Source organism: Cedecea sp. AS113, assembly GCF_037152415.1.
GTDB lineage: Bacteria > Pseudomonadota > Gammaproteobacteria > Enterobacterales > Enterobacteriaceae > Cedecea.
In genome coordinates this window covers 1-53,925 of sequence record NZ_JBBCMI010000020.1, presented here as the reverse complement: position 1 = coordinate 53,925, position 53,925 = coordinate 1, and the positions used below count along the sequence as shown (strand labels likewise).

Here is a 53,925-nt window from a genome sequence, read left to right as displayed (position 1 = left end):
ATTTGCTCGCAATGCGGTGATGGCGGCCCCAACTATGGCGATTTTTCCGATGGCCTTTTGTGGGTAGGAGATATTCAAAATGATGAAGGAATAAGCATTTACGGCCTGCATATTTCATCAGCTGATTACCTCGAAGAAGGTGGCATAACGGTTTGTGAATTCCCGCAGCAACTGCGCAAGGAGCAAGGCAAATGAGCAATAACACCGAATCCCGCATGACCAACCGTGAGCTTGTCGATGCTGCCATTGAACTGGCCGGGGAGTTTTACGCCCTGCATGGCTATATCCATCGCCCAGGCTTCAAGTATTGGGAGTCGCCACATCCACAGGAACAGCGCTGCTTTGAAATGGCGGCGCGTGCTTTTGAGCGCATTCGTGGCTCAGACGTGTGGGACGCTATCGCAGATTTGGAGGATGACCAGCAATGACTAAACAACTCGAAGCGCTGATTGCCGAGATGAAAGCGGCAGCGGAGGCGCAGGATAAGTACATGAGGGGTGGAGCATTCTCAATCGCCTGGGATGAATCCATAACGCCAAAAAATGTCATGACGCTGATAGCGGCGCTGGAGCAGTCGGATTGTGAACGCAATAAAGCATATCGACAGGCAAGCGCAGCGCGTAATGCATTCGATGAGCAGTATCAACTACGTGATGCAGCAGAGAAGCGCATAGCAGAGCTGGAGGCCAGCCCGTTAGCGGTGAAGCTGCCTGATCGCAAGGATATTCGTTTTTGGCCGGGGGATGCATTCGAATTTGACACACTCGGATACGTCATGGCGGTGGAAAAAGCAATCCGCGCCGCTGGCGGCAAAGTTGAGGGGGAGTAGATGCGCTTAAAAGTCGATACAGATTTATACGCATGTTATTTCCCGCAAGAACGGCCGCTGGACGGTACGCCAGTTAGGGTTTGGAACGAAGACGGAAAACTTCTTGGTGATGGGGTGGGGATTCACCTGCGCCAGTCTGGCGGGGCAATTCTGGTGGCTGGAAAAACTTACGACTCAAACAAAATTGTTCACTGGCTTCCGTTAGCCAGCCTACAGCAGGAGGCTTTATGAATAACCTGAGCAGAGCAGATTTGAACGCCATTTTAGCCGCCGCTGACGCCGTTATCTCAGCAATGGCAGGTGAGAATGAAGATGTTCACCCAGACAACACGTCAAAGATGATAGCGCTATGGGATGACCTTAATGACCGGCACGCTCCGCCAGCGGTTGTGAAAGCCCTGGTTAGCGAGCTACTCGCATTGCGGGAAGCGGGGAAAGAGCCGGTGGCGTTGGTGGACATTCAGAGTGGGCGGCCAGACGGCAACAAGTTCGCCTTGGTGTTCAATACAGCGATGCACAAATTACCCGATGAAGTTTACCACCTCTACGCAGCGCCGCAGCTGCCTGCTGTGCCAGTGGCTACTGTCGATATAAAACGCGGAAATCCTAGCGGTATTTTTTCCATAAACTGGCACCATGCCGCGCTAAGTCATTCAGATGGCACATACCATCTTTTTGCAATCCCGGCAGGTGATTGATGGATCCATTACTGCTGTATGCCGCAAAGCGAATCATTGAGCTTGAAAGCCTGCTGCTGGTGGATGTTCCTGAAACCGTCTGGCCTGCGGAAGTGGGCATGGTCTTTGGACAGATCGAAAGCGCCGGGGATCTGCCGGCGCATCACCAGCGGCGCCTGAAGCATCACATCAACAGAATGTGGCTTGAAAAAATGCCGGTACCGGCAATTATCACCGCGGCCCGTTCGCTGGCCGCCGCGATGGAGAATTACGCGTGAGAGAAATTATTGTTGATAACTTTGCGGGTGGCGGCGGGGCGAGCACTGGCATTGAAATGGCTACCGGCCGGAGCGTGGACATTGCGATTAATCACGACGAGAACGCCGTGGCGATGCACACGACGAATCACCCGGACACGCTGCACTATTGCGAAAGCGTTTTTGATATTGAGCCCAAAACAGCAACCGCCGGCCGCCCGGTGGGGCTGGCATGGTTTTCCCCGGATTGCCGTCACTTCTCGAAAGCGAAGGGGGCAAAGCCAGTCGAAAAAGCTATTCGTGGTTTAGCCTGGATTGTCGTTCGCTGGGCCCTAGCAGTGAAACCCCGCGTAATGATGCTGGAAAACGTTGAAGAGTTTAAAACCTGGGGGCCGCTGCTGGATGCAGAGCTGCGCCCAGACCCTGAGCGCGCCGGAGAAACATTTAAAGCTTTCGTGGGCATGCTGGGCACCGGCATCCCGGCAGATCATCCCGCGCTGGCAGAGTGTTGCGAATTTCTGAATATTTCTCTCGATAGTCCTGAGGCTGCGCGCCTGGTATCGGGGCTCGGGTATGTTGTCGATTATCGGGAATTACGAGCCTGTGACTACGGCGCGCCGACGATCAGAAAGCGATTTTTCATGGTAATGCGCTGCGATGGCCAGCCGATTGCGTGGCCCGAAAAAACTCATGCTGACCCAAAATCACACGAAGTCATTTCGGGCGCGCTGGCGCCGTGGCGCACAGCTGCTGAGTGTATCGACTGGTCGCTCGAGTGCCCGTCTATTTTCGACCGCAAAAAGCCGCTGGCCGAAAACACGCTCAAACGTATTGCCCGTGGCATTCAGCGGTTTGTTATCGACAGCGCAACGCCGTTTATCGTCAAGTGCAACCATACAACGACGAAAGGCAAGTATGACTGCTTCCGGGGCCAGGCGCTGACCGAGCCAGTGCAGACAATTACGAAAACTCACGGTTTCGCAGTCGCGGTACCGCATCTGACAAAATTCCGCACTGGAGCAACGGGACAGGAGCTTAACGAACCTGTGCCAACAATCACGGCTGGCACGTCCACGCGGCCTGGCGGCAACGGCCACGCGCTAGGCATGGTTGAAACTGCCCTGGTGCCATTCCATGCCGGGAACGGCGGCAGTGAGTACCAGGCGAAGCCACGGCCATTGGATAAACCAGCGCACACAATTCTGAAGGAGTCCCGCGCATGCGTCGTTGCGCCGGTTATCGCCCGGCAGTTTGGCGCCAGCGTCGGCCACCGGGCGGACGAGCCGAGCGCTACCATCACGGCAGGTGGCGGTGGTAAATCGCAGCTGGTGACGCCTACGCTGATTCAGATGGGGTACGGCGAACGCCCAGGACAGGAGCCGCGAGTGCTGCAGCTAGGGAAACCGCTGGGAACGGTGACGGCTGGAGGGGGTAAATTCGGATTGGTTGCCGCGAACCTGGTTAAACACTTTGGCGGGAATTACACCGGTGCTGGTGTGGCGCTGGATGAACCAACACACACGGTTACCACCACGGATCATCATGCTCTGGTCACAGCAAACCTGATGGTGAATAACACCGGACATCCGGGCGGCGCTGCTGATTCACCAGTGCATACCGTGACAACTGGAAATCATCACGGTGTCGTGGCGTCTCATCTCGTTAAGCTGAGAGGAACCTGTCGGGATGGGCAGCATACAGACCAGCCAATGCCAACAATTACTGCCGGCGGCATGCACGTTGGCGAAGTTGAAACGTTGCTAGCTGCTGGAGCATACGACGAAGAACGGGCTCAACAGGCGCTTGCGTTCCTGCAGCAATACTGCGGGCCGGAGCATAACGGCCTGGTAACCATCGACGGCGTTATTTATCGCATTGTCGATATCGGCATGCGCATGCTGCAGCCGCATGAGCTGTATCGCGCCCAGGGCTTCCCGGAGTGGTACATCATCGACCGCGACTACCGCGGCGTGAAGTATGCGAAGGATAAGCAGGTCGCGCGCTGTGGTAACGCCGTACCACCGCCGTTTGCTGAGGCGCTGGTTCGCGCTAATCTTCCGGAACTATGCCAGCACCAGGAGGCCGCATAATGGCTAAAACCGCAGCTGAACGCAAAGCCGCTCAACGCGCACGACAGGCAGCTGGTGGCGTGCGAAAGCTTGAATTGATGCTGGATGAGCAAGAAGATGAGATGTTGGAGCGGAACTGCGCTGCCCGCCGTCCTGGCCGTCCCCCTTACGATAAAGCTGAGTATGTTGCGATGTTGATCCGCCAGGATGATGCGCGCGTTCGTGGCCACATTAAATCCATCAGCGCCAACCTGTGCGGGAAGTGCGGTGCCGGCTTGCCGGTGGAGTGCTGCCCTTGTGCTGGTGATTCTGCCTGCTGGGTTACGCAAGGCTGGCATGAGACAAAATTAGTGATGTGACACGTCACTTAAGTTAAATTTTTAGAAGATTTCCGCTCCCACCTGAGAGGCCGCCGCATGCGGGCTCTCCTTCTGAATGCTGAAAATTTGGAAGATAACAATGGGCTAGTGTTGGCAAAAAGTGCGCTTAAAAGATTGATAAATTCAGCGGATGGTTATACTGTTTATTTATCCAGTATACCTGTAAGGAGGGATTATGAAAATCGAAGTCACCATCGACCGTACCAAAAAACTGCCCGACGGCGCAGTGCCAGCTCTTGAGCAGGAGCTTCTGAAGCGCATCAGCCAGAGTTATGCCGATTGCAGGCTGACGGTCCGGCGTGCAGGGTCCGATGGTCTGAGCATTGTCGGCGGGGAAAAGAGTGATAAAAAGCGTATTGAAGAAATCCTGCAGGAGACGTGGGAGAGTGCTGACGAGTGGTTTTATTGATTGTTTTACGTGGTAGCAGCAAGTTGTTCAATGCGGTTTCTTTCCGTGCAGCTACCGATGATTTCTTTTTGCGTCTGGATGTCGCTCAGGGAGAAACGTTGTGGGTGCAATTGACTCAGATCCTGCCGGAGGATACAAGGCGACCATCACAGATGCCAGTGGCCGCGAAGTTTTATCTTTTGATTTGGCTGCTACAGACCGATTTATCCTGTCGTCTGTTGACGGGAAGGTTACGAAGAGACAGCTCCATAAAGACGATCACTATTGGTCACGCGCAACCCTGATGGAAGTTATCAGCGAAATGACCTCAAAAAATTGACCGTTTCACCGGGTATCTAGCATAATCAGCACACTGGTCTGAACAACCAGAACCTGACGACTTTGCGCCACGGAGTAAAAACCATGGCGCACGAGTTACAACTCATCAAGCATCACACAGGAATACTGATCCCGGCCACGCCAGAGACCAGCGAAATCCTGCAATCAAAAATCCGACTCGGCGACGTTCTGGTAGCTGAGTTCAAAAAGGTGCGCAATCCGGCATTTCACCGCCGATTCTTCGCACTCCTCAACCTTGGCTTCGAATACTGGGAACCAACCGGCGGGGCTATCTCAAGCAACGAACGCAGGCTGGTAACCGGCTATGCCAGATATCTTGCCGCATACGGCGGGAATGAAGGCGCGCTGCTGGATGCTGCTGAGCACTATCTGGAGCAGGTCGCCAATCGCCGTGTCACCAATGGTATCAGTCTGTGCAAATCGTTCGATGCGTACCGTGCATGGGTCATCGTTGAGGCCGGTCATTTCGACGCCATAGAGCTGCCGGATGGCACTCTCCGCAAACACCCACGCAGCATCTCCTTCGCCAACATGGATGAGGTCGAATTCCAGCGACTGTACAAGTCTGCCCTCGATGTTCTGTGGCGATGGGTTCTCTCTAAATCCTTCAGCAATCAGAGTGAGGCAGAAAACGCCGCCGCTCAGCTAATGAGCTTTGCGGGGTGATGGGATGAAATTTACCTGGTTCTATCACACCGACTGCACCACCGAACAGGCCAATGCCCTGGTGACCCAGTACCGGGCGCGCGGCGTTAAAACTGAACGCAGCCTCAACCCGGATTACACCTCCTGGACAGTTAGCGCTTTCCTTCCTACCTCAAACAAACCAGCCAGGCCGGATAACCGCTGGCGTAACCGGGTGTGGGGGTGAACATGCGCAGTATCTACCGTAGTAAAAAGTGGCTGGCCGCTGTCGGCCAGATTGAACAGTGCGTGTTATGCGGTTCGTGGGGAACGCAGGTAGCGCATCGCAACGAAGGCAAAGGCATGGGGCTGAAGACCGATGATTGCGCCACGGCAGCGATCTGTGTTTGCTGCCACGACAGCATAGACAACGGCAGCAAGTTATCGCGCGATGAACGTCATCAGCTGATGGACCGCGCTATCGTTCTGACCGTTATCCAGATCGCCCGCCTTGGGCTGGTGGTACCTGCATGAGAATTTACGACATTACGCCGATCGGCAAGCCTCGAATGACCAGAGCCGACAAATGGAAAACACGACCAGCGGTCATGCGTTACCGCGCGTTCTGCGATGAAGCTCGCCTGCGCAAAATCCACCTTCCCGAGTCTGGCGCGCACGTCACTTTCGTTATGCCAATGCCTCCGAGTTGGAGCAAGAAAAAGCGGGAACTGTTCAACGGTAAGCCACACCAGTCAAAACCAGACTGCGACAACATGCTCAAAGCGCTGATGGATGCGCTATTTGATGATGATTCCAGCGTCTGGGATTGTCGCATTACGAAGCTATGGGGCGAGAAAGGCCAGATCATCATCCGGGAGAACGCACAATGACACGCAACGACGTTAATAATTACCAGAAGGCATCTGTTGAGCGTACCAACCCGCAAAACCCCTGGGTGACGCTGGCTGCTGCTCCGCGTCGTTCCTACCTCGGTAAATACCGCCGACTGACTCCATCGCAAAGCCGTTGGGTTCGCTCACTGCTGAACCATTGGGGCGGTATGTACGGAGGAAGCGGAACAGAACACCTTTCTGGCGGTGGTGGTATGTGGTCAATGATATTGACTGGCTGGACTGGTGAGCAGCAGGAGCGTATCACCACCATAATGGCTGGTCTGCGAAAAATAGGTTATAGCGGCGACGCGCTGCTGATGCAGGCAAAAGCTATTATCTGGCCTAAGAAATCCCTTTCTGACTTGATCGGCAACGCCGGAGATCAGGAGGAGGCGGCATTCATGGAAGCCATCATCCTGAAGTCATTCAGGCCGGGCAGCCCGGTGTATGAAATCGGGAAAGATTATTACACCTGGCGGAAAACCATCAACGATATGGCTCGATGGATGCAGTATTACCATGCGCCGTTCCTGACAGAAAAGCAATGTATTGACCGCGTGCGCTGGTGTATTGAATTGTTTAATTCTGCCGTCTTCTTCACGTTAAAAGATGAATTAGGTTTCGAAAAAGCAAAAAATTGCGAATAAGACTTGAAAACGAGTTTTGAAACTGCATAATTCAGATATGCTCGGACGTAAAAGGCGAAAGAGCTTACCCACCAGCGGAGATGCTTTGCGCGGAGCGGTGGGAACCACATTTAAGCCCTTGCAGAAATGCAGGGGCTTTTTTGTTTCTGTCGTATCTAAAGCTTGCTGGGAAAGCGAACCAGAGTTATCTGTATGTCACGCCATTTATTTAAGGTAAAAAGACATGCTAAATCAGCAGGATATGACGGAAACGGCAAGGGCCGTATTTAATGAGCTAAGCGAGAACCCGGCAACTGCCGGTGAAATTGCACAAAACACGCACCTGACGCGCGAGCGTTGCCAGTTAATACTGACGCAGCTTGTGATGGCGGGTTTATCAGATTACCAATTCGGATGTTATAAGCGCCTCCAGTAACAGAGGCAACTGCAGTGAAAATGGGCGGCTGGTGGGTGTTGACGCACCCGGCCAGCCATTCGCTCATGCTAGAAGGTCACAAGCGAACCAGGGCCCACCGCTTTAGCGCTAAAGCAAAGTGAGCCTATCAGAGACTAGCTTACTGATCCATGAAAAATACTGTAAAAATATACAGTGTTGAATTGTTCAACGCTGATTGTCTGCACGTCCTTTCCCAAACGCCTGATAATTCCATTGACCTGATATGCACTGATCCTCCTTATTTCCGGGTAAAGCCTGAGGGTTGGGACAACCAGTGGCGGGGCGATACCGATTATCTAGCCTGGCTGGATAAATGCCTGGCCGAGTTCTGGAGGGTATTGAAGCCCAACGGCAGTATTTACCTTTTCAGCGGCCACCGCCTGGCGGCTGATATTGAGCTGCTGATGCGTAACCGCTTTAACATCCTGAACCACATCATCTGGGCGAAGCCGTCCGGGCGCTGGAATGGATGCAACAAAGAAAGCCTGCGGGCTTACTTCCCGGCAACCGAGCGCATTCTCTTCGCAGAGCATTACCCTGGGCCGTATAAGCCTGATGGATACGCGAAAGAATGTGACAGCGCCAAACAGCACATCATGTCGCCGCTGATTGATTATTTCCGGAATGCGCGTTCGTCGCTGGGCGTTACGTCAAAGCAGATAGCTGACGCTACGGGAAAGAAAAACATGGTGTCGCACTGGTTCGGCTTGAGTCAGTGGCAGCTGCCGAACGAGGCCGATTACCTCAAATTGCAGGAACTGTTTACGCAGGTAGCCATTGAGAAGCATCAGCGCCTCGAGCTGGACAAGCCTCACCACCAGTTGGTGGCCACCTGGCAATCGCTGAACCGCAAATATTCAGAGCTTCTGGAAGAATTCAAGATGCTGCGCCGCCCATTTGCCGTTACATCTGCCGTGCCCTACACGGACGTTTGGACATATAAGCCCGTCCAGTTTTATCCGGGTAAGCATCCATGTGAAAAGCCAGCCGACATGCTGAAGCAAATTATCAGCGCCAGCAGCAGGCCCGGCGATGTGGTAGCCGATTTCTTTATGGGTTCCGGATCCACAATCAAAGCTGCCATGGAATTAGGGCGTCGGGGAATCGGTGTTGAGCTTGAAGAAGAACGCTTCAACCAGACGGTTGAGGAGGTAAAACGTTGGTCGCCATAGTGCGGCCTTTTTATTTCACACACAGCACCCCGAACCCGGAGGTGTGGAATGCATAGAACTATGCCAGACAAACTCGCATCGATAGCGGGGTACTGTACATCCGGCGGCCTCATTTGTTGGGGAGGCATAGCTCAATGGATGCATGACCTCGACTGGAACCTTGTTGCAGTTGTTGGCGGCTTCGTTATTGGCTTGCTGACATTCTTCGTTAACTTTTACTTTAAGCGCCGCCAAACGAAAGCCTATGAGGCCGCTCTGGCTCGGGGCTATGTAACACCACCGCCGCAGGATGATTAATCATGGCATCGACGAAAAGTAAACTCAGCGTGGCCATGCTTGGGCTGTTAGCTGCTGGTGCCACTGCGCCGGTACTCATGGGGCAGTTCCAGGATGAAAAAGAAGGAACCAGCCTGGTTGCTTACCCTGATGCTGGTGGCGTGTGGACGATTTGCGGCGGTGTGACTCGCGTTGACGGTAAGCAGGTTGTTAAGGGCATGCAGCTGACGCGCCAGCAGTGCGACAAAATAGATAAAGCAGAGCAGGCAAAGGCTTTGGCTTGGGTTGAGAAAAATGTTCGAGTGCCGCTGACTGAGCCTCAAAAAGTCGGCATCGCTTCTTTCTGCCCCTGGAACATCGGCCCCGGTAAATGTCTGCCATCGACATTCTGGCGAAAACTCAACGCTGGTGACCGGCACGGCGCATGCGCAGAGATAAAACGCTGGACGTATGACGGCGGCCGCGATTGTCGAATCCGCTCCAATAATTGCTACGGTCAAGTTTTACGTCGTGACCAGGAATCTGAGCTGGCATGCTGGGGACTGGATAAATGACGCTTAAAAGCTGGTTGCTTGTGGGCGTTGAGCTGCTGCTGTCCGGAGTCATTATTTTCGTGTTGCTGGGGCAGATCAGCGAGCAGCGCACCAGGGCAGAAAAAGCAGAGCAAGAAGTCGATGGCCAGAGGCAGGTTATTGCTACCCAGGCTTTCAACATGAACCGCTTTAATCAGATCGCCGACTTCACCGACCGACACAATTCACTGATTGATGCCGGTACCGAGAAAACGGTTATTGAGTACCGGGAGATTTTACGCCGTGACAAAACCTGTGATCTGCCTGTTCCTGCTGATATCGCTGGTGGGCTGCTCGACTACGCGAACAGTTTACGTGCCAGCGCAATGCACACCGATTCCGGCAAGCCTGATGCAGCCAGTTTTACCGCCCCTGCCGCCAGCGGCATAACGTATTGCCAGGCTGTGCTTTGGATTAAGCCACTGTTAGCGACTATCGATAAGGCTAATAACCAGTTGGCCGCTATAAGGGGTATTGAAAAATCACGAAGTGAGGTTAAAAAGTGAAAGAGAAAATACACAACCACGCCTGTACTAACTGCTTCACTGATAAAGGCCCATGCCAGGGGGAATGCAATGTTCATGATGGAAGCAAGCAGCTTGCCGCTGGCGCTCAATTAAACCCACCACGCGGTGAAATGGTCGTATACCTGAAGCAAGCTATTGGCGAAGGTTATCAGCCTGAACACGAAGCCGAGGTAAGTGACCTGTCTGTAATTGACGGCCTGCCAGACAATGATCTGAACCGTGAATTCGGTAAGTGCTGGCAGTGGTACCAGATGGGCGGTGGTTTCCACGAAACATTCGACAAGAAAGTTAGCTTTGAAGCAGTAGCCCGTCCACTCATCAAATGGCTTGCTGAAAACGTTCACCCTCACCACTCCGTGATTGTCACCAGCACCCACGCAGAACTGCTGATGGGTGAGATGGTGTTATCTACCGACGAGTACCTTAAAGACTGATGGGCATTACAGAAGCTCTTCACATCGAGGGGCTTCGATAATGTTTTCCTTAAAGGTGACTGACAATGGCAAAACCGGACTGGGGAGCATTGCAACACCAGTTCCTCGCCGAGCATGCCAAAACAGGTATTTCCCCCAAAGACTGGTGCCAGGCTCAGGGACTGAATTACGCATCTGCGAAGCGCTACATCAAAGTAACGTCGTATGGTGCGAAATCGCAGAAAGAAGATGCGAAAAAAAATGCGAATTCGCAAAAAGGGAAGGGCAACGCCAGTGATGCCGGGAAGGTGAAAAAATCCACCCGCGAAACAGGCGGCACCAAAAATTCCCGAGACGCGAAACCGATACGCGGATCCCGGCACGCTCCGCCGGTTAACGCATTCGCACCCGGTAACCAGCATGCACTCAAGCACGGCGGCTATGGTCGCAGGATGCTTCTCTCTGACGCTATTACCGAAGACGCCCGATCACTCACTCTCGACGATGAGTTGTTCTGGCTGCGCGCTGCCAACCTGACGGCGGCGGAGAACATCGGGCGCTGGCAGGCTGAGCTGGAGCTGGCCGATGATGATAAAGCGAAGGATCTGCACTCGTTGATTTCCTCTGCTGAAAAGGCCATGCACCGCAACACGCAGCGCATCGAGTCTCTCGAATACACCAAAGGCTCCATTGCGAAACTTCGCGTTGATGCCGCCTACCGAGAACGTGCCACTGAAAAAGTGGAAATGGAAATCGACATCATGAAGGACGGCGACAGCGACAACGCGACCGTCGTACACAACACCCTGCCGATACCAGGAAGATAAATCATGGCTGACATTTACCTCCCGACGCTGCACGACGGGCAGTTAAAGGTCTGGTCTGATTCATGGGAAGGTCAGCTGCATGCGGTCCGTTGTGGTCGCCGCTGGGGTAAAACCTTCATGCTGTCCAGTGCCGCCGTGACCTATGCTACTGCTCCGTTTAAGCGTCCGGGCATGGACATTGAACTCGGCGGCCGCGTCGGTATCTTCACGGCTGAGTACCGCCAGTATCAGGAAATCTACGACAAGCTCGAAGAAATCCTGCTACCGCTAAAGAAAAGCTTTAGCCGACAGGAGAAGCGTCTGCTGCTGAAGAACGGCGGGAAGATTGACTTCTGGGTCACCAACGACAACAAACTGGCTGGTCGTGGACGTGAATACGAAATTATCCTGATAGACGAGGCGGCCTTTACCAAGTCGCCAGAAATGCTGAAGGAGATCTGGCCGAAGTCGATTAAGCCAACGTTGCTGACGACGAAAGGCCGGGCCTATGTATTTTCTACTCCTGATGGGGTGGACGAGGAAAACTTCTTTTACGCCATCTGCAACAACAAAAGCCTGGGCTTTATCGAGCACCATGCGCCGACGTCTTCCAATCCGTTCGTTCCGCCGGAAGAACTGGAGAAGGAGAGAGAGAACAACGACCCGCGCGTGTTCCGTCAGGAGTTTCTGGCCGAGTTTGTCGACTGGTCAGCCGCTTCGCTGTTCGACGTCCGAAAATGGTTCGAGGGCGAGAATCAGGATCAGCCTGTTGATTACCCTGAAATGTGTGAGGCCGTATTTGCTGTTCTGGACACCGCAGTTAAAGGCGGAACAGAACACGACGGCACCGCGGTTGTTTATTACGCCGTTGATACCCGACCTGGCCGGCAGCGCCTAACCATTCTCGATTGGGATGTTGTGCAGATTGATGGTGCGCTGCTGGAAACGTGGATGCCGTCGGTATTCGAGCGACTCAACGAGCTCTCCAGTCAGTGTGTCGCCATCAACGGCAGCCTTGGCGTGTTTATCGAAGACGCCAGCATGGGCAGCATCCTCCTGCAGAAAGGCGATAGCCTTGGGTGGCCGGTCAACAAAATTGAATCCGCCCTGACCAGTAAAGGAAAGGACGAACGCGCCATCATGGCATCCGGTTATCACTACCGCGGTCTGGCGAAAATATCCCGATACGCCTACGAGAAGACCGCTGTCTTCAAAGGCGAAACAGCCAACCATCTGCACAAGCAGGTTTCCCGATTCCACCTTGCCGACAAGAAAGCGCACAAGCGCGCCGATGATTTGCTTGATGATTACACCTACGGGCTGATCATCGCATTCGGTAGCGGCGACGCAATCTGACGAGAGAACCAATGAACGAAGATGATTTTGAAATCGGCAGCGGCTCTCAATCAGAGTTGATGGAATTGCTGGACAGCGATGACATTCAGCCAGGATCCACAGCCGGCTACCAGACGTGCAAAACGATTTACCTTTTCCATCCGCTGGGCGGAAAGATGGTTGACCGTCCGATCAAGATGGCGATGAACGAGCCGCGCACCGTACATGTTGCTCAGTCTTATGGACTTGAGCAGCGCCTGCGCGATGCGTTCGAGCGCGAATGGAAAGCTCTGGGAGCTAACCAGCACATTGCTAACGCCGCCCGCATTGCCCGAATTTACGGTGTATCTGCGGTGGCGATGCTGGTGGATAACCAAGTGCCCAGTGAGTCACTGGACTACCGCACGCTGTACAAACACAACATTAGTTTTAACATTCTTGACCCACTGAACACGGCGGGCAGCATTGTGATGAATCAGGATCCGAACGCTCATGACTTCCAGAAAGTCGACGGCATCCGGGTTGCTGGCAAGCCGTATCACAAATCGCGCTGTGTCGTTGTGCAAAACGAGGATCCGATTTATCTCGCGTACAACCCTGCGGCGTTCGGTTTTTCCGGGCGCAGCGTTTACCAGCGCGCCCTGTATCCGCTGAAGTCCTTCATTCAGACCATGCGCACCGACGACATGGTAGCTGTGAAGGGTGGTCTGCTGGTGACGAAAATAGCGGGTGCTGGCGCGGTCGTTAACAAAGTCATGCAGGCGCTTGGCGGAATGAAGCGCATGATGTTGAAGCGAGGGAAAACAGGCGAAGTTCTGCAGATTGGCCAGCAAGATGGAATCGAGTCAATCGACCTTAGCAACCTTGAAAAGCCACTCGACTCTGCACGTAAGCACATTCTGGAAAACGTGGCCGCCGCTGCCGACATGCCGGCGATCATCCTCAACTCTGAGACGTTCGCCCAGGGATTTGGTGAAGGCACTGAAGACGCCCGTGCCGTCGCGGTGTACATCGACAACATCCGGGAATGGCTTGATCAGCTGTATGCCTTCTTCATCCGCGTGTGCCAGTACCGGGCGTGGAGCATTGAATTTTTCCAGTCGCTACGCGCCGACTTTCCAGAGCTGAAAAACACATACAGCGTGTATTTTGCGAGCTGGATAAACAACTTCGAGTACCACTGGCCGCCATCTCTGAAAGAGAAGGAAAGCGAGAAGGTGAAGGTAGACGAAACGCGCTTTAAGGCAATCGTCAGCATGCTGGAAGTGTTGCTTCCGCAGCTAATGCGAGACCATGAAAACCGTGCGACGCTGATCGAGTGGGCGTGCGAAAACGCCAATGCCAACGAGAACCTCTTCCCTCAGCGTCTTAATCTCGATTACGACTCACTGAAAGATAACCCACCGCCAGAGCTGCCAAAAGCTGAAGGGCCGGGCGGCGGGATGATGCTATGAACACTTTCACCAGAACAGTGAGAGATGCGGTGAAGTTCTTTCTCCGCAATGGCTACTCGTCCCGTGAAGAGCTGGAGCGCTGGCAGGCGATTATCCGCCATGCCGCAGAAAGCGAAACCGCCGATGACTACATGGCGATGGTCACCCGTAACCTGACGAAAGCATACGACCTGAATGTGGGGCGCGCTGGCGCGCTGAAGCGCCATCAGGGCATATCCCGGTTTACGCTCAACTACCTTGAGCCGAAGCTGAGGACAGAGCTCGACAGGCGGATCCTCGCCAGTGCCGACCTAATCAAGCTCAACCGCAAAAAGGCCATCGATACCACTCTTTCGAGGTTTAGCGGCTGGGCCAGCAGCATTCCCTCAGCCGACAGCATTGCGCTTACCGGCATTCAGGGAACGATGCGGGAGACGGCAGACCACATTCAGAAGGCCGCAGAGAAGGTGGGCTATGAAGCTCGCCGGGTGATGATCGACCAGAACCATAAGTTGATAGCCAACATCGACAACGTGATCGCAACGAGCAACAACGCGATTGCAGCGATATGGCACAGCCACTGGCGGCGGCCGGGCTATGACTTCCGCGAGGACCACAAGGAACGCGATCAGCTTTATTATCTGATTCGCGGGAACTGGGCGCAAAAAAACGGGTACGTGAAGGCCGGCCCTGCCGGTTATCTCGATGAGATCACGCAGCCTGGCGAAGAGGTTTTTTGTCAGTGCTACGTGACCTACATCTACAACCTCCGAAGCATTCCAGAATACATGCTGACCCAGAAGGGGCAGAAGTTCATGGAATCGATGAAGAAAGCAGCATAGGAGCATTAAAACGTGGCTATTTTTGGCAGCGGGATAATGTTCCGTCAGGGTAAGTTCGTCTTCCTGATACAGCGCTCTGATGATGGTACGTGGTGTCAGCCCGGCGGCAAGGTTGAGCCGGGAGAACTGGCTATTGATGCCGCGCGCCGTGAGGTACTGGAGGAGGTGGGTTATCAGTACGATGGCCCGCTGACCCCACACAGTGTATACGGTGATTATCTGACATTTCGCGCTGAAGTGCCGGAGAGGTTCGAGGCGAAGCTTAACGACGAGTCGCTGGCCGCCGGATGGTTCCACATTGACGATCTGCCCAAGCCGCTTCATCAGCCCTTCGCTGAGATGCTGGCGCAGCAGGCGCTCAATGAAACCGAAGTGGCCGCGCTCATCGCTGACGGGACACTAAGCAGCCCGCAATTCTTTATCAACATGTGGATGTTCGCCATCCGGGTGACCGGAACGGGGGTTACCTGGCGCTCCGCAGATCAACAGATGGCCTTCCGTAACCCGGATGACTATCTCACCCCAGAGTTTCTCCAGCGAGTTGCCGGGCTACCGCTCATATGGCTGCACCCGGAGAAAAATACGCTTGATAGCAATGAGTTTGCAAAGCGCGTTATCGGAACCCTGACAAATAGTTGGGTGGCTGACAATGACGAAGTGTGGGCGGTTGCACGCGTATATGACGCCGAGGCTGCCGAAATCATGGCAACCAGGCAGTTAAGCACCTCACCAACCGTCAAGTTTGTTGAGGTTCCCGATTCAATCATTGAGATCGACGGTCAGCCTCTACTGGTGGAGCCATCCCCTGAGCTGCTCGACCACGTTGCAATTTGTGAACAGGGCGTATGGGACAAGCTCCTTGCCCCTACTGGTGTTAAATCTGATTCCATTCCAAACGAGGCTGAAAAGATGGACGAGGAAAAAATCGTAGCGCTAATCAATAAGGCGATTGACGCACGCATGGCTAAGGCTGACGCCGAAGCAGCAGACCTGAAAGCCAAGGCCGATGCCGAAGAAGAAGCCAAGAAAGAAAAGGCTGACGCGGAAGCAAAAGAGGCTGAGGAGGCGAAAGCCAAAGCCGATGCGGAAGAAAAAGCCGCGAAGGAAAAGGCCGATGCCGAAGCAGCAGAAGAAAAGGCAGCAAAAGAAAAAGCGGACTCTGAGCTCCGTCAGCAGATTGCCGACCTTAAAACACGCATCCCAACCGAGCTGAGCGATGAAGAACGTAACGAAGTCGCTGACGCACAGGTGAAAGCTGACAGCGTGTTCTCCAGTTTTGGCAAGCGTGCTCCGGTGCCACTTTCCGGCGAAAAGCCGCTGGCATATCGCCGCCGCCTGATGATCCAGCTTCAGGAGCATTCACCGGACTTCAAAACCGTTGACCTTTCCGCTATCGCTGATTCCGCATTGCTCGGCTTTGCCGAAAAGCAGATTTATGCCGACGCGCAGAAATCAGCAAGTCTCTCGGTTGGCCCAGGCATGCTGCGTGAAATAAAACGCGCTGATGCGACAGGCCGCCAGATCAGCACCTTTGAAGGCGATCCCGCTGCAACCTGGGCACCGTTCCAGTCCGGCAAGCGTCAGGTCACCAGTTTTAACAACCAGGCTTAACGGGAGTTCTGAAGCATGGCTTATTTATCTCTAAATCCGATGGCAACAACGAATGCGTTGGGCTCCTTCGGTGTGAAATCCGATGGTTATATTCAGGGTGTCGCTCTGGATGACCCGGCCAACCGTTTCAATCTGGCTGCTGGCACCGTGGCACCAACGGAAACAAAACCACTCTGGGGCGGGCTGCCGGTGGCTGAGCTTCTGCCAGGCACACAGTCCAGTCCACGCGGTTCATACATCCGCCGCGCCTTGTCAGTGGCCGATCTGGAAGGATTCACCGTTTTTAACCAGGCTCACAACGGCCTGACCACGCCACAATCGCCGGTTCCGCTTTATGCCTCCGGCATGAGCGTGTCGTTCTATCGCCTCGGCTCAAACATGCGCGTACCGCTGAAAGCCTCCGCACAGGTTGTTGCACTGGGTACCGCTGGCGCTTCAGTGAAAACGCCATTGGCCTGGGATTTCGTGAACAATCAGGTCACAACTGCGGCGGCTGCCGGTTTTGCTGGTGCTGACATTGATACAACCGCCATTGCCTTTGCTTCAGGGACGGCAACGGCCACTACGGCATCGGCTCACAGTCTGGCTGCTGGTCAGTATGTGAAAATCAGTGGTGCAGTCCCGGCCGCATACAACGGCACAGTCGTTGTGCTGTCCGTTCCGAGCGCGACCACTTTCACCTATGCGCTGGCATCGGCTCCTGCCGGAGCTGCAACCACGCAGGGAACCATTGGCGCAGTAACGCTTTCCGACATCACCCTGCCGGTAAAAGTGCTCGCCGTCGAAGCAGGGAACTCCAAAACTGTCAGTTATGACAGCACCACGGGGTTCCTGACCTGGAACGATACCGACAGCTGCGCGCTGGTCTTACTTTAATCGGGAGCTGAATTAAATGGCTGCAATTACCCCCAGCTACACTATCGTCAATCCGTCGTACATCGCGCCGGAAATGATCATCGGTTATCAGCAGGCGTCAGGTGCGTTCGAAACCATCGCCAGCGGTAACCCTCAAGTTCGTCTCGGCGTGGGCGATCAGTTCGTCTACATGCGTCGCCTGGATATTCGTACCCAGGTTACCTCCAGCCAGTCAGGCAACGGTAACCAACTGCCGAGCGTGGCGCTTGATGCCAGGATGATTTCCACCCCGACTTACCTTTTCCGTTGCCGTGGTATTTACGACCACCACGACCAGGCCGCTGCCGGTAACTGGAACTTTGCGTTGCCTGAGGCTCAGCGCCTTGGTATGCGCCAGGGTATTTTCCAGCAACTGCGTTCTGCTCTGCTGTACGGCATGAACCCTGCTGGTGGCGAAGGTCTGTTGAATACAGCCGGTGCAACGACTGAGTCTCTGCCTGCAGACAGCAGCGGCAATACCACTGTTCTGACCTATGACCATGGGCAGATGGCGGTGTATTTGCTGGGCCATGTGCAGGCGGCATTGACCCGCACAATGCAGCTTGGCCGACAGTTGCGCGTCGTTATCCTCGGCCCACAGCGTATTCTCGGTGCGATGGAGATTCAGCAGATCGTACAGCTGACTTCTTATCAGCGTCCCGGTGGCGGTACTGACACCGTGGGTAACACCGTAAAAGAAGTACTGAAAGGTGCGAATATTCAGGTTGACTGGGTATATGACGATACCCTGATCGGCGCTGGTGCTGGTGGTACTGATGCGGTAGTGATCACCATCCCTGAGGTTGAAGTCCCTGAGGTGAACTCCACGGTAAACACCAACGAATTCGCCAAGCTGACGCCGTCACTCGCAGCGAACGCGCTGATGTTCACCGATATGGCCGCACCGCGCGAAATCCCGACGCCGATTGCTGGCGGTGCTATCGATGTTCTGTCCGAAATGCGCTCTACCGCAGGCTGGGCAGTGCGTCCGGAAGCCATCACTATCCTGTCTATGGCGTATAGCGCCTGATCCATTATTTGAAGTGGTTAAGCCTCTGCCGGGGAAACTCAGCAGGGGCTTTTTTATGAGGTCAACCAATGAAACTCTATATCGCTAACACCACCAAACAGCGCCAGATTTTTGCCTTTCGCAAGCTTGAGACAGGCCGCCTTATCCAGATCCCGATCAATCACGGCGACCAGATGATGGTGCTCGACGGCTCGACAGAAGAAGTGGAATCAGTCATTCAACATCATCAGGTGTACGGGCTGATCGACTCCACGAAAATCGACCAGAGCCAGTTATTTGTGGGTCTGTGCTACAGCACCAATAAGCCTGTTTCAGCGGCGGTTATCGAAAAGACTATCCGTGATAACGACATTCACCTGACTCGAGGTGCGCATGGTCGCCGCCAGGCATCCCTAGCCGCACTCGACAGCACGCTACGTGAAAGTGGCACGGGGTATTCCGGCGAGATGGAAGTCAGTACTGAACAGGCGAAAGGTCGTGATGACAATGACGATACGCCGACGGTCAACGAAACCCTTGCAACTGAAAAATCCGGGAGCAAGAAAAAATGACAACGAGCCTGTCGGGATTTATCGAGTTCGCTCGATCTGACATGGGCGTGACTGCCGAGCAGGTTCCCGACAGTTCTCAGTCGTTTTCGCTGGCGTATGGCGGGGCGGTTGAATGGGTGAACCGCGACATTGAAATGGTGATGCCCAACCTGTATGCGGTTGCCGTTTATAACCTTGCGGCCTCTTTCCTGGTCAACTACGGTACCGAATCGGTATTCGCTAATTTCAGAAAAGAGTTTGGCCTGAATAATTTTAAGGCTGGTGTGATTACCGGTGCCGGAGATAACTCAACAAGTGCTCAGCGCTTGGTTCCGGACTTCTTCAAAGATCTGTCGTTGGCTGATTTGCAGATGCTGCAAGACCCTTGGGGTCGTCGGTACCTGATGATTGCCCAGCAGTTCGGCAGCCTGTGGGGGCTATCATGATCACCTTCCATCTGGGGGTGATAGACGTCCCGTATGAGGACGAGAACACCACGACCGGGGACGTCGCCGAGTATCTGGAGGAAAAGTACCAGATCATGCAGACGTTTTTCGACAGGTACAGCAACGAAATCGCTGACCTGATGGCGAATGACATGGCCGCATCGCTTGAGAACATGATGGCCGGTGCGCCGCCATCCAAAGACCCTCTCGCTGAGTCGATGTCCCGGATCCATGACCTGTTTGTCGCCTTCCTCGACAACACCGAAATGAACGGATTGCCGGGCGTGCCTACGCGCCGCGCGCTGGAGGGGATATCCCGGCGATTCAAAAACAAAAAAGGGCCACCGCGCCCGTCATTCATCGATACCGGAACCTATCAGGCCGCGATGCGCGCCTGGGTGAGTGGGGTGCTAAATGCCTTCCCTGGATGAGTTGCAGCAAACTGCAAAAACGGAGCTTAACGCCACGCTGACGCAGGGTCTTGACGACCTGAGCCGATTTCAGGTGGTCACGTTCACGAAGTATATCCGCAAGGTGCTGCCCCTCGATGGTTTCGTCTTCTGGGTGAAAGCTTCTGTTCTGTCGGAAGACCCCAGCAGCGAGCCGGATACGGTTGACGTTAAGGGCTATCTGCACCTGACGACCGAAACCATCCAGGACGATGAACAGCTTTACGACCGGAACGTCGTGACGTTTACCGCTCAGGCGGACATCGACCCGTTCAACGATATCGGATCTGATGTCCTGTATATCGGCGAGTTCTTTGGCCTCCAGTTTTCCTTCTCCCGGCGCACCGGGCTGAACGAACCGGCCAATCTGTACCACTACACAGGGGAGGCAATATTCCCCTACATGCGCTCGCAGATCATCAACTCTGCCGACGACATCGACCTGTCTGATGTGGTGGTTTCGAGCTCATTGCCGGTATGGCTGACGCTGAGTCAGTACATGCCGATGTTCCCGGCCATGCTGTCTACGCAGAACCTGTCGCCGCCGTATGCAACGGTGAAGTGTATCAACACCGCGCCGATCGCCGGTGGCTTTTATCTCGATGAACAGCAGAACCAGTATCAGCTGGTTTCCGAGGATGTGACGATCTCCATCACTGGGCTGAGAAATGCCGGGGTTGAGGATTTCCTTAGGTATGTGCAGCAGTACACACTCGGCGATGACGCGGAAATTGGCATGATGAATATCCCGGTCGTTCAGGACGAGCGCGTCACGCAAAATGAGCTGAACATCATCGCCATGAGAAAAACCATCAAGTTCAAAGTCAACTATTACCAGCAGCGCATGCGGAACGTCGCGCGCAAGCTGATCACGTCAGCGATTCCGTCCATTTACCCGGAGAAATAAATAAATGGCAATTGTTAACATTAACGTCTCGGTTACTAATCCACCGAAGCCCTCTCAACTGCTCAAATCCGGCGCGATGATCTCCATTGGCGGAACAACTCTGGCGGCAGGCGAGTATCAACTCCTGACGGCCAAAGACGATCTGAAGGCTATTACCTCACCGGCTAAAACTATTTCAACGATTACCTGGGCAACAGGCGTTGTTACAGTAACTCTTTCAGCATCGCATGGTTGGAACGTTGGCGACACTATCCCGCTGGTTGTCTCTGGTGTTACCCCAGCAGCGTATAACCGCGCCGTAACGGCCACCGTGACCACATCTACATCCTTCACCTATCCGCTGTCGACAGACCCGGGCACGGCAACAGTCATGGGTTCAGTTAAAACCGTGGCAGCAAATGAAATCATCGAAATGAACACCACGTTCTGGGCCCAGGGAACAACCCGCGCGGTATATGTCCTGGAGTTGGGTGATGTGTCCGTTTCTGCTGCTGTGTCTGCGCTGTCCGACTTCATCGATAAAGATATTTCTCTTGGCAACACCTACCAGAAATTCTTCTCGTACCTGGTGCCGCGCGAATGGGACGGTGAAACGACGTTCAAGACCCTGACGGGTCTGTATACCAGTCCTGCGTCACTGGTGTACTTTTTCGTCACCACCACGATCGCTACCTACCCTGCGTGGGTCGCCACCAAAAACAAATCAGTGTTTGCAGGCGTGGAATCAACAAACATCCCTGCAGGCGAGTTTTCCATGGCATTCCCGTTCCAGTCCTCGCTGGCAAACGACCCTGGCTCATCAAACATGGTGCCGCCAATGGCGTACCGCTTTGGTTACGGGGTTACCGAGTACCCAGTAGAAGGGAATGGCACGCTGCTTAAACAACTCCAGGACAACAGCATCAACTACGTCGGAACCGCTTCAGAGGGCGGCCTGAGCAACAAAATGCTGGTTGCTGGCCACATGCTGGACGGTAACCCGTTTAACTACTGGTACTCCGTGGCGTGGACTGCAATCAATCTCGAGCTCGATCTGGCAAACGAAGTCATCAACGGGTCAAACACCACTGTTAACCCACTGTACTACGAGCAGAACGGTATCGACCGCCTGCAGCGACGCGCACTGAAGACGCTACGAAATGGCATCAGTTACGGCCTGATCCTCGGGCGTGTGATTGGTACCAGCCTGACCCAGCAGGATTTCAACAACGAATACGAGAAAGGCACGTATGCCGGTAACGCGGTGATCAATGCCGTGTCGTTCGCGAATTACGCCAGTCTTAATCCGTCCGATTACGCCGCCGGAAAATATGCTGGCCTGAGCGCCGTAATGACGCCGCGCCGCGGCTTTGAATCCATCACGTTTAACGTGAACGTAACCAACTTTGTAGGGGCGTAAAAAATGGCAAACCCATTAGTACAGCAGGGATTCCTCAATCGCGTGCGCGGCGCGGTATCGGTGACTGACACACCAGCTCTGAATATCACTGCCCCTTATTTGGGTAAGGATGGCATCAGCATGCGCCCTGACGGTGCAGCGACGGATATCATCCCGACTATGACTGGCACCGTGGGGAGTCAGGCACCATATCAGCAGGTGACTGTCACAGTGCATCTGCTGCGCACACAAGGTCTGAGCGACAGCTACAAAAATCGTTTTGCCACTGACACGGCTCTTGGCGAGGTGGTGATAACCCCGGATGCCACAACACTCAGTAATTTCACCGTGCTTAACGCTTATTTGGTGAACTTCAACGAACTGCCGTTTACCGGTATGGATGCCGGGTATGTGGCGACTATCAGCGGTTATATCCTTGCTAACGACAACATGTGGATCTGATTGTGAAAATTGATAAAAAGCTCAATCTGGTAACAAACATCACCCGGGAAGACGGGGCAATCGTGTACCTGCATGTTACCCCGTTCCCGTATGAGGTGGTTGAAGAGCACTGCCTGCTGCTGGGCAACCTCTTCACCAACTTCATCTCACAGGTCGGCGGCCTGGGCGCAGCGCGTGTCGCTGCGATGATGCTTCGTAAAAAGCTACAGCGCGAGCAGGAGTTGAGGGACGAATCTAACCAGCATGCTCCAACCATCGTTGACGAGATCCAGCGTCTTACTTCTGTAGTCTGGAATGACGGCGGTACATGGAAAACAACATCATTCGACGTTGCTATGAAGCAGGGGATCATCTCCTCTGACGAATATCGGGAAGTTGAAGGAGAGGTGGTTTTTTTTATGGTTTCCTCTGCCATTCAGAAAGCTCACCTGATCGCACCGACGGTGGGCACAGTGATCGGAATGTTCGGTGGGCAACTCGAATCATTGAGCGTTACGGCGTTCCGCGATTCGTTGCAGACGTCGAATCCTGTTACCGATACCCAGAGCCCGGATGCCCAGCAGGAAACGTCATTTATACCCTCTTAGACTGGGCGTCTAATGAGGGTTTTTGGCGCGTAATCCGGGAAATAACTGGCGAAGAGTACGCCAGCCCGGCGCAATATCGCCAGCGCTATATTCTCTCCGCTATAAAAGACAGGGGTTCCTTCAATGGTGGCTAAGTCTATTGTCGATATTGACGTAAATGACGACAAGTTTGTCGCGTTTATGGAGAAGTTCAAAGAATATCAGGCTGCACTTGAGGACCTTCCTGAAGCATGGCGCGGTCTGGCGCATGGAGCTACGGATGCCACCAAAGAGACAGCGAAAGCAAAAACAGAGGGTGACCTTCTGGCTAAAGCCTTTTCGGAGGGGGCCAGCGCGATACTGTCGATAAACAGCGGCCTAGAAAAGCTCACTGATAGCCTGGATAGGGCAAGTAAAACCCAGGATGACTTCAACAAGAAAGCCCGATCCTCTAAAGGTTTTTTGAGTGACGCCACGAAGGACGCGAAGTCGATGGCCGGGCACATCAAGGATGCCACAACAAGCCTGCTTTCATGGGGCGGTATTGTCGGCTTGTTCACTGGCGTGCTGGGCGTAGGTGGTCTTTTCGGACTTAACCGTCTGGCGGCCACAACCGGCTCACAGCGCTTCACTTCTCTCGGTATCGGGACGAGCATCGGCGCGCTGGACTCCACAGCCATTAACTACCAGAAAGCGCTCGGCAACCCGACGGGCACGCTTGGGGCTATCCGCGATAGCCAGATGGACTTGTCAAAACGCTGGCAGTTCCAGGCTATGGGCATCAGCAACCCAGTTCAGGATCCGGCAAAGCTTCTTCCGCAGATGATACGCAACGCACGCGATATTTTCGTGAAAAATGGCAGTACGTTGCAGGGGGCGAACGCCTACGGCCTGACAAATTTCTTCAGCCTTGATGACCTTAACCGCTTTAAAAACATGAGCGATGAGGAAATTGATGCGATGGAGCGACGGGCGCAAAAGGATGCGCGGCTTCTTCAGATTACCGACCAGCAAGCGCGACAGTGGCAGGATTTCAACGTCCAGTTGGATTACAGCAGCCAGAGCATTCGCAATACTTTTGTTCGTGGACTCGGACCGCTGACCCCGCAGTTGAGCAAGCTCTCTGACGCGCTGGCCGGGGCTATTGATACCGTTCTGCAATCCCCCGAACTCGGCAAATGGATAGACGGGCTGGCCGGCGGAATAGAGCGGTTTGGGAAATACCTCGCGTCGCCTGAGTTTACTAAAGATGTGGATGGCTTCATGGCTGGCCTTCGGCGATTAGGGCAAACGATCGGGCACCTGGTCGATTTGTTTACTGGAAAAATCAGCGTATCACAGTTTCTGTCGGGGAATGTCCAGATGCTTGGCAGTGAAACGCAGACAGATCCAGCTACCGGGAAAAACTACGTTCCCGGCAGTGAGGGTGATCCAAAGGTATGGGGGATTCTTAAAAGCGCAAAAATGGCTTCTGGGATAGCACCGACCCAATATGATGAATATTTCGCAGAGGCCGCAAAAAAATACAATGTTGACCCTCGCTGGCTTAAGTCTATTGCTGGAGCTGAATCCTCATGGGATCCAAATGCTGTAAGTAATGCAGGGGCTAGAGGTTTGATGCAGGTCATGCCTTTTAACTTCAAGGAAGGTGAAAAGCCATTTAATCCTCGCGATAACATCATGGCTGGCGCGCGCGTCTTCTCGTGGGCTATGCAACAGTCTGGTGGTGATTTTGACGAGGCGCTTCGTTATTACAACGGAGGTGTTCGTCGTGGAAGCACTGAGAATACCGCCTACCCTGGGCGAGTAAGAGAGCAATATGAAGCTATGTATGGTTCTCAGAAAAAATCGGCAATAGAAAAAGGCAGCGACAATTCAGAGGTTGCCAAAAACACGAACAAGACCAACCAGCTGCTGCAACAGATTGTTGACAAAGGGCTTACCGGGAATAGCTCTGGAATGGTCGTTTACAACAACACAGGCGGCAACGCCATAGTTTCTTCATCACAGCTTGGAGTGACTAGATAATGGCATTCACTCGCGAGATTTATCGTCTTGGATTTGAGATTTCCCCGGTCATTCTTTGTAATGGAGTTGCGGAGGCTATTCCTGGCGGCATGCTGCCCATAGTGGCACTTACTCAGAGTGCCAGCTTCGTTACTGGACTGATCGGCGGGGCGATAAACCTAACAGATCTGGACAAATACTTCTGCCACTGGAGACCGGTACAGGGAGCGACGATGGTTGACTATGACATCGCTCGCTACCCGTTTGCTAACCAGACTGTAGCGGCCAACGCGCTTCTTGCTCAGCCGCTCAGGGTAAGCCTGATGATGGATGCTCCAGTGAACGAGAATACTGGGGCCATGACTAAATTAGTAACGCTTAGTGCGCTACAGGCAGTGCTTCAGGCCCATGCCAACCTCGGCGGAACTTACATCGTGGCCACGCCGTCACTTATTTACAACAACTGCATCCTGAAAACGGTTAAGGACAGCTCGACCGGAAATGATCCGCTTCCTCAGAGATCATGGCTCTGGGATTTCGAGCAGCCTCTCATCACTACTACCGATGCAGACAGGGCCGTTACCAACTTCCTGAAAAGGATAGATGCAGGGGACCCAAATAAAACGACGTCATGGACGAACACCGCGTCGGCCCTTGGCAATACTGCGCTTGGTGGTGTGGTGGCAGACACAGCAGAGGGTGTAATAGGGCTGATAGGTAAACTACAGGGGGCTTTCGGAATATGAGCACAGTAAATTATCCGTTCACCGGGAGAGAGCAAAAAAGCATGACGTTTTCCCCGGTTCTGGACGGGACAGTTTATACCTGCCAAATGAAATGGAATATTGCAGCGCAGCGTTGGTATTTGCTGATCACTGATAGCTCGGACAACGCAGTCATGAATACCGCCATCGTTGGTTCAACATCATCAGGAGGAATAAACCTGATAGATGGGGTATTCACAACGACAACCATGATTTGGCGAGAGAAGAATGGGCAGATCGAGGTGATGAGCTGATGCGCTATTACGAAATTAACATTCTTGATAGCAAAGATAAAATTATCCAGCAATATTCCAGCCATAAAAATGGGGCATACAACCCCGGCGCGCTGATGGTTGAGTTCGACATTATGCGATTCGGCGAGTCAACCCCACAAGGGGAAACCCATCTTACCGTATGGGGGATTGGTCCTCGAGATATGCAGCAGGCAAGGCAAAATTTGTACGGTAAAAAAATACAGATTTTTGTCGGCATGTCCAAGGGGCTTCCTCTTGCTGGGGTATGGGATAAAAATCTTGCTATTGAGGGTTATATATTCCAGGTATTTGGTAACTGGCAGGGCACAGAAATGCGCCTGGACTTTATTATTGTGACTGGGCCGGTTACTCAAAGTGACAATGGCGAAATGTCAAAGCTACAAATCACCTTCCCATGGAACGTAGGACAAAAACTCTCTGTGGCCCTGACGCAGTGCTTTATGAGAAGCGGATTTAAGCCAAATATAAGTATTAGTGACCGCCTGATTTTAAACTACGAAAGGGATTTGTTTTGTAGTTCTCTCTCTGAACTGGCAAAAGACCTTCAGGCATTTTCTCGTTCAAGAATAAAAGATAAAGGATATACAGGTGTAGAAATTGCCATAGTTAACGGGAATGAAATCCGTGTATGGGATAATGATTATGCTAATCACCCAGATGGCTCTGCGAAAAACGGAGCGGCAAAGAGAAGTGAAAACCCGATAAAAATAAAATTTACGGATCTTATTGGTCAGCCTACATGGATTGAATTCAACACCGTTAGCGTTGTTTGTGTCATGCGAGCTGATATTCAGCAGGGTGATCATATTCTTATGCCAGAACAAGCCGTTCCGATGATTCAGGCATCCTCATACTCTCAGTTCAGGAATGACTCAGCCTTCAAGGGAGTGTTTGAAGTAAGTTCGGTAAGAATGCTAGGAAATAGCCGACAACCTACGGCTGAGGCATGGATCACCGTGATTGAGGCGTATGTGAAAACCGAGGTAGGTAAGAAATGACAGTTGACCATAAGCTCAATTTCGGCCGGAACATGAACAGGTTTGCAGAGCAGAAGTTTAATGAGGCGTTCCAGGCGGCCGGAAAGATTCTGCCAGCCAGCATAGTGAAGCAGATGGGCAAGATGGTTACAGTCTCGTTCGAGCTACATGACACGCCTTATGTCTTTCCACAGGTCACTATTCCTCTGTTCGGTCCCCAGTATATCCGTTACCCGATGCAACCGGGAGACAAGGGGATTGTCATCCCTGCTGATACCTATCTTGGCGGTGTCAGCGGGCAGGGAGGTGGTATTGCCGACCTCACCCCTCCGGCCAACCTGAGCGCCTTGGTATACCTGCCGATCAGCAACACCGAATGGGAGGCCGTAGACGGTAACGTTGTCACCATATACGGGCCTGAGGGAGTGACCATCCGAGACCAGGGAAGCAAAACGACGTTTTTGTTGACGCCTGACAGCGTGGCAATCGCCGCCGTGGATCAGTTTAAGGTCACGGTAGGCAGCACGGTGCTAACCCTTACGCAGGGCATGTGGAGCATTGCAGGAACGACCGGGAAGCTGCAGGACTCAACCGCCAGCACCAGCCCGGCGATCATGCATGCAGGATGGACAGCCCTGGTTGAATGGCTAAATAGTCATCAGCACTCAAACGGGAATGGCGGTTCAAACACCGGCGCTCCGACCACTACTTTCAACGGGAATATCACGCAATGAGAACCTACGGAAGAAATCCAGAAGGCAAGTGGGTGCAGGTGGTTCCGGATGAAAATGGCTTCAATGACGCCATCTACCTTACAACGCTGATCCAGAATCTAAAGCTGGCACCACAGGAGTCTCCGTTTTTTGCAAATAATGGGATTCCGTCGCAAAGCTCTGTTATTCAACAGGTACTGCCAACCTATTACGTTGACAGGTTGCAGCGCCAGTTCAGTCAGTATTTCTCATCGCTGCAGATCGCTCTGGTTAGTGATGACCCTCCGGTGTACAACGTTTCGGCGATAACGAACGCCGGAACTAAAATTATCACAACGGTGAACGTATGAGCGATTTGTCCGTAAGTTACAATGCGGCCGGCCCGGTACCTAAAACATCAGAAGAGCTTCGAAGCGATTTAGTTTCCAGAGCCACAGAGTTATCACCAGGGATCACTACAGACCTTCCTGGCTCACTGATTGAGGATATCGTCGGTACTGATGTTGGCGCGTTACTCATTTCCGATCAGATTCGTGTTGACCTTATAAACTCAGTTGGACCACTGAAAGCAAATATGTACATGCTTAATCTTTTGGCTCAACAGTCAGGAATAAGCGCCCAGAAAACAGAAGGGTCTACTACTGTACCAATCACCTTCTCCGGACCCGCAGGCTTTCTGGTACCACAGGGTTTTTTGGTCGGAGATGGCACTTACACCTATCAGATATCTGATGCGACCATTATTCCTGCATCTGGTACCAGTTCAGCCGTTACCAGTGTGGCCACCAATACCGGGTCATGGGCTGTACCGGTTGGCACAGTGAATCAGATCCAGACAAGCCTTCCTTCAGACATCATTATTACCTGCACGAATCCAGTAGCCGGCACACCGGGTGGCGCACCAGAAACGAACTATGAGTTTCGCGAAAGGGTGTGGGAAGGGCAAATGTCTACTGTTCAGGGTTATCCGGGGTTTATCAGGCAGAAGTTAACGGACGTGAATAATGTGCAGGCGCGTCTGGTATCTGTCGTTCAGAGCGGGAATTCCTGGATCGTTATGTGTGGCGGTGGTGATATCTATGAAATGGCGGGGGCCGTTTACAAATCTGCAGGAGATATCAGCAGATTGAAAGGGGCTGATTTGAATGTCACTGGCATAACAAATGCAAACCCGGGCATTGTCACTACTGATATCACTCATGGGTTCACTTCAGGGCAGATTATTCGTATCGCTGGCGTCATGGGTATGACTGGGGTTAATAACGTGCCGCTGACCGTCACAGTTTTAACCCCGAATACATTCTCGATTGGCATTAACACCACCTCATCGGGAACATGGGTTGGTGGTGGTATCGTCACGCCGAACCTGAGGAATAATGTGGTCACGATCAATGACTGGCCTGATAATTATCTAATCCCATTCGTTATTCCGCTACAGCAGCTGGTAACTATAAAGTTTGAATGGGCCACTGAAAGCATCAATTATCTGACTGATGCAACTGTTGCATCTTTGGTTTCTGCCCCGGTAATAAATTATGTGAATGGTGTATTCTCCGGAAAACCTATGAATATTAATAACGTCAAAGATGTGTTCCTTCAGGCCATTAACAGCACGCTTGATATGAGCTTGATATCAACGCTGAACGTTATTGTTACAGTCAATGGGTCCATAACAGGTGTGGATTCTGGTACTAACATTATCAGTGGCGATCCATACAGTTACTGGTTTATTGCCTCAGATGGGGTTATTGTCGAAGGGATATAACATGCTGGAAGACATCATTAAATCTTACCTGTATACGCAATATAACGACGACGATGATATCCAGGCATTCGTATCTGCGTATAACGCCATGTCGCAGGAAATATATACATGGATGATTAATGCAAACCTCCCAATATTTGTTGGTGGGTACAATGCTGGCGATCAACTGAAGTGGATCGCCAGAGGGATTTACGGTGTGAAACCACCGGTACTGGTAAGTGGTAAGCAGAGTATTTATGGCCCATTCAATGCCATGATGTTCAACCAATTGCCATTCAATGGAAGAAAGGTGGTGAACCAGTCTGAACAGGTTGTCGTTTCTGACGATCTGTTCAAGCGCATCATGACCTGGAACTTCTACAAGGGGGATGGATATTACTTCACAATCCCATGGTTAAAGCGCCGTGTTATGCGATTTTTGACTGGGGTAGACGGCGTGGATGTAGTTAATGATCAGCGGTGGAGCATATCGGTTCTATTTTCTGGCTCTGGTGCAAGCATCTCGATCATCAAAGGATATAGAAAGCTTACTGATGCCTCTATGTTTAACGACTTCGCGTACAATACGCAGGCGCTCAACCAGAAGAAGAGCGTGCTGATAAAAAGCACGGACTATGAGTATGCATCATTGTTCAAGCAGGCTTTCGATAGCGGCCTGCTTCACATGCCATTTTATCAACCAGTGACGGTAACGATAGTTGGTTGAAGTTGCGCCGATGCGGTGTAACATCCACCCATCAACATTGGCGTGTTTAGGGATGAAAATGAAAAAAACACTTATCGTTCTGACACTGGCATCTGTAGGTGGCGCATCGCAGGCAAATAGTGCCTCTTTCGACTGCAGCAAAGCAAAGAGCTTTGCAGAAAAGACTATTTGCTCTAGTCCAAAGTTATCAAAGGATGATGATGATTTAAAATATTTATATTGGAATGCAAAATCATCAGTAAAGGATAGGAAAGCATTTTCAGAAATAACAAAAACACTTTGGAGCTCACGGGAAAGGTGTAGTGATTACTCATGTGTCGATGAATGGTATGATACCGCATTCGCAATTTACGGAGCAATTAAAGAAAAAGGAATTCCAGAAACAAATGGAGTTACCGATTTTGCAAAAGAACCCGAGGCTTCTACTGGCAAAAAAAATACCGAAAGTCGAAAAAACAACACCAAGAAAGACTTTTCTCTCTATGATTCGAAAGAAAGGGCAGCACCAGTTGAGCATAATGCTGTTCTTTACAAAGATACGGCAGAGGCTTTTGAGTTTATAGATACGCTGGTTGGTTTTGTAAGGCAAAGTTCGTACAAATGTGACTCTGTTAGTTCATTTGTACCTATGGTTTTATCAAATGGATTTACGTTATCTTGCAACAAGTTCAGCTATAAATATGAGATTAAAAATAATGGTGGGAACATATCTGTCTCTGTAGATAATTAATTTAATTATTGCTCTCATACTCGGGTGCGATTTTTACAATGTTTTAGAAAAATCACAGTTAATCCAAACCCGCTTAGCGCGGGTTTTTTATTGCCCAAATCCCGGAGGATAAATGGCACTCACACTTTTAGCTGCCAACAACGCGCAAACCGTGCTTGCAGCAGGAATCAGCGCGACAGCGACCTCAATAACTGTTAATACAGGCACGGGGGTGTTATTCCCATCTCCATCTGCTGGTGTAAGTTTTTTTAAGCTTACCCTGGTTGATGCAGCTACCGGGCAGTTAACCGAAATCGTTCATGTCACTGCGCGAACTGGTGATACTATGGCCATTGATCGCGCACAGGAGGGGACCGTAGCCAGGGCTTGGTCTGCAAACGATATTGCTGCAAATATGATGACCGCCGGGACACTGAACTACATCCTCGGAAATTTTCAGCCTCTCGATGCGACGCTGACAGCGCTTGCTGGTCTCGCTACAGGAGCGAATAAGCTTCCTTATTTCACTGGAACTGATACCGCAGCACAGACCGATTTGACTTCTGTTGGTCGGGACATTATTGGCAAAAGCACAACGGCAGACATTCTCACATACCTCGGATTGGGAACGGCTGCGAAAAAGGACTGGGGTACTGGTGGCGGGCAGTTGCCGGATATGAGCACATTTAAGCTTAGCACCCTTTCGGCATCCTCAGGGTATCAGAAACTTCCTAGCGGTCTGATTTTGCAATGGACTATAGGGCCATCAACGACGGTAGAAGGAACGACAACAGTAAGTTTACCGATCTCATTTCCGAACGCTATTTTTTCTGCTTTTGTTTCTACAAATGCTTTATCGGGAAATCAATCAGATATTATGTATCAAACATCAGCTTCAACACTTGGATCGGTAACACTGCAGGCACAAATATTCTCCAATGCAGCAGCTGCAGGAGCTGTTTCATCCGTAATTTTCGCGATAGGTAATTAATATGTACGCATATGCAAATAACACGTTTTATCCGTTTTCTCTCCGTGAGAGCTATGAGGCTGCTGGTACATGGCCGGAAAGCTTTGTTGAAGTCGAGGATGAGGTGTTTGGGATGTATTCTGGTTTGCCACCGGAAGGAAAAATGCGTGGTGCTGATTCGGAAGGACAACCTGCATGGATCGATGTTCCGCTGCCCACGCAAGCAGAAATTATTGACGCTGCAGAGCGTAAGAAAAAATCACTGCTTGCAGAAGCTGATTCGATCACCGATGACTGGCGCACGGAACTTGCGCTTGAAATTATCGATGACGACGACAAAGCGAAGCTAACAGCATGGATGAAGTACATCAAAGCTGTGAAAGCGGTAGATACATCGACAGCACCGGATATTACCTGGCCGGATAAACCAGCCTGATATATTTCAAATCCCGCGAACTGCCGGGTGTTCTATCCCGGCATCGATATAATCGATAGCCTTTTTCAATTCGCGTAAAAGCGACTCAGCCTCACGGCGTGACATGCAGAACTCCTGATCCGGAAACTCCGACGTCGGCCACATAGGGACTCCATGCATTGAATCTCTAAATTGTGCTCTCAGCATTACCTTTTTTGCCAGTGCGGAGAAGGTAATCTGAAAGCCTACCAGTTCAGCCATGCCTAGGGCATCATCGTGTTCAAACATATTGCTTATGCCCATGCCTGCTTACCCCCGCCTCACTACCGCCATAATCGCCTTTCCTGGACTATATGAAGCTGTTGGGATTGCTGAATTTGCAATAGCTACTGCTTTGACTGTTTTTTTGTCCATCCCTGTTGCTTATCTGTTTGAGAGATTTATAGATATGCCATCAATTAAGTTATCTCACAAAATAAGTAATTTAATCTGTAAATAAATAACATACTGCACCCCCCGACCTGAAGGCCGGGGTTTTTACGGCATGCTTAATAAACGGTAAAACGTTAAATCGCTATTTCCTTTCTTGTATTAAACGCTGTAGCCGTCTACCCGGTCAGCCCACCATCGCATCATCTCTCGCCGGTAATTCCCCAGATAAAAAGGTAAAAAAAACCAAGTCAGCGGCTGCGGTCTATGGACGTAGCGTGGTGACGCGCTACTCGCTACAGTGTAATATGCACGCCAGTCGTTGATGGGGTAGTTACCGTGGAGTGTCCACCGCTGTGTCCATCAAGAATATTTTATCCGCATAGCGAGTAAGTAAATTCATAAATATGAAGAACATAAGAAATTTCTCCATTATTGCCCACATCGACCACGGTAAATCGACGCTGTCTGACCGTATCATCCAGATTTGCGGCGGCTTGTCCGACCGTGAAATGGCCGCGCAGGTTCTTGACTCAATGGACCTGGAACGCGAACGTGGTATTACCATCAAAGCGCAGAGCGTCACCCTCGACTACAAAGCCAGCGACGGTGAAACTTACCAGTTGAACTTCATCGATACCCCTGGGCACGTTGACTTCTCTTATGAAGTGTCCCGCTCGCTTGCGGCCTGTGAAGGGGCGCTGCTGGTGGTGGATGCCGGGCAGGGCGTTGAGGCTCAAACCCTGGCGAACTGCTACACGGCGATGGAAATGGACCTTGAAGTGGTTCCGGTTCTGAACAAAATTGACCTGCCGGCGGCCGATCCTGAGCGCGTGGCGGAAGAAATTGAAGACATCGTGGGCATCGACGCCACCGATGCGGTTCGCTGCTCGGCGAAAACCGGCGTTGGCGTACCTGATGTATTAGAACGCCTGGTGCGCGATATCCCCGCACCGGAAGGCGATCCAGATGCACCGCTACAGGCGCTGATCATCGACTCCTGGTTCGATAACTACCTGGGCGTTGTCTCCCTGATCCGCGTGAAAAACGGCACGCTGCGTAAAGGCGACAAAGTCAAAGTCATGAGCACCGGCCAGGTGTACAACGCCGATCGTCTGGGCATCTTTACGCCTAAGCAGATCGACCGTACCGAACTAAAATGCGGTGAAGTAGGCTGGCTGGTTTGTGCCATCAAAGACATCCTGGGTGCCCCGGTAGGCGATACTCTGACCCTGTCCCGTAACCCGGCGGACAAAGCGCTGCCAGGCTTCAAAAAAGTGAAGCCGCAGGTTTATGCCGGCCTGTTCCCGGTCAGCTCCGACGACTACGAAAACTTCCGCGATGCACTCGGCAAGCTCAGCCTGAACGATGCCTCTCTGTTCTACGAGCCAGAAAGCTCAACGGCGCTGGGCTTCGGCTTCCGCTGTGGCTTCCTGGGCCTGCTGCACATGGAGATCATTCAGGAGCGTCTGGAGCGTGAATACGATCTCGACCTGATCACCACCGCGCCAACCGTAGTTTACGAAGTGCAAACGACCAGCAAAGAGATTGTCTACGTTGATAGCCCGTCTAAGCTGCCGCCGCTCAACAACATTGAAGAGCTGCGCGAGCCGATTGCGGAATGTCACATGCTGCTGCCGCAGGAGTTCCTCGGCAACGTGATCACGCTTTGTATCGAAAAACGCGGCGTGCAAACCAACATGGTTTATCACGGCAACCAGGTTGCGCTGACCTATGAAATCCCAATGGCGGAAGTGGTGCTCGACTTCTTCGATCGCCTGAAGTCCACTTCTCGTGGCTATGCGTCGCTGGATTACAATTTCAAACGTTTCCAGGCTTCCAACATGGTGCGCGTTGATGTACTGATAAATGGCGATCGCGTTGATGCGCTGGCGCTTATCACACACAACGACAACGCGCCTTACCGTGGTCGTGAGCTGGTGGAAAAAATGAAGGATCTGATCCCTCGCCAACAGTTCGACATCGCGATTCAGGCAGCCATCGGCAACCACATTATCGCGCGTTCGACGGTGAAACAGCTGCGTAAAAACGTTCTGGCTAAGTGCTACGGCGGCGACGTCAGCCGTAAGAAAAAGCTGCTGCAGAAACAGAAAGACGGTAAGAAACGCATGAAGCAGGTCGGCAACGTCGAGCTGCCTCAGGAAGCGTTCCTGGCCATTCTGCACGTTGGCAAAGACAGCAAATAATCTAAGGAGTTGGCATGGCGAATATGTTTGCTTTGATCCTCGTGGTAGCCACGCTGGTGACGGGCATTTTGTGGTGTCTGGACAAGTTTATCTTTGCACCAAAACGTCGTGAAAAACAGGCGGCAGCGCAGGCTGCCACCGGTGACGCACTGGACAAAAAGACGCTGAAAAAAGTCGGCCCTAAACCGGGCTGGCTGGAAACCGGTGCGTCGGTGTTTCCGGTGCTGGCGATTGTGCTGGTAGTGCGCTCATTTATTTATGAGCCTTTCCAGATCCCATCCGGTTCGATGATGCCAACGCTGTTAATCGGTGACTTTATTCTGGTAGAGAAGTTTGCCTACGGCATTAAAGATCCTATTTATCAGAAAACCTTAATTGAAACCGGGCACCCTAAACGCGGCGATATTGCGGTATTTAAATACCCTGAAGATCCGCGCCTGGATTATATTAAGCGCGTTGTTGGGCTGCCGGGCGACCGGGTAAGCTACGACCCGCAGTCAAAAGAAGTCACCGTGCAGCCTAATTGCAGTTCCGGCCAGGCCTGCGACAACGCGCTGCCAATCACGTATTCCAACGTGGAAGCCAGTGATTTTGTGCAGACGTTTGCCCGCCGCAACGGCAGTGAAGCCACTTCCGGCTTCTTCCAGTTGCCGAAAGATCAGACCCGTGAAGACGGTGTCCGCTTGAGCGAGCGTAAAGAAACGCTGGGTAACGTCACCCATAACATTCTGACGGTGCCTATCGCTCAGGATCAGGTGGGGATGTACTACCAGCAGTCAGGCTTGCCGCTTGCGACATGGATTGTTCCGCCGGGTCACTATTTCATGATGGGTGATAACCGCGACAATAGCGCAGACAGCCGCTATTGGGGTTTTGTGCCAGAGCAAAATCTGGTCGGTAAAGCGACAGCAATTTGGATGAGTTTCGAGAAACAAGAAGGCGAATGGCCAACGGGCGTTCGTTTAAGCCGAATTGGCGGCATTCATTAAACAATTAATCCCACAAACTAACGACATCCCCTGCCGTTGTGTATAGAATATTCCCGCCTTTAAAGATTGGCTCCCGAAAGGGAGCCACGGCACACGAAACAGCGTTGGTTTCCTTTTTTCAGGTCTGTTCCGTGTGCTGAATAGTTGACGCATTCATTAATTTTGGTATCGCATGAATCCCATCGTAATAAATAGGCTGCAGCGTAAGCTGGGCTACACTTTTCAACATCAGGATCTGTTGCAACAGGCATTAACCCACCGGAGTGCCAGCAGCAAACACAACGAGCGTCTTGAGTTTTTGGGTGACTCCATTCTCAGTTATGTCATCGCGAATGCGCTGTATCATCGTTTTCCTCGCGTAGATGAAGGCGACATGAGCCGCATGCGTGCGACGCTGGTGCGCGGCAATACGCTGGCGGAAATCGCCCGCGAGTTCGAACTGGGTGAGTGTCTGCGTCTTGGGCCGGGTGAACTGAAAAGTGGCGGTTTCCGTCGCGAGTCGATTCTTGCTGATACCGTGGAAGCGTTGATCGGTGGCGTTTTCCTCGACAGCGACATTCAGAACGTTGAGCGTCTGATTCTCTCGTGGTATCAGACCCGTCTCGACGAAATCAGTCCAGGCGACAAGCAAAAAGATCCGAAAACGCGTCTGCAGGAGTACCTGCAGGGTCGCCATCTGCCGCTGCCGTCGTATCTGGTGGTGCAGGTGCGTGGTGAAGCGCACGATCAAGAATTTACCATTCACTGTCAGGTGAGTGGCCTGCCTGAGCCTGTCGTAGGGACGGGCTCAAGCCGCCGTAAAGCGGAACAGGCTGCGGCTGAGCAGGCGCTGAAAAAGCTGGAGCTGGAATGAGCGAAGAAAAAACGTATTGCGGCTTCGCGGCCATTGTTGGTCGCCCGAACGTCGGCAAATCCACGCTGCTGAATCAGCTGCTTGGGCAAAAAGTTTCCATTACCTCGCGTAAGGCGCAAACCACGCGCCACCGCATCATGGGCATCCATACCGAAGGGCCATATCAGGCGATTTACGTCGATACCCCGGGGCTGCACATGGAAGAAAAACGCGCCATTAACCGCCTGATGAACCGCGCGGCAAGCAGCTCCATCGGTGACGTTGAGCTGGTTATCTTCGTGGTTGAAGGCACCCGCTGGACGCCGGATGATGAAATGGTGCTGAACAAGCTGCGCGACAGCCGTGCGCCGGTCATCCTGGCCGTCAACAAAGTTGACAACGTTCAGGATAAAACCGTTCTGCTGCCTCACCTGCAGTTCCTCGGCAGCCAGATGAACTTCCTCGATATTGTGCCTATTTCGGCAGAAACCGGGATGAACGTTGATACCATCGCGGAAATCGTCCGTAAGCACCTGCCGGAAGCTATCCATCACTTCCCGGAAGAGTACATCACCGACCGCTCCCAGCGCTTTATGGCGTCTGAGATCATTCGCGAAAAGCTGATGCGTTTCCTGGGCGCCGAGCTGCCGTATTCTGTGACCGTAGAAATCGAGCAGTTCGTGACCAACGAACGCGGTGGCTACGACATCAACGGGCTGATCCTCGTTGAGCGCGAAGGGCAGAAGAAGATGGTGATTGGCAACAAAGGGGCCAAAATTAAAACCATCGGTATCGAAGCCCGTAAAGACATGGAAGAGATGTTCGAAGCCAAAGTTCACCTCGAACTTTGGGTGAAGGTGAAATCCGGCTGGGCCGATGACGAGCGTGCGCTGCGTAGTCTCGGTTATACCGACGACCTGAGCTAAAACTTATGGAAGGCTGGCAACGGGCTTTTGTCCTGCATAGTCGCCCCTGGAGCGAAACCAGCCTTTTGCTCGACCTGTTTTCCGAAGAGTCCGGGCGCGTTCGTCTGATTGCCAAAGGCGCGCGCTCTAAACGCTCAAATCTGAAAGGCGCTCTGCAGCCTTTTACCCCTCTGCTGGTTCGCTGGGGCGGCCGTGGCGAAGTCAAAACGCTACGCAGCGCCGAAGCGGTTTCTCTGGCCCTTCCCTTAAGTGGTATCACGCTGTACAGCGGCCTGTACGTCAATGAACTGGTGGCGCGCGTCCTCGAGCAGGAAACCCGCTTCTCCGAACTGTTCTTCGATTATCTCCACTGCATTCAGGCCTTAGCTGGCGCTACGGGCACACCGGAGCCTGCGCTGCGTCGTTTTGAGCTGGCGCTGCTGGGGCACCTTGGCTACGGCGTGGATTTTCTGCACTGCGCTGGTAGCGGGGCAGTCGTCGATGACACCATGACTTACACCTACCGTGAAGAGAAAGGTTTTATTGCCAGCGTGGTGATCGGCCACAGCAGCTTTACCGGCCGCCAGCTCAGAGCGCTAGCCGAACGCGAATTTCCCGATGCCGACACGCTCCGTGCCGCCAAGCGTTTCACGCGTATGGCGCTCAAGCCGTATCTACAAGGGAAGCCCCTCAAAAGTCGCGAACTGTTCCGCCAGTTTGTGCCTAAAAAAACGCCACCTGAGCCTTCAGATAGCTCACAGTAATCACAGACCGTAGCCAGGCTTTCCCCGGCAGGTGTAAACTGCCCGGCATCTGTCTGCGAACTCTGAGGATTGTCATGGCTGAATTACTGTTAGGCGTCAACATCGATCACATCGCTACCCTGCGTAACGCGCGCGGTACGGCATACCCGGATCCGGTTCAGGCCGCGTTTATCGCAGAGCAGGCGGGTGCCGATGGCATTACCGTTCACCTGCGCGAAGATCGCCGCCACATCACCGACCGTGACGTTCGCGTTCTGCGGGAAACCCTCGATACCCGCATGAACCTGGAAATGGCCGTCACCGAAGAGATGATCGCTATTGCCTGCCAGACGAAACCGCATTTCTGCTGCCTGGTGCCGGAAAAGCGCCAGGAAGTAACCACCGAAGGCGGCCTGGATGTTGCCGGTCAGTTGGATAAAATGCGCGATGCCTGCCAGCGCCTGGCTGACGCCGGTATTCTGGTTTCTCTGTTTATTGATGCCGACCACGCGCAGATTGACGCGGCGGTGGCCGTGGGTGCGCCTTACATTGAAATTCACACCGGCTGCTATGCGGATGCTGAAGATGAAGTCACGCAGGCCAAAGAGCTGGCTCGCATTGCTGAAGCCGCGAGCTATGCCGCCGCTAAAGGGCTGAAGGTGAATGCTGGTCACGGGCTGACGTATCACAATGTTCAGGCCATTGCGCGGATCCCTGAAATGCATGAGCTGAACATCGGTCACGCGATTATCGGGCGAGCGGTAATGAGCGGGCTTAAAGAAGCCGTGGCTGAAATGAAACGCCTGATGCAGGAAGCGCGTCGCTAATGGCCATTCTCGGCCTCGGCACGGACATAGTGGAAATTGCGCGCATTGAGAGCGTCATTTCCCGTTCCGGCGACCGACTGGCAAAGCGCGTACTGAGCCAAAATGAATGGGTCTTGTACCAGGCGCATCAGCAGCCGGTGCGTTTTCTGGCGAAGCGTTTTGCGGTGAAAGAAGCGGCCGCGAAAGCTTTTGGTACCGGAATTCGCAACGGGCTGGCGTTCAACCAGTTTGAAGTGTTTAACGACGCGCTGGGCAAACCTCAACTGCGGTTTTGGGAAGAGGCGGAGCGGCTGGCTGAAAAAATGGGCGTGCGTTCAGTTCACGTTACCCTGGCGGATGAGCGCCATTACGCCTGCGCGACGGTGATCATCGAAAGCTAAAGTTTATCCGCATGGTGGAGCAGCACGAACTTATCCCACAGCTGCTCTTCATTCTCAATGTGCGCCGGGTCGTGAATTATCGTGCTGGGGATCGGGCAAACTTTCTGGCAGGTCGGGGTTTCGTAATGGCCCACGCATTCCGTGCAACGATCGGTATCGATCTGGTAGATAGCATCGCCCATGGAGATGGCCTGATTCGGGCATTCCGGCTCGCACATATCGCAGTTGATGCACTTCTTCGTAATTAATAACGCCATTTCAACCTGTTACCAGCCCCACCGGACTCAAAGATATATTCACATTTCGCGCTCAAAACATTGCAAAAGCCTGTATATTTAACCAGTATTAAGTTTGATTAAAGATAATGGATAAAGCAGGGACGTTTCGATGGCGCGCACTTTACCACAAAAGCAGATCATCCCCAATGATACTGCGCCTTTAAGTTTTGTGCTTTGTGTACTTTCAGTACGTGTTATCATTGAACTATTGGTCATGAAAAACACGACGGGGTCGTACTTATGGTACAGAGAGAACAACTGCGCGAAGCTTTTTCCCGCAGGCTGGCGCAGGCCTGCAGCGAAGCAAACCTCGATGAGTTCGGGCGCGGTATGGCGATAGCGCGCGCGCTGGGCGTTTCCTCCAAGGCCGTCAGTAAGTGGCTTAACGCCGAAGCCATCCCCCGGCAGGATAAAATGTACGAGCTGGCAACGTTTCTTCGGGCCGACGCGCTCTGGCTTCAGCACGGCAGTGAAACGGGCTATCAAAGCGAAGGGCGCGAGAATACGGCCAGCCATGAAGAGGCGGCCATTTATCCTTTCCAGCCGCGCGAAGAGCAGGGCTTTCGCATCGACGTACTGGACATTGAGGCCAGCGCGGGGCCGGGGCGACTGGTCTCCAGCGAAGTCACCGAAACCATCAACCACATCGTCTACGACAGCCAGGAAGCGCTGGAGCTGTTCGGCCACCGGCCGGCTTCAACGATAAAAGTCATCACTGTCACCGGTGACAGCATGTCCGGCACCATTGAACTGGGTGACTATATCTTTGTGGATATTGGCAAAGACTACTTCGATGGCGATGGCATCTATGTGTTTCTCTATAAGGGACAGCTGCTGGTGAAGCGCCTGCAGATGACCCATGACTGCCTGCTGGTGCGATCGGACAACCCCAAATATGCTGACTGGCGCATTAGCGAAGAGAACGAACAGCACCTCAAAATTATTGGCCGAGTGATGTACAGCCATTCAATTCGCCGCCACGCCTGAGATAGCTCATCCTCAAGCTCCATCCAGCCTCAGTCACTTACCCAAGTGTGCTCCTGAGGCTGGATCCCTTGCCGCCTTGCCGCAACTCGAATGCTAACCCATCTAAAAATAATCTTATAAATCAATAAGTAATTATCAATGCGATCTTTTTTTAAATAATTCGTACTTTTGGTTCTTGACGTAATTGTACTATTGGTTCAATATCAATTCATCGGCAGGACGCACCGACTCACAAGGCAAGTGAACGCTCCTTAACATCAGGCCCTGAAAAAGGGCACATACACCAAAGCAAGAAGCTTTGGGATATCAGAGAGATATCACCAAAGTTGATTGACAGGAGGTTGTATGGACGCACAGGCACGTCGCCGCCAGCGCCGCGAAGCTAAACAGGCCGTCTGGAAAGCTGCCAACCCGCTGTTAGTCGGGGTAAGAGCGAAACCTGAGGCACGGCTTATTCTCTCGCTGGTTCGTAAACCCAGGTCTCGCCCCGACAAGGCCCTGGGGGTGATTAACATCTATGGTCTGCAAATCATTCAGCAGGCAGAGCATTATCAACGACTGCGCCAGAAGTTAGACGCCAGGCAAAAAAGCGTTTATCAGGCCACGCCTCGCAGCGAATCCGGCTTACCGGCAGCGACCGGGAAGCAAACCCGACGCGGAAAACCTGTTCCGCTGATTTAACGCCATACCGCTTCTTTATCCCAACGGCAGTTCGACCCCTCAACCGAAGGTTCTTCCATGAACGACCAACCCGCAAATCTGGTCACGCAGTCTTTTGCGTGGCTGGCGGCGCTTGCCGCCGGTCTGGGTATCACGACACAGGATATGGTCTACATGATATTCGGACTGCTTAGCGTACTGATTTCACTGGCTTCGTGGCTGGGCGGCAGGCTGGATGCCCACCGACAGCATCTCGAAGATCAAAAGCGCACCCGAATCCTCCAGACGCTGGTGGATGACTTGCAAACCTTAAACCGAGCCGAGCAGATTGAGATTATCAGGGCAGTCAGCGAGGTACTGAAAAAGGCAGGTAACTAGTGGCTCTTTCTCCCGGACTCAGAAAAACATTACTCGGATTGTCAGGGGCGGGTGCTCTGACGATTGCAGGCACGCTTCTGCCCGAGCTGGAAGGCGTGCGCTACACGCCATATTACGACGTCGCCGGGGTGCTGACCGTCTGTTACGGCCATACCGGTAAAGACATTATTCCCGACAAAACATACACCCTGTCTGAGTGCAGGCGCTGGCTTGACCAGGATCTCGGCCCGGCGGCTCAGGCGGTCTCAAGGGCCGTCACCGTCCCGGTCAGTGAGTACCAACGAGCAGCTTTGATTAGCTTTACCTACAACGTTGGTACAGCCGCTTTTCTGCGCTCTTCCGTGCTCAGGATGTTAAACGCTGGCGAGTACAAACAGGCCTGCGCTGGGCTGAAAAAATGGATCTGGGCGGGTGGGAAGCAGTGGCAGGGGCTTATCAATCGTCGCGAGGTGGAGTACCAGCTTTGTACCTGGCCGGAGCCGGAAGAATGAAGCCGCTGACCTCACTTGTGCTGGCGGCCTTTACGCTGCTCATTGCCAGCAGCTGGTGGTTTCACCAACGCTATGCCGTGCAAAAACAAAGGGCAGAGTCAGCCCTGGAGCAGCTGGCTCAGCAAAAAAATGAGCTGCAAAACCTTGTCCGGCGCCAGCAGGCAATAGCTGACCTGGATGTCCACTATAGCGAGGAGTTAACCCATGCCCGGCTCACCATTGAAAACCTGCAGCGTGATGTGGCTGCTGGTACTCAGCGGCTGCGCGTCAGCGCCACCTGCAAAGCAGTGCCTGGCACCACCGCCACCGCCAGGCTGGATGATGGAGCCGCCCCCGGACTTACTGACGCCGCTCAACGGGATTATTTCCGTCTTCGGGAGCGAATAGAAACGAGCAACAAGCAGCTGGCGGGGCTGCAGGAGTACATCCGCAATCAGTGCCTGAACTAAGCCTCGAATTTTCGAGGCTTTTTTATTCCTACGTCAAAGAGGTCATTCCTATGTCTACATCCCTGAAGTACCCGATTGTTCTGGTCCACGGTCTGTTCGGTTTCGACAAAATTGGCGGGATCTACCCCTATTTCTACGGCATCAAAGAGGCGCTGGAGAAAGCCGGGGCGAAGGTCTACATCGCCACGATTTCCGCATTGAACAGCAATGAAATGCGCGGCGAGCAGCTGCTGGAATTTATCCGTAAAGTCCTGGCCGAAACGGGTGCGGCAAAAGTTAACCTGATTGGCCACAGTCAGGGGCCTTTGGCCTGTCGTTACGCTGCGGCGACCCATCCTGAACTTATTGCCTCGGTAACCTCCGTGAACGGCGTTAACCATGGCTCCGAAGTGGCAGACCTTGTTCGACTGGCGCTGAAGCCTGGCCGCCTGCCAGAGTCTATCGCCAATGCTGCCCTGTCGGCTTTCGGCCAGCTGCTTTCCGCCCTGGCGGGGGCACCTCGTCTGCCTCAATCCGGCGTGGATGCCCTGGATGCATTGACTAGCGAAGGCGTTGCCGCCTTTAACAAGAAGTATCCGCAGGGACTGCCTGCGCAGTGGGGCGGCCAGGGCAAAGAGCTGGATAACGGCGTCTACTACTACTCGTGGAGCGGGATTATCGACTACAACCCGCTGAATCAGGGCGCGAACAATCTGGATCCGCTGCATGTCGCCATGCTGGCGTTTTCCATCCTGTTCACCAACGAACGTTTCCAGAACGATGGCCTGGTTGGCCGTTACAGCAGCCATCTGGGCAAGGTGATTGGCTCCGACTATTCGATGGATCACGTCGATGCCATCAACCAGCTTGCCGGCGTGGTGGCCAGCAACAGCGACCCGGTCAAGCTGTACGTCGACCACGTGGCTCGTCTGCAGGCCAAAGGGCTGTAAGCCTTATCTGAACCCCCTTTGGGCGGTTTTTCTTTGGAGAAATCAATGAATGACACCACGCGTCCGGGCTTTCTGACGCCGCTGGGGGCATCGCCACACTACGACGATGTACTTGATGCCGATCTTACCGGCTGGATTGTCGGCGTATCAGGCCTGCCGCCGGAAATGGTGATGGCGAAGTGGAGCGACCCGCCACCTGCCACGCCTGAGGCCGGCATTACCTGGTGTGACTTTTTTACCAACGTGAAGCAGGCGGAAGCGTCTTTCTTCCACTCACAGGACAGCGATCAAAGCGTACTTCAGAGCACCGAGTCCGTGGACGTGACCTGTGGCTTTTATGGCCCCGGCGCTCAGGCCGTTGCCGCGCTTTTTCGTGATGGCCTGAACGTGCCGCAAAACAACGCCGAGCTTAACCGACTGGGCCTGACGTTTTTGCAGTGCGGCGACATTACGCCGGACCCTGAATTTATCAATAACCAGTGGCTACGCCGCTACACCCTCACCGTGGCGCTCAAGCGCAGTATTGCCCGGCGCTACGGTATTCGTTCCATCCTTTCATCCGCAGTAAAAATCATTGGAGAGTAAGCTATGTCACAGGGTTTACCTGTATCTAACATTGTCAGCGTGACAGTGAATATGGCGCCGCGTGCGGCGCAGTCCCGTAACTATGGTGCGCTGCTGGTCGTAGGCGCGAGCAACGTTATTGATGCCAAAGAGCGTATGCGTGCTTATTCCAGCCTGAGCGGCGTAGCCGCCGATTTTGGTCTGGAAGCGCCGGAATACAAAGCCGCCAGCCTCTACTACCAGCAGTCCCCGCAGCCTGCTGACCTGTATATCGGGCGCTGGGTTAAAGAAGGCGGCGAGGGCAAAGCCGGAGAAACCATCGCCGAATGCGTCTCCGCGCTGAGTGCGCACTCGACCGACTGGTATGGTCTGGTGATTGCCGACGATACCCTTACCGATGAAGGCGTGCTGGCCGTGGCGGCGGTTATTGAAGGCGACGGCGTTTCCCGTATCTTTGGTCATACTTCCGCCAGCGCTAAAGTGTTGGATGCTAACGACAGCACCGATGTCTTCAGCAAGCTGAAAGCGGCTAAGTTCGCCCGCACTTTTGGTCAGTACTCCAGCGCCACGCCGTTTGCGGCCGCCTCCCTGTTTGGCCGCGCGTTCACCGTTAACTTCAACGGCAATAACACCACCATTACCCTGAAATTCAAGCAGGAACCGGGAATTACCGCAGAAACGCTGACCCAAACACAAATCAATGCTCTTTCCGCGAAAAATGCCAACGTCTTTGTGAATTACAACAACGACACCGCCATTATTCAGGAAGGCGTAATGAGCAACGGCAGCTTCATCGATGAGCGCCACGGCCTGGACTGGCTGCAAAACTATGTGCAGACCAACCTCTATAACCTGCTTTACACCAGCACCACAAAAATCCCGCAAACCGATGCCGGTGTTACCCGTCTGCTGAGCAACGTTGAGCACTCCATGGCGCAGGCGGTCACCAATGGTCTGGTCGCACCGGGTGTCTGGAATGGCGCCGATATTGGCCAACTGGCCTCCGGCGACACGCTGACCAAAGGCTACTACGTTTACGCCCCAGCTGTAGCGACTCAGGCGCAGTCAGACCGCGAGGCGCGTAAGGCGCCAGTGATTCAGGTGGCCTGCAAACTGGCGGGTGCCGTGCACTTCGCTGACGTCGAAATCAATGTTGTTCGTTAAGGAGATTTAAATGGGTACTTATTCTTTTATGGATGTGACGGCTTCTCTTGTGGGGCCAACCGGCGTGATTGATTTGGGCGCGGGCAGTGCGAACGGTGATGCCGGGATCAAAGTGGAAATGGCTGGCACAAAAAACACGATGACCGTCGGCATAGACGGTGAGGTGATGCATAACCTCTCTCCGGCTAAAAACGGTTCGATCACCGTGACCTTGATGAAAACCTCCCCGGTGAACAAAAAGCTGATGCTGGCTTACAACGCCCAAACGCTCTCCTCGGCATTGTGGGGTAAGAACACGATTGTGGTGCGCAACACTTCCTCCGGCGATTTGGTTTCGGCCAGCAGTGTGGCGTTTTCTCAGCTTCCAGCGAACAGCAATGGCAAAGATGCGGGCACCATGGACTGGAAGTTTGACTGCGGCAAAATCGATCAGCTGCTTGGGGAGTTCTAAGCCATGGAAATTACCCTGAAAGCGGTGAACTACCGCATTGGCAAGCTCGGCGTTTTCGAGCAGCTTAGCGTTGCTCGGAAGCTGCTGCCGGTTCTGGCAGGCGTTGTGGGTGATTTTCGCAGCTTGCAGGGTAAGGAGGGCGGAAACGCCCTCGAAACCGTGCTGCCAAAAATTGCCCGCACCCTTGCCGACCTCAGCGAGGAAGATTGCAACACCATTCTGTATCCGTGCCTCTCGGTCGTGACGCGCGAACACATGAAGGGCTGGGTGCCGGTCTTTAGTCAGGGCGCATTGTCCTTTGACGATATCGATCTGATGACGCTGCTACAGCTGGTGGCCCGGGTGGTGGCCGACTCGCTGGGAAATTTTTTGCAAGAACTCCCCGGCAGCGAAAAACCGGCTCCGTCGGCGGCCTGAGGCTGGAGGCGCTGCCGGGCGGGGAAGATTACATTCTTCGCCCGACGGAGGTCTTCGGCCTCAGCTGGCTGGATCTAAAAAGCGGCGCGGTGGATCTCTACGATATTGCGCTGATGAATGATTACCTTGAGATGCAGGCCGATAACAAGGCCTGTATCACACGCTGGAGAGAGGAAAATGAGCGCTAGCACACAGCTTGTTCCTTACGTCCCGATCCCAGATTTTTTTTATCAAGAAGACCTTAGCTCGCGAATCAACGCCGCTTTTGGGGAACTGGATAAAACGCTGAAAAAGGGAAAAGAAGAGGCGGCAAAAGTTGATTTTGAAAAACTGGCTAAAAGTTTCGAAAACTTCAGTAATCAGGTGCTGTCTCCGCTAACTAAAGCGGGATCCTGGTTTGAAAAGCGGCTGTCTGGCATCGAGAAGGATGCACAGGCAGCTCAATCTCTGAACGCCGATTTAGAGGCTTACAAGGCACTGCAATACGGTGCCAGTCAGTCAGGGGCGGACATTGGTGCGCTGCAAAAGTCGATTAAAAGCGTCAGTGAGTATGTGAACGGTGACTCGCTGCACGAGAGCCTGTTGAAAAGTCTCGGCGTAAAAACGCATGATGACGCTGGCTTAAAGCGGGATAACGCCGATATTTTCACGCAGGTTGCCCGTTCTTTGGGCGCAGTGAACAGAGACAGCGCCGATTTCTATGCATTGAATCTGGGGATTGATGACGACACGCTGCATGCGATGCAGCGCGGATTAAGCCAGTTTGCCGAAGAGTATCAGGACTTGTCCATCCGCATAGGCGGAAGCGCAGAGCAAAGCGCCGACCAGTCCGAAAAATTTATGCAGTCCTGGCGTAAAGCGGACTCCGTGTTTGATTTGTTAGTAGCAAAATCAGGCGGCGATCTGGCCGAAAAATTGGCTGAGCCCGTTGAGAGACTGGCCGAAAAAATGCTGGTTAAAGCGCCACAAATTGAACGCGTGTTGGACAAAATTGGCGCCGTCGTTGAACAGTTTGCTGACATTTTCGTTGATGCACTGAGCGGCACCATCGACTGGGTTACCGACGTGATGGCGTGGTGGGATCGCCTTGACGAAGGTTCTCAGGGGCTAATCGGTGGTTTAGCGGGGCTTACCGCGGCCTGGCTGGTTCTGAACAGCGCATTTCTCGCTTCCCCTGTCGGGATTATCCTCTCGCTGGCTGCGGCCATTGGCCTGCTTTATAACGACTACCAGAAATGGAAAGCTGGGCAAGAGAGCTTTATTGACTGGGGAGAGTGGGGACCGGTTATTGAAAATGTCGTGGGAGGTTTCCGTTTAATCGGTGAGGTAATTAAAGTCGCTGTTTCGGCGGTTGGCGGCTGGGAAACCGTATTTCGTTCCCTGGCAACCTATACAGCTATTTCTTGGGCAACAAAGATGATTACCGCCATCGGAACCGTTATTCAAGCCTTGAGGCAACTAATGGGAATATCAGCCAAAGCGGTTCCCAGAAGCATATTAGGGAGATTAGGTGGCGTTGGAGCAGCTGCTGTCATGCTGGAGCCTATTATTGATAAAGGATTAAATTCAGCCTTTGGCAGTTACGATTATTTTCAACGTATTCGCACTGCACCTACCTTTAAAGATTTGGGTTTGGCATTGTTTGGTAAAGGCGATGCTCATTGGCAGGATGGTAAATGGGTTGATAACAGATTAAATAATGATGAGGCAAGAGATGAGATCAAACCATCTATGGATTTAGGTTCTTATAAACCTTCTTCTTTGTTAAATAATCTGAGTCATCCAGGTATTGAGTCTCTTTTATTAAGCGGATATGGGAATGATCCGGGTTGGCGCTATGCTACACCAAGTGAACTTGGGAGTAATAATGTCAGCAATGTGAGTTCACCTATTATAAATCACAAAGTTGATATTGTGGTAAATGGTGCTGGTGACCCGGCTTCGGTGGCAAGTGAAATTGCACTGCGCCAAACGAGTGCTTATTCATTAGTCACACAGATGAATATGGTTGGAGTGACATGATATGAATATTACTTCAGCATTACTTTGGGCTAAATCTCTTGGCTCAGCCTTTCTTGCACAACAAGTTATTCTTGATGAAAGCCATTCCGATTCTATTGAAATTGCTTCTCATCCCGTTGAAATGGGAGCCAATATCAGCGATCACTTTTGGCGGAAACCCAGCGAGCTCACTATGAATTGTGTTTTCTCCGGCGGAGGGTGGCTTGACTTTAGCAATATCAAAGAGCCAGGGTTTCACTGGGATGGTACGCAGCAAAATATTTATAAAAATCTTTTGCAACTACAAAATCAAGGTGAGCCAATCTCGGTGATTACCAGTAAACGCAGCTATCAGAATATGCTGCTTAAGCAAATTGGTGTTACTGTGAATAAGGAAACCAGTAATATTCTTAAATGCTCACTGACGTTTGCTGAAGTCATTATTTCTTACACTGAGGCATTGCCTGCAGCGCCTAAAGCGAATATGAGAGAGGGAATTTCTACTTCTGCTGTCGCAAGTGGTGGGACTAAAACTACCATGCCAGCGGGTGAGGCTCATATCAACGTCTTGCCGCTGCCCGGCGCAAGAACGTCTGTACGTTAAGGATAGGACCATGTCTATAGAGGAAATTCCACTCACCGCGGAGAACCAACTCTTCACTATTCAGCTTGGCGGGCAAAAACTCCGTTTGAGGCTTATTTTTCGGGATTCTGGTGGTTGGATTCTGGACTTGCTTAACCTGGATGATACGCCCCTTGTTACTGGTATTCCGCTGGTACAGGGCGCTAATTTGTTGGAATCTCACAGCGGGTTAGGTTTTTCTGGTGGTTTATGGGTTATATCAGACGATGAGGCCCATGAATATCCAACGAAAGCTAACCTCGGCACACTCAGTCATCTTTATTTTGTCAGTCAGTATTAAGGGGGCGATATGAGCCGGAACTGGTCACGCCACCTGGAACTTCAACTGGTGGATAACAATGACAAGGGAATATCTCTTTCCGGGTTTAAAGTTACATTCAAAATTTCCTGGCAAAGTGGCGCGAACCCAAAAGTTGCCGAGATTAAAATTTATAATCTCAGTGAGTCTACGTCAAAAAGAATCACCGGGCCTGAATTTACCCGGATTCGTATCTTCGCTGGTTATGGTCGAAGTGTTTATGATGAGTCTGAAGTTGGTACGGTAAAACCTGTAATAGTTGGTGCCAGGTCCAACGAAACTAATGTTGGATTATTATTTGGCGGCGACATTCGTCTAACAGTCACCGGGCGAGAAACATCGCCCGATAATTGGCTGGTAATTCAGGCCATTGACGGGCATGAAGTTATTTCTTCTGCAGTATTAAGTGCCACGCTTGCGAAAGGGTATACCGCGGAAGATATGTATGACCTGATTGGCAACGCATTAAAACCTTACGGTGTAGTTAGTGGTAATAGACCCATATTCCCTATTACAGAGTTTCCTCGAGGATATACATTTCACGGTAAAGTTAGCGCCTATCTAGACAGGCTGGCAAGTCTATGTGGCGCTGAGTGGCAGATATTGAATGACAGGTTAGATCTCTACACGCCAGATCAAATATCTCATGAGCCAATTAATATTAGTAGCCGTAGTGGTGTCATTGGCATGCCACAACAAATATCTGGAAATGAGTTTTCGCTGAAATGTCTTATTAATCCAGATATTCAGGTTTATGGCTTAATTAAGCTGGATAATAAATGGCCTTATCCGGCCGTGCCTGAATTAGGTACGACAGCTGCATCGGCCAATGCGCAAAGGGCCAGCGGTGGAATATATAAAGTGTATGGCATCGTTTATAAAGGCGATTCCCGAGGGACGGAATGGTACATGGATATTATGTGTCGCCCATTAAATAGCCAACACCCGAGTGATGAAAATGTAAATAAATGGTCCACAGAAAAAATGAAATAAGAGGCCAGCCTCGGCGGGCTTTTTACTACTGGAGGTTAGATGGCATTAACAACGTCTTCCCTGATGGGAGAATTTGCCGAGGCTCTTGCCACGAACAATGCTGCGTTGAGTAATACGCTGCGTGTGGCGCTGCCTGGCATTATTCAGTCTTTTGATCCACAAACCGTTACCTGCGCTGTCGCCCCAGCGATCAGAGGCGCACAGTTCGCCAGAGACGGAACTGTGTCCCAAGTCAATTATCCTCTGCTGGTGGATGTGCCGGTTGTTTTCCCGCATGGCGGAGGGTGCTCGCTGACGTTTCCGCTTAAAGCGGGAGACGAATGCCTGGTTATTTTCGCCGATCGCGCCATCGACTTTTGGTGGCAAAGCGGAGGCATTCAGGAGCCGGTCGATGCCCGTCAGCACTCGTTGTCGGATGCCTTCGTGTTGCCTGGCCCTCAGTCACAGGCGAAAAAAATCAGCGGCATCAGCACTTCGGCGGTTCAGCTACGCAGCGAAGACGGCAAAGCCTTTGTTGAGCTGGATCCCAGCAGCCACAGCATCACGCTCGCTACGCCGGGAAAACTTACCGCGACGGCGGCCAGCATTGACCTGACCGGTGAGGTCAATATCAAAGGCAACGTGACCGTGAGCGGAGATGTTACTGCCAGCGGGATAAGCCTGACGAATCACCGCCACGGCGGCGTGCAGTCCGGCGGTGCGAACACGGGAGGTCCGGTATGAAATACCGCAGAGAGAGCAGCGACGGAGATTACACCTTTGGTCAGGGAGAAAACACCTTCCTGGAAAACTCGCCGGAGTGCGTGGCTCAGGCGGTGAGTACCCGGCTCAAGCTGTGGCAGGGTGAGTGGTTTCTGGATAACCGGACCGGCACACCTTACCGCCAGTCCGTTCTTGGCAAACAGCAGGATGACACCTGGGTATTAATGCTGATTGACCGCGTCAGCCAGACCATGGGCGTTAAGTCCGTGCTGGATGTCACCGCCGCGCGCACTGAAAAACGCACCGTAACCTTCAACGCCACCATCGACACCGTTTACGGTCCTACCACTTTAAACAGCGAGGCATAAATGGCCCTCAATTCTGAAACGCTGGGGTTATCGGCAACGGTAACGGCCCAGGGGATAACCGCGCCTGATTATCAAAGCCTGTTAGGGACTTTGATGGATGCGTTCAGGCAAATCTACGGCACCGATGCGTACCTGGAGCCGGACAGCAAAGACGGGCAGCTCATCTCGCTGGTGGCGCTGGCCATTCATGACGCTAACAATGCGGCGATTGCTTCTTACAACAGCTTTTCGCCTGTGACGGCAATGGGGCGGGCGTTATCTAGCAACGTTAAGATCAACGGTATTGTCAGGCGGGCAGCGACTTTCTCGACGGTCGATCTGCTGTTGACGGGCATTCCCGGCACGACCATCACCCACGGTTCCGTCAGGGATGACAGCGGCGTGACGTGGTTTTTGCCTGAGGTGGTGTCGATAGGCGTCGATGGCTCAGTCATCGCCACCGCAACCTGTGCCAGCAGCGGCGTAATGGTAGCCCCTGCGGGGTCTATTACCATTATGGGCACCCCAACGCGCGGCTGGACTGCGGTCACGAACCCTCAGGCTGCCACGCCGGGCGTAGCAGCGGAAACTGATGCCGAATTGCGCATCCGACAGTCGCAGAGCGTTGCCTTGCCTGCGCTCACGCCGTTCGAAGCGGTCGAGGGAGCGATTGCCAACATCGCAGGCGTTACCCGGCATAAGCTCTACGAAAATGATACTGGCACCGTCAACGCCAATGGCCTGCCTCCGCATTGCATCGCTGCGATTGTGGACGGCGGGGATGTGACGGAAATTGCCCAGACGATCAGGGGTAAAAAGGGCCAGGGCGTGGCAACCTTCGGCACCACGTCCATTGTGGTGCCCGATCTCTACGGCAATCCCCACAGCATTGCTTTCTCTCGGTCCGGCAATGTGCCGATTTACGTCGACATCGTGCTGAAAGTGTTCACTGGCTATACGTCGCAAATCGGCGAGCAGATGAAGCAGGCGATTGCCGACTATATCAACGGCCTGGGCATTGGCGACAGCGTGCTGCTGAGCCGCATTTACTCACCGGCCAACCTGGGCGTAGTCAGCGGCGGGAAAGCGCGTTATTACGACATCACCGACTTGCTGATCGGTAAATCTACCTCTGCGGTCGCGGCGGCTAACGTCAATATCGGCTACAGCGAAGCTGCCTCCTGCAGCGTGGACAACATCAATATCACGGTGAGCTCATGAGTAAATATACCGGGCGCATCACCAGCTACCACGCCAGCAAGCCCCTGTTTTTTGCTCACGTGGATCTGAGCACCCGTCCTTTCACTGAGACCGCAATGATCACCGAAAGCCTGATCGATGCGTTTGATATCGACACTGCGGTTGGGGTTCAGCTTGATGCGCTGGGGCAGTGGATTGGGCGAAGCCGCATCGTTAGCCAGCCGATTTCCGGCGTCTATTTTAGCTGGGACACCGACGGGCTGGGTTACGACCAGGGCGTGTGGCAGGGACCTTACGATCCCGATGCAGGCTACACCTCACTGAGCGATGAAACCTACCGCATCATCCTCAAGGCAAAAATCGCAATGAACAACTGGGACGGGCAGAACGACACGCTGCCCGTGATTCTGGACGCCGCCACGGCAGGCGCAGGGCTGCGAATGCAAATCGTCGACAACCAGGACATGACCATTTCTGTCTGGGTACTGCCGGAAACGGACATTGCTGACGTGTCCCTCGAGCTTCTCGCGGCCATCAAACAGGGCTACCTGACGGTGAAAGCCGCCGGCGTTTGGGCCGGAGACATTCAGACGCCTTCGGTAGAAGCGCCGTCGCAGGGCGGCAAATTCTTTGGGTTTGATATCAACAATCACTATATCGCCGGTTTTGACGACGGCGCATGGGAGAGGAAACTTTAATGGCTACAAATCAGTTTAAACCTTTTGCAACCAGGCCTGACGCCAACGTCACGCCGCAAAATGAATGGGAAAATTTGCCCGCGCTGTTAAGCGGCTTTGCCGGCGGTAAAGCCAGCAGCGCTCAGGTGAACAAAGCGCTGCGCCAGACGTCATTTATTGCCGCCGCGCTGGCCCAGTTCGTAAGCGATAAAAGCGGGCAGGACGTGCTGGACGACGGTGATATCGCTGCCTTCCTGGCGAAGCTTGCTTCAGGTTTTGGTAACCAATATCTCAGCCGCCAAAACCCCTTCGCGGATATCAAGGCCGACGGTGCCGGGGCGGTTTCTACGGCTCTCGCAAACCTTGGTTTGGGGGAAGGATCGGCTTTGCCGGTTGGTGTGCCTGTTCCGTGGGCGTTGTCTGTAGCGCCGGCAGGATGGTTGAAATGCAATGGCGCAGCGTTTTCAGCGGCTC

At 52.8% G+C, this 53,925-nt stretch carries 74 protein-coding genes (1 of these 74 only partly in view); 73 read left to right on the top strand and 1 reads right to left on the bottom strand.

Going from position 1 to position 53,925, the window contains the following annotated elements:
- The 53 genes from WFN87_RS19725 to acpS all read left to right on the top strand — a co-directional run.
- Positions 1 to 195: the final stretch of a hypothetical protein gene (locus tag WFN87_RS19725; protein ID WP_336981774.1), read on the top strand. It extends 330 nt beyond the left edge of the window; only the last 195 of its 525 coding nucleotides appear in the window; its start codon lies off the left edge, out of view; its stop codon occupies positions 193 to 195.
- A gap of 20 nt (positions 196 to 215) precedes the next feature.
- Positions 216 to 428 (top strand): hypothetical protein, encoded by a 213-nt coding sequence (locus WFN87_RS19720; RefSeq protein WP_336982121.1) that lies wholly within the window; start codon positions 216 to 218, stop codon positions 426 to 428.
- On the top strand, positions 425 to 829 hold the full coding sequence (locus WFN87_RS19715) for a hypothetical protein (RefSeq protein ID WP_336981776.1): 405 nt from the start codon (positions 425 to 427) through the stop codon (positions 827 to 829). The genes WFN87_RS19720 and WFN87_RS19715 overlap by 4 nt, the downstream gene beginning before the upstream one ends.
- Positions 830 to 1,060, top strand: a complete 231-nt coding sequence (locus tag WFN87_RS19710; protein ID WP_336981778.1) for a hypothetical protein — start codon at positions 830 to 832, stop codon at positions 1,058 to 1,060. It begins immediately after the preceding gene.
- Positions 1,057 to 1,527, top strand: coding sequence for a hypothetical protein (locus tag WFN87_RS19705; protein WP_336981780.1), 471 nt, complete (start codon positions 1,057 to 1,059; stop codon positions 1,525 to 1,527). The genes WFN87_RS19710 and WFN87_RS19705 overlap by 4 nt, the downstream gene beginning before the upstream one ends.
- The gene (locus WFN87_RS19700; RefSeq protein ID WP_336981782.1) at positions 1,527 to 1,784 is read left to right on the top strand and encodes a hypothetical protein; all 258 of its coding nucleotides are present in this window, start codon (positions 1,527 to 1,529) and stop codon (positions 1,782 to 1,784) included. The genes WFN87_RS19705 and WFN87_RS19700 overlap by 1 nt, the downstream gene beginning before the upstream one ends.
- Positions 1,781 to 3,853 (top strand): DNA cytosine methyltransferase, encoded by a 2,073-nt coding sequence (locus WFN87_RS19695; RefSeq protein ID WP_336981784.1) that lies wholly within the window; start codon positions 1,781 to 1,783, stop codon positions 3,851 to 3,853. The genes WFN87_RS19700 and WFN87_RS19695 overlap by 4 nt, the downstream gene beginning before the upstream one ends.
- Positions 3,853 to 4,191 (top strand): hypothetical protein, encoded by a 339-nt coding sequence (locus WFN87_RS19690; protein WP_336981786.1) that lies wholly within the window; start codon positions 3,853 to 3,855, stop codon positions 4,189 to 4,191. Before WFN87_RS19695 ends, WFN87_RS19690 begins: the two co-directional genes overlap by 1 nt.
- A gap of 196 nt (positions 4,192 to 4,387) precedes the next feature.
- A complete protein-coding gene (locus WFN87_RS19685; RefSeq protein ID WP_336981788.1) occupies positions 4,388 to 4,621 on the top strand; it encodes a DinI-like family protein in 234 nt (77 codons plus the stop codon).
- A gap of 100 nt (positions 4,622 to 4,721) precedes the next feature.
- Positions 4,722 to 4,940 carry a hypothetical protein gene (locus WFN87_RS19680; protein WP_336981790.1) on the top strand — a complete coding sequence of 73 codons (219 nt, stop codon included), beginning with the start codon at positions 4,722 to 4,724 and terminating at the stop codon, positions 4,938 to 4,940.
- A gap of 83 nt (positions 4,941 to 5,023) precedes the next feature.
- On the top strand, positions 5,024 to 5,626 hold the full coding sequence (locus tag WFN87_RS19675; RefSeq protein ID WP_336981792.1) for a DUF1367 family protein: 603 nt from the start codon (positions 5,024 to 5,026) through the stop codon (positions 5,624 to 5,626).
- Between the two features lie 4 nt (positions 5,627 to 5,630).
- Complete coding sequence (locus WFN87_RS19670) at positions 5,631 to 5,831, top strand: hypothetical protein (RefSeq protein ID WP_336981794.1); 201 nt, start codon at positions 5,631 to 5,633, stop codon at positions 5,829 to 5,831.
- Between the two features lie 2 nt (positions 5,832 to 5,833).
- Entirely contained in the window at positions 5,834 to 6,118 is a 285-nt protein-coding gene (locus WFN87_RS19665; protein WP_336981796.1) for a hypothetical protein, read from the top strand.
- Positions 6,115 to 6,474, top strand: a complete 360-nt coding sequence (locus WFN87_RS19660) for a RusA family crossover junction endodeoxyribonuclease (RefSeq protein WP_336981797.1) — start codon at positions 6,115 to 6,117, stop codon at positions 6,472 to 6,474. The genes WFN87_RS19665 and WFN87_RS19660 overlap by 4 nt, the downstream gene beginning before the upstream one ends.
- Entirely contained in the window at positions 6,471 to 7,124 is a 654-nt protein-coding gene (locus WFN87_RS19655; protein WP_336981798.1) for a hypothetical protein, read from the top strand. The genes WFN87_RS19660 and WFN87_RS19655 overlap by 4 nt, the downstream gene beginning before the upstream one ends.
- A 223-nt stretch (positions 7,125 to 7,347) precedes the next feature.
- Entirely contained in the window at positions 7,348 to 7,539 is a 192-nt protein-coding gene (locus tag WFN87_RS19650) for a TrmB family transcriptional regulator (protein WP_336981800.1), read from the top strand.
- 149 nt (positions 7,540 to 7,688) lie between these two features.
- Positions 7,689 to 8,732: a DNA-methyltransferase gene (locus WFN87_RS19645; RefSeq protein WP_336981802.1), complete on the top strand. Its 1,044-nt coding sequence runs from the start codon at positions 7,689 to 7,691 to the stop codon at positions 8,730 to 8,732.
- A 48-nt stretch (positions 8,733 to 8,780) separates the two neighbouring features.
- On the top strand, positions 8,781 to 9,029 hold the full coding sequence (locus WFN87_RS19640; protein WP_336981804.1) for a class II holin family protein: 249 nt from the start codon (positions 8,781 to 8,783) through the stop codon (positions 9,027 to 9,029).
- Positions 9,030 to 9,031: 2 nt separating this feature from the next.
- Positions 9,032 to 9,562 (top strand): lysozyme, encoded by a 531-nt coding sequence (locus WFN87_RS19635; RefSeq protein ID WP_336981806.1) that lies wholly within the window; start codon positions 9,032 to 9,034, stop codon positions 9,560 to 9,562.
- Entirely contained in the window at positions 9,559 to 10,086 is a 528-nt protein-coding gene (locus tag WFN87_RS19630; RefSeq protein ID WP_336981808.1) for a hypothetical protein, read from the top strand. The genes WFN87_RS19635 and WFN87_RS19630 overlap by 4 nt, the downstream gene beginning before the upstream one ends.
- Entirely contained in the window at positions 10,083 to 10,541 is a 459-nt protein-coding gene (locus WFN87_RS19625) for a hypothetical protein (protein WP_336981810.1), read from the top strand. Before WFN87_RS19630 ends, WFN87_RS19625 begins: the two co-directional genes overlap by 4 nt.
- Before the next feature lie 65 nt (positions 10,542 to 10,606).
- Positions 10,607 to 11,347, top strand: coding sequence for a hypothetical protein (locus tag WFN87_RS19620; RefSeq protein ID WP_336981812.1), 741 nt, complete (start codon positions 10,607 to 10,609; stop codon positions 11,345 to 11,347).
- A gap of 3 nt (positions 11,348 to 11,350) precedes the next feature.
- A complete protein-coding gene (locus WFN87_RS19615; protein ID WP_336981814.1) occupies positions 11,351 to 12,682 on the top strand; it encodes a terminase large subunit domain-containing protein in 1,332 nt (443 codons plus the stop codon).
- Between the two features lie 11 nt (positions 12,683 to 12,693).
- Positions 12,694 to 14,115: an anti-CBASS protein Acb1 family protein gene (locus WFN87_RS19610; RefSeq protein ID WP_336981816.1), complete on the top strand. Its 1,422-nt coding sequence runs from the start codon at positions 12,694 to 12,696 to the stop codon at positions 14,113 to 14,115.
- Positions 14,112 to 14,936, top strand: a complete 825-nt coding sequence (locus WFN87_RS19605; protein WP_336981818.1) for a hypothetical protein — start codon at positions 14,112 to 14,114, stop codon at positions 14,934 to 14,936. Before WFN87_RS19610 ends, WFN87_RS19605 begins: the two co-directional genes overlap by 4 nt.
- A 12-nt stretch (positions 14,937 to 14,948) precedes the next feature.
- Complete coding sequence (locus WFN87_RS19600; RefSeq protein ID WP_336981820.1) at positions 14,949 to 16,547, top strand: NUDIX hydrolase; 1,599 nt, start codon at positions 14,949 to 14,951, stop codon at positions 16,545 to 16,547.
- A 15-nt stretch (positions 16,548 to 16,562) separates the two neighbouring features.
- Complete coding sequence (locus tag WFN87_RS19595) at positions 16,563 to 17,423, top strand: hypothetical protein (protein ID WP_336981822.1); 861 nt, start codon at positions 16,563 to 16,565, stop codon at positions 17,421 to 17,423.
- A gap of 16 nt (positions 17,424 to 17,439) precedes the next feature.
- The gene (locus tag WFN87_RS19590) at positions 17,440 to 18,471 is read left to right on the top strand and encodes a DUF2184 domain-containing protein (protein WP_336981824.1); all 1,032 of its coding nucleotides are present in this window, start codon (positions 17,440 to 17,442) and stop codon (positions 18,469 to 18,471) included.
- 68 nt (positions 18,472 to 18,539) lie between these two features.
- Entirely contained in the window at positions 18,540 to 19,022 is a 483-nt protein-coding gene (locus WFN87_RS19585) for a hypothetical protein (protein WP_336981826.1), read from the top strand.
- Entirely contained in the window at positions 19,019 to 19,447 is a 429-nt protein-coding gene (locus WFN87_RS19580) for a hypothetical protein (protein ID WP_336981828.1), read from the top strand. The genes WFN87_RS19585 and WFN87_RS19580 overlap by 4 nt, the downstream gene beginning before the upstream one ends.
- Positions 19,444 to 19,878 carry a hypothetical protein gene (locus WFN87_RS19575; RefSeq protein WP_336982123.1) on the top strand — a complete coding sequence of 145 codons (435 nt, stop codon included), beginning with the start codon at positions 19,444 to 19,446 and terminating at the stop codon, positions 19,876 to 19,878. The genes WFN87_RS19580 and WFN87_RS19575 overlap by 4 nt, the downstream gene beginning before the upstream one ends.
- Positions 19,862 to 20,803 (top strand): hypothetical protein, encoded by a 942-nt coding sequence (locus WFN87_RS19570; protein ID WP_336981830.1) that lies wholly within the window; start codon positions 19,862 to 19,864, stop codon positions 20,801 to 20,803. The genes WFN87_RS19575 and WFN87_RS19570 overlap by 17 nt, the downstream gene beginning before the upstream one ends.
- Positions 20,804 to 20,807: 4 nt before the next feature.
- Complete coding sequence (locus WFN87_RS19565; protein WP_336981832.1) at positions 20,808 to 22,202, top strand: hypothetical protein; 1,395 nt, start codon at positions 20,808 to 20,810, stop codon at positions 22,200 to 22,202.
- A gap of 3 nt (positions 22,203 to 22,205) precedes the next feature.
- A complete protein-coding gene (locus tag WFN87_RS19560; protein WP_336981834.1) occupies positions 22,206 to 22,643 on the top strand; it encodes a hypothetical protein in 438 nt (145 codons plus the stop codon).
- 2 nt (positions 22,644 to 22,645) lie between these two features.
- Complete coding sequence (locus tag WFN87_RS19555) at positions 22,646 to 23,230, top strand: hypothetical protein (protein ID WP_336981836.1); 585 nt, start codon at positions 22,646 to 22,648, stop codon at positions 23,228 to 23,230.
- Positions 23,231 to 23,353: 123 nt separating this feature from the next.
- Positions 23,354 to 25,237: a lytic transglycosylase domain-containing protein gene (locus WFN87_RS19550; protein WP_336981838.1), complete on the top strand. Its 1,884-nt coding sequence runs from the start codon at positions 23,354 to 23,356 to the stop codon at positions 25,235 to 25,237.
- Positions 25,237 to 25,962 (top strand): hypothetical protein, encoded by a 726-nt coding sequence (locus tag WFN87_RS19545; RefSeq protein WP_336981840.1) that lies wholly within the window; start codon positions 25,237 to 25,239, stop codon positions 25,960 to 25,962. The genes WFN87_RS19550 and WFN87_RS19545 overlap by 1 nt, the downstream gene beginning before the upstream one ends.
- The gene (locus WFN87_RS19540) at positions 25,959 to 26,234 is read left to right on the top strand and encodes a hypothetical protein (RefSeq protein ID WP_336981842.1); all 276 of its coding nucleotides are present in this window, start codon (positions 25,959 to 25,961) and stop codon (positions 26,232 to 26,234) included. Before WFN87_RS19545 ends, WFN87_RS19540 begins: the two co-directional genes overlap by 4 nt.
- Complete coding sequence (locus WFN87_RS19535; RefSeq protein ID WP_336981844.1) at positions 26,234 to 27,253, top strand: hypothetical protein; 1,020 nt, start codon at positions 26,234 to 26,236, stop codon at positions 27,251 to 27,253. Before WFN87_RS19540 ends, WFN87_RS19535 begins: the two co-directional genes overlap by 1 nt.
- Positions 27,250 to 27,966 carry a hypothetical protein gene (locus tag WFN87_RS19530; protein WP_336981846.1) on the top strand — a complete coding sequence of 239 codons (717 nt, stop codon included), beginning with the start codon at positions 27,250 to 27,252 and terminating at the stop codon, positions 27,964 to 27,966. The genes WFN87_RS19535 and WFN87_RS19530 overlap by 4 nt, the downstream gene beginning before the upstream one ends.
- Positions 27,963 to 28,295, top strand: a complete 333-nt coding sequence (locus tag WFN87_RS19525) for a hypothetical protein (protein WP_336981848.1) — start codon at positions 27,963 to 27,965, stop codon at positions 28,293 to 28,295. The genes WFN87_RS19530 and WFN87_RS19525 overlap by 4 nt, the downstream gene beginning before the upstream one ends.
- On the top strand, positions 28,292 to 29,710 hold the full coding sequence (locus WFN87_RS19520) for a ubiquitin-activating E1 FCCH domain-containing protein (RefSeq protein ID WP_336981849.1): 1,419 nt from the start codon (positions 28,292 to 28,294) through the stop codon (positions 29,708 to 29,710). Before WFN87_RS19525 ends, WFN87_RS19520 begins: the two co-directional genes overlap by 4 nt.
- 1 nt (position 29,711) lies before the next feature.
- Entirely contained in the window at positions 29,712 to 30,416 is a 705-nt protein-coding gene (locus WFN87_RS19515) for a hypothetical protein (protein WP_336981851.1), read from the top strand.
- Positions 30,417 to 30,474: 58 nt separating this feature from the next.
- The gene (locus WFN87_RS19510) at positions 30,475 to 31,146 is read left to right on the top strand and encodes a lysozyme inhibitor LprI family protein (protein ID WP_336981853.1); all 672 of its coding nucleotides are present in this window, start codon (positions 30,475 to 30,477) and stop codon (positions 31,144 to 31,146) included.
- A 112-nt stretch (positions 31,147 to 31,258) separates the two neighbouring features.
- Entirely contained in the window at positions 31,259 to 32,116 is an 858-nt protein-coding gene (locus WFN87_RS19505) for a gp53-like domain-containing protein (RefSeq protein ID WP_336981855.1), read from the top strand.
- A 1-nt stretch (position 32,117) separates the two neighbouring features.
- Positions 32,118 to 32,531: a tail fiber assembly protein gene (locus WFN87_RS19500; protein WP_336981857.1), complete on the top strand. Its 414-nt coding sequence runs from the start codon at positions 32,118 to 32,120 to the stop codon at positions 32,529 to 32,531.
- An 815-nt stretch (positions 32,532 to 33,346) separates the two neighbouring features.
- Positions 33,347 to 35,146, top strand: coding sequence for a translation elongation factor 4 (gene lepA, locus WFN87_RS19495; RefSeq protein ID WP_008459509.1), 1,800 nt, complete (start codon positions 33,347 to 33,349; stop codon positions 35,144 to 35,146).
- A 14-nt stretch (positions 35,147 to 35,160) separates the two neighbouring features.
- Entirely contained in the window at positions 35,161 to 36,135 is a 975-nt protein-coding gene (gene lepB, locus WFN87_RS19490; protein WP_008459507.1) for a signal peptidase I, read from the top strand.
- Between the two features lie 172 nt (positions 36,136 to 36,307).
- Positions 36,308 to 36,988, top strand: a complete 681-nt coding sequence (rnc, locus tag WFN87_RS19485; RefSeq protein ID WP_008459505.1) for a ribonuclease III — start codon at positions 36,308 to 36,310, stop codon at positions 36,986 to 36,988.
- Complete coding sequence (era, locus tag WFN87_RS19480; RefSeq protein WP_008459503.1) at positions 36,985 to 37,893, top strand: GTPase Era; 909 nt, start codon at positions 36,985 to 36,987, stop codon at positions 37,891 to 37,893. Before rnc ends, era begins: the two co-directional genes overlap by 4 nt.
- Before the next feature lie 5 nt (positions 37,894 to 37,898).
- On the top strand, positions 37,899 to 38,636 hold the full coding sequence (gene recO, locus WFN87_RS19475; RefSeq protein WP_008459502.1) for a DNA repair protein RecO: 738 nt from the start codon (positions 37,899 to 37,901) through the stop codon (positions 38,634 to 38,636).
- 74 nt (positions 38,637 to 38,710) lie between these two features.
- Positions 38,711 to 39,442 (top strand): pyridoxine 5'-phosphate synthase, encoded by a 732-nt coding sequence (gene pdxJ, locus WFN87_RS19470; RefSeq protein WP_273968521.1) that lies wholly within the window; start codon positions 38,711 to 38,713, stop codon positions 39,440 to 39,442.
- On the top strand, positions 39,442 to 39,822 hold the full coding sequence (acpS, locus tag WFN87_RS19465; RefSeq protein WP_008459499.1) for a holo-ACP synthase: 381 nt from the start codon (positions 39,442 to 39,444) through the stop codon (positions 39,820 to 39,822). The genes pdxJ and acpS overlap by 1 nt, the downstream gene beginning before the upstream one ends.
- Here the strand turns inward: acpS and WFN87_RS19460 are convergent.
- On the bottom strand, positions 39,819 to 40,079 hold the full coding sequence (locus WFN87_RS19460; protein ID WP_008459497.1) for a YfhL family 4Fe-4S dicluster ferredoxin: 261 nt from the start codon (positions 40,077 to 40,079) through the stop codon (positions 39,819 to 39,821). The two genes, acpS and WFN87_RS19460, sit on opposite strands and share 4 nt — an antisense overlap.
- Positions 40,080 to 40,340: 261 nt before the next feature.
- Here WFN87_RS19460 and WFN87_RS19455 point away from each other — a divergent pair, with 261 nt between their 5' ends.
- The 20 genes from WFN87_RS19455 to WFN87_RS19360 all read left to right on the top strand — a co-directional run.
- Positions 40,341 to 41,087 (top strand): LexA family transcriptional regulator, encoded by a 747-nt coding sequence (locus tag WFN87_RS19455; RefSeq protein WP_336981864.1) that lies wholly within the window; start codon positions 40,341 to 40,343, stop codon positions 41,085 to 41,087.
- A 345-nt stretch (positions 41,088 to 41,432) separates the two neighbouring features.
- A complete protein-coding gene (locus tag WFN87_RS19450) occupies positions 41,433 to 41,768 on the top strand; it encodes an antitermination protein N (RefSeq protein ID WP_336981866.1) in 336 nt (111 codons plus the stop codon).
- 57 nt (positions 41,769 to 41,825) lie between these two features.
- Positions 41,826 to 42,125 (top strand): hypothetical protein, encoded by a 300-nt coding sequence (locus WFN87_RS19445; protein ID WP_008459490.1) that lies wholly within the window; start codon positions 41,826 to 41,828, stop codon positions 42,123 to 42,125.
- Complete coding sequence (locus WFN87_RS19440) at positions 42,125 to 42,616, top strand: lysozyme (protein WP_336981868.1); 492 nt, start codon at positions 42,125 to 42,127, stop codon at positions 42,614 to 42,616. Before WFN87_RS19445 ends, WFN87_RS19440 begins: the two co-directional genes overlap by 1 nt.
- The gene (locus tag WFN87_RS19435) at positions 42,613 to 43,065 is read left to right on the top strand and encodes a lysis protein (RefSeq protein ID WP_336981870.1); all 453 of its coding nucleotides are present in this window, start codon (positions 42,613 to 42,615) and stop codon (positions 43,063 to 43,065) included. The genes WFN87_RS19440 and WFN87_RS19435 overlap by 4 nt, the downstream gene beginning before the upstream one ends.
- Before the next feature lie 50 nt (positions 43,066 to 43,115).
- Entirely contained in the window at positions 43,116 to 43,994 is an 879-nt protein-coding gene (locus WFN87_RS19430) for an esterase/lipase family protein (RefSeq protein WP_008459483.1), read from the top strand.
- A 45-nt stretch (positions 43,995 to 44,039) separates the two neighbouring features.
- Positions 44,040 to 44,579: a phage neck terminator protein gene (locus WFN87_RS19425; RefSeq protein WP_336981873.1), complete on the top strand. Its 540-nt coding sequence runs from the start codon at positions 44,040 to 44,042 to the stop codon at positions 44,577 to 44,579.
- A gap of 3 nt (positions 44,580 to 44,582) precedes the next feature.
- Positions 44,583 to 45,722: a DUF3383 domain-containing protein gene (locus tag WFN87_RS19420; RefSeq protein ID WP_008459481.1), complete on the top strand. Its 1,140-nt coding sequence runs from the start codon at positions 44,583 to 44,585 to the stop codon at positions 45,720 to 45,722.
- A gap of 10 nt (positions 45,723 to 45,732) precedes the next feature.
- The gene (locus tag WFN87_RS19415; RefSeq protein ID WP_336981875.1) at positions 45,733 to 46,173 is read left to right on the top strand and encodes a phage structural protein; all 441 of its coding nucleotides are present in this window, start codon (positions 45,733 to 45,735) and stop codon (positions 46,171 to 46,173) included.
- A gap of 3 nt (positions 46,174 to 46,176) precedes the next feature.
- Entirely contained in the window at positions 46,177 to 46,590 is a 414-nt protein-coding gene (locus WFN87_RS19410; RefSeq protein ID WP_336981877.1) for a phage tail assembly chaperone, read from the top strand.
- Positions 46,591 to 46,703: 113 nt separating this feature from the next.
- The gene (locus WFN87_RS24180; RefSeq protein WP_441302654.1) at positions 46,704 to 46,778 is read left to right on the top strand and encodes a DUF6889 family protein; all 75 of its coding nucleotides are present in this window, start codon (positions 46,704 to 46,706) and stop codon (positions 46,776 to 46,778) included.
- Entirely contained in the window at positions 46,768 to 48,612 is a 1,845-nt protein-coding gene (locus WFN87_RS19400; protein ID WP_336981879.1) for a hypothetical protein, read from the top strand. The genes WFN87_RS24180 and WFN87_RS19400 overlap by 11 nt, the downstream gene beginning before the upstream one ends.
- Before the next feature lies 1 nt (position 48,613).
- Complete coding sequence (locus WFN87_RS19395) at positions 48,614 to 49,195, top strand: phage baseplate protein (RefSeq protein ID WP_085541539.1); 582 nt, start codon at positions 48,614 to 48,616, stop codon at positions 49,193 to 49,195.
- Positions 49,196 to 49,205: 10 nt separating this feature from the next.
- Positions 49,206 to 49,514 (top strand): phage baseplate plug family protein, encoded by a 309-nt coding sequence (locus WFN87_RS19390; protein ID WP_336981882.1) that lies wholly within the window; start codon positions 49,206 to 49,208, stop codon positions 49,512 to 49,514.
- Positions 49,515 to 49,523: 9 nt separating this feature from the next.
- Entirely contained in the window at positions 49,524 to 50,525 is a 1,002-nt protein-coding gene (locus WFN87_RS19385; protein ID WP_336981884.1) for a hypothetical protein, read from the top strand.
- Positions 50,526 to 50,564: 39 nt separating this feature from the next.
- On the top strand, positions 50,565 to 51,248 hold the full coding sequence (locus tag WFN87_RS19380) for a Gp138 family membrane-puncturing spike protein (RefSeq protein ID WP_336981886.1): 684 nt from the start codon (positions 50,565 to 50,567) through the stop codon (positions 51,246 to 51,248).
- Positions 51,245 to 51,595: a hypothetical protein gene (locus WFN87_RS19375; RefSeq protein ID WP_085541543.1), complete on the top strand. Its 351-nt coding sequence runs from the start codon at positions 51,245 to 51,247 to the stop codon at positions 51,593 to 51,595. Before WFN87_RS19380 ends, WFN87_RS19375 begins: the two co-directional genes overlap by 4 nt.
- Complete coding sequence (locus WFN87_RS19370) at positions 51,596 to 52,795, top strand: baseplate J/gp47 family protein (protein ID WP_336981888.1); 1,200 nt, start codon at positions 51,596 to 51,598, stop codon at positions 52,793 to 52,795.
- Positions 52,792 to 53,472 (top strand): DUF2612 domain-containing protein, encoded by a 681-nt coding sequence (locus tag WFN87_RS19365; protein WP_336981890.1) that lies wholly within the window; start codon positions 52,792 to 52,794, stop codon positions 53,470 to 53,472. The genes WFN87_RS19370 and WFN87_RS19365 overlap by 4 nt, the downstream gene beginning before the upstream one ends.
- Positions 53,472 to 53,925, top strand: a 454-nt coding sequence (locus WFN87_RS19360; protein WP_336989467.1) for a phage tail protein, incomplete at its 3' end; no start/stop codon positions are given. The genes WFN87_RS19365 and WFN87_RS19360, both read left to right, overlap by 1 nt.

Excerpts from the sequence above, each read along its gene's own strand:
- WFN87_RS19720 (WP_336982121.1), top strand. The coding sequence starts at position 216 with ATGACCAACCGTGAGCTTGTCGATGCTGCCATTGAACTGGCCGGGGAG.
- WFN87_RS19715 (WP_336981776.1), top strand. The coding sequence starts at position 425 with ATGACTAAACAACTCGAAGCGCTGATTGCCGAGATGAAAGCGGCAGCG.
- WFN87_RS19710 (WP_336981778.1), top strand. The coding sequence starts at position 830 with ATGCGCTTAAAAGTCGATACAGATTTATACGCATGTTATTTCCCGCAA.
- WFN87_RS19705 (WP_336981780.1), top strand. The coding sequence starts at position 1,057 with ATGAATAACCTGAGCAGAGCAGATTTGAACGCCATTTTAGCCGCCGCT.
- WFN87_RS19700 (WP_336981782.1), top strand. The coding sequence starts at position 1,527 with ATGGATCCATTACTGCTGTATGCCGCAAAGCGAATCATTGAGCTTGAA.
- WFN87_RS19690 (WP_336981786.1), top strand. The coding sequence starts at position 3,853 with ATGGCTAAAACCGCAGCTGAACGCAAAGCCGCTCAACGCGCACGACAG.
- WFN87_RS19685 (WP_336981788.1), top strand. The coding sequence starts at position 4,388 with ATGAAAATCGAAGTCACCATCGACCGTACCAAAAAACTGCCCGACGGC.
- WFN87_RS19675 (WP_336981792.1), top strand. The coding sequence starts at position 5,024 with ATGGCGCACGAGTTACAACTCATCAAGCATCACACAGGAATACTGATC.
- WFN87_RS19670 (WP_336981794.1), top strand. The coding sequence starts at position 5,631 with ATGAAATTTACCTGGTTCTATCACACCGACTGCACCACCGAACAGGCC.
- WFN87_RS19665 (WP_336981796.1), top strand. The coding sequence starts at position 5,834 with ATGCGCAGTATCTACCGTAGTAAAAAGTGGCTGGCCGCTGTCGGCCAG.
- WFN87_RS19660 (WP_336981797.1), top strand. The coding sequence starts at position 6,115 with ATGAGAATTTACGACATTACGCCGATCGGCAAGCCTCGAATGACCAGA.
- WFN87_RS19655 (WP_336981798.1), top strand. The coding sequence starts at position 6,471 with ATGACACGCAACGACGTTAATAATTACCAGAAGGCATCTGTTGAGCGT.
- WFN87_RS19650 (WP_336981800.1), top strand. The coding sequence starts at position 7,348 with ATGCTAAATCAGCAGGATATGACGGAAACGGCAAGGGCCGTATTTAAT.
- WFN87_RS19645 (WP_336981802.1), top strand. The coding sequence starts at position 7,689 with ATGAAAAATACTGTAAAAATATACAGTGTTGAATTGTTCAACGCTGAT.
- WFN87_RS19640 (WP_336981804.1), top strand. The coding sequence starts at position 8,781 with ATGCATAGAACTATGCCAGACAAACTCGCATCGATAGCGGGGTACTGT.
- WFN87_RS19635 (WP_336981806.1), top strand. The coding sequence starts at position 9,032 with ATGGCATCGACGAAAAGTAAACTCAGCGTGGCCATGCTTGGGCTGTTA.
- WFN87_RS19630 (WP_336981808.1), top strand. The coding sequence starts at position 9,559 with ATGACGCTTAAAAGCTGGTTGCTTGTGGGCGTTGAGCTGCTGCTGTCC.
- WFN87_RS19620 (WP_336981812.1), top strand. The coding sequence starts at position 10,607 with ATGGCAAAACCGGACTGGGGAGCATTGCAACACCAGTTCCTCGCCGAG.
- WFN87_RS19615 (WP_336981814.1), top strand. The coding sequence starts at position 11,351 with ATGGCTGACATTTACCTCCCGACGCTGCACGACGGGCAGTTAAAGGTC.
- WFN87_RS19610 (WP_336981816.1), top strand. The coding sequence starts at position 12,694 with ATGAACGAAGATGATTTTGAAATCGGCAGCGGCTCTCAATCAGAGTTG.
- WFN87_RS19605 (WP_336981818.1), top strand. The coding sequence starts at position 14,112 with ATGAACACTTTCACCAGAACAGTGAGAGATGCGGTGAAGTTCTTTCTC.
- WFN87_RS19595 (WP_336981822.1), top strand. The coding sequence starts at position 16,563 with ATGGCTTATTTATCTCTAAATCCGATGGCAACAACGAATGCGTTGGGC.
- WFN87_RS19590 (WP_336981824.1), top strand. The coding sequence starts at position 17,440 with ATGGCTGCAATTACCCCCAGCTACACTATCGTCAATCCGTCGTACATC.
- WFN87_RS19585 (WP_336981826.1), top strand. The coding sequence starts at position 18,540 with ATGAAACTCTATATCGCTAACACCACCAAACAGCGCCAGATTTTTGCC.
- WFN87_RS19580 (WP_336981828.1), top strand. The coding sequence starts at position 19,019 with ATGACAACGAGCCTGTCGGGATTTATCGAGTTCGCTCGATCTGACATG.
- WFN87_RS19575 (WP_336982123.1), top strand. The coding sequence starts at position 19,444 with ATGATCACCTTCCATCTGGGGGTGATAGACGTCCCGTATGAGGACGAG.
- WFN87_RS19570 (WP_336981830.1), top strand. The coding sequence starts at position 19,862 with ATGCCTTCCCTGGATGAGTTGCAGCAAACTGCAAAAACGGAGCTTAAC.
- WFN87_RS19565 (WP_336981832.1), top strand. The coding sequence starts at position 20,808 with ATGGCAATTGTTAACATTAACGTCTCGGTTACTAATCCACCGAAGCCC.
- WFN87_RS19560 (WP_336981834.1), top strand. The coding sequence starts at position 22,206 with ATGGCAAACCCATTAGTACAGCAGGGATTCCTCAATCGCGTGCGCGGC.
- WFN87_RS19550 (WP_336981838.1), top strand. The coding sequence starts at position 23,354 with ATGGTGGCTAAGTCTATTGTCGATATTGACGTAAATGACGACAAGTTT.
- WFN87_RS19545 (WP_336981840.1), top strand. The coding sequence starts at position 25,237 with ATGGCATTCACTCGCGAGATTTATCGTCTTGGATTTGAGATTTCCCCG.
- WFN87_RS19540 (WP_336981842.1), top strand. The coding sequence starts at position 25,959 with ATGAGCACAGTAAATTATCCGTTCACCGGGAGAGAGCAAAAAAGCATG.
- WFN87_RS19535 (WP_336981844.1), top strand. The coding sequence starts at position 26,234 with ATGCGCTATTACGAAATTAACATTCTTGATAGCAAAGATAAAATTATC.
- WFN87_RS19530 (WP_336981846.1), top strand. The coding sequence starts at position 27,250 with ATGACAGTTGACCATAAGCTCAATTTCGGCCGGAACATGAACAGGTTT.
- WFN87_RS19525 (WP_336981848.1), top strand. The coding sequence starts at position 27,963 with ATGAGAACCTACGGAAGAAATCCAGAAGGCAAGTGGGTGCAGGTGGTT.
- WFN87_RS19520 (WP_336981849.1), top strand. The coding sequence starts at position 28,292 with ATGAGCGATTTGTCCGTAAGTTACAATGCGGCCGGCCCGGTACCTAAA.
- WFN87_RS19515 (WP_336981851.1), top strand. The coding sequence starts at position 29,712 with ATGCTGGAAGACATCATTAAATCTTACCTGTATACGCAATATAACGAC.
- WFN87_RS19510 (WP_336981853.1), top strand. The coding sequence starts at position 30,475 with ATGAAAAAAACACTTATCGTTCTGACACTGGCATCTGTAGGTGGCGCA.
- WFN87_RS19505 (WP_336981855.1), top strand. The coding sequence starts at position 31,259 with ATGGCACTCACACTTTTAGCTGCCAACAACGCGCAAACCGTGCTTGCA.
- WFN87_RS19500 (WP_336981857.1), top strand. The coding sequence starts at position 32,118 with ATGTACGCATATGCAAATAACACGTTTTATCCGTTTTCTCTCCGTGAG.
- lepA (WP_008459509.1), top strand. The coding sequence starts at position 33,347 with ATGAAGAACATAAGAAATTTCTCCATTATTGCCCACATCGACCACGGT.
- lepB (WP_008459507.1), top strand. The coding sequence starts at position 35,161 with ATGGCGAATATGTTTGCTTTGATCCTCGTGGTAGCCACGCTGGTGACG.
- rnc (WP_008459505.1), top strand. The coding sequence starts at position 36,308 with ATGAATCCCATCGTAATAAATAGGCTGCAGCGTAAGCTGGGCTACACT.
- era (WP_008459503.1), top strand. The coding sequence starts at position 36,985 with ATGAGCGAAGAAAAAACGTATTGCGGCTTCGCGGCCATTGTTGGTCGC.
- recO (WP_008459502.1), top strand. The coding sequence starts at position 37,899 with ATGGAAGGCTGGCAACGGGCTTTTGTCCTGCATAGTCGCCCCTGGAGC.
- pdxJ (WP_273968521.1), top strand. The coding sequence starts at position 38,711 with ATGGCTGAATTACTGTTAGGCGTCAACATCGATCACATCGCTACCCTG.
- acpS (WP_008459499.1), top strand. The coding sequence starts at position 39,442 with ATGGCCATTCTCGGCCTCGGCACGGACATAGTGGAAATTGCGCGCATT.
- WFN87_RS19460 (WP_008459497.1), bottom strand. The coding sequence starts at position 40,079 with ATGGCGTTATTAATTACGAAGAAGTGCATCAACTGCGATATGTGCGAG.
- WFN87_RS19455 (WP_336981864.1), top strand. The coding sequence starts at position 40,341 with ATGGTACAGAGAGAACAACTGCGCGAAGCTTTTTCCCGCAGGCTGGCG.
- WFN87_RS19450 (WP_336981866.1), top strand. The coding sequence starts at position 41,433 with ATGGACGCACAGGCACGTCGCCGCCAGCGCCGCGAAGCTAAACAGGCC.
- WFN87_RS19445 (WP_008459490.1), top strand. The coding sequence starts at position 41,826 with ATGAACGACCAACCCGCAAATCTGGTCACGCAGTCTTTTGCGTGGCTG.
- WFN87_RS19435 (WP_336981870.1), top strand. The coding sequence starts at position 42,613 with ATGAAGCCGCTGACCTCACTTGTGCTGGCGGCCTTTACGCTGCTCATT.
- WFN87_RS19430 (WP_008459483.1), top strand. The coding sequence starts at position 43,116 with ATGTCTACATCCCTGAAGTACCCGATTGTTCTGGTCCACGGTCTGTTC.
- WFN87_RS19425 (WP_336981873.1), top strand. The coding sequence starts at position 44,040 with ATGAATGACACCACGCGTCCGGGCTTTCTGACGCCGCTGGGGGCATCG.
- WFN87_RS19420 (WP_008459481.1), top strand. The coding sequence starts at position 44,583 with ATGTCACAGGGTTTACCTGTATCTAACATTGTCAGCGTGACAGTGAAT.
- WFN87_RS19415 (WP_336981875.1), top strand. The coding sequence starts at position 45,733 with ATGGGTACTTATTCTTTTATGGATGTGACGGCTTCTCTTGTGGGGCCA.
- WFN87_RS19410 (WP_336981877.1), top strand. The coding sequence starts at position 46,177 with ATGGAAATTACCCTGAAAGCGGTGAACTACCGCATTGGCAAGCTCGGC.
- WFN87_RS19400 (WP_336981879.1), top strand. The coding sequence starts at position 46,768 with ATGAGCGCTAGCACACAGCTTGTTCCTTACGTCCCGATCCCAGATTTT.
- WFN87_RS19395 (WP_085541539.1), top strand. The coding sequence starts at position 48,614 with ATGAATATTACTTCAGCATTACTTTGGGCTAAATCTCTTGGCTCAGCC.
- WFN87_RS19390 (WP_336981882.1), top strand. The coding sequence starts at position 49,206 with ATGTCTATAGAGGAAATTCCACTCACCGCGGAGAACCAACTCTTCACT.
- WFN87_RS19385 (WP_336981884.1), top strand. The coding sequence starts at position 49,524 with ATGAGCCGGAACTGGTCACGCCACCTGGAACTTCAACTGGTGGATAAC.
- WFN87_RS19380 (WP_336981886.1), top strand. The coding sequence starts at position 50,565 with ATGGCATTAACAACGTCTTCCCTGATGGGAGAATTTGCCGAGGCTCTT.
- WFN87_RS19375 (WP_085541543.1), top strand. The coding sequence starts at position 51,245 with ATGAAATACCGCAGAGAGAGCAGCGACGGAGATTACACCTTTGGTCAG.
- WFN87_RS19370 (WP_336981888.1), top strand. The coding sequence starts at position 51,596 with ATGGCCCTCAATTCTGAAACGCTGGGGTTATCGGCAACGGTAACGGCC.
- WFN87_RS19365 (WP_336981890.1), top strand. The coding sequence starts at position 52,792 with ATGAGTAAATATACCGGGCGCATCACCAGCTACCACGCCAGCAAGCCC.